Below are 54803 nucleotides of genomic sequence, written 5' to 3' on the forward strand. Positions count from 1 at the left end.
CGTTGAACAGGAAAACACTCAAGGACGACGGCTTCACGGGATTCCGTCCCATCAAGAGTCTCGAGATCAACCGGATCCCGCAGCGCCAGGGAATGTTCGCCGTCGTGCGGCCGGAGGGGTTTGAACCGCGGTTCCTCTCCAAAAGCACTGCCGGGGTCTTCAAGCGCAGGAATCCTTCCCTGTCCCAGACTGATCTCGCCGCCGAGTGGGTCGCGGACGCGGACATCCTCTTCTTCGGCAAGGCCGGCTCCGGCAGCAAGGGCAACCGCGGTCTCCGGCGCCAGATATCCGAGTTCATCGATTTCGGAAACGGCAAGCCGCCGGGCCACTGGGACGGCCGGCTGATCTGGCAGCTGGCGGATGCAGGGAATCTTCTTGTGGCCTGGAAGGAACTGCCGTTGGACGCGCTCAATGCGGCGCTTTCGGACTGCCAGTCGGACTTCCGCCGGCAGTACGGCAGCCTGCCCTTCGCCAATCTCGTCCAGGCACGCGCTTAGGAGTTTTTACCCCGGTTGGATAGGCAAACATCACATAGAGCCAGGCCGCTCTAGCCGGTTCCTCTGCGGCGGAACTGGCTAGAATTTAAAAGATCGAGTGTGTCCGTGTAGGGCCCACTGGTTCCCCATTAACTTCCTTTATGTCCACTCTGGTGATGTTAGTGACCCACGTGCGTACTGGTTCTGATCTCTCAAGGTCCGTAGCATCCGCTCGCCGGCTTTTGCCACTGTCCTCCCGCGGCCTGCTGATCGACTGGGATCCCGCGACGTACCGGCAAACGCTGGAGCGGTTCGCCGGAGATCGGCCGGTCAAAGTCCCCCATCCGGAAGCCGGCACCGGCTCACCGTTTCCCTTCCGCCTCTGCGTGGTGGATGCCGACGTTCCACCGCCGATCATGCTGCACCCGCACTGGGAGCAGGCGCTGGCGGGTTTCGTGCGGGAACAGGCCCGGGGCGTGCCGCTGGGTGCGGATAACCGTAACTACAAGGACCGCAACCCGAAGTGCGAGGTGGCCGTAGCCCTCACGCCCCTGCGCGTGCTCGCCGGGGAACGGTCCACGGAAGAACTACAGGCCATCGCTTCGGGGCTGGAACTGCCCTGGCTGGGTTCGTACCTCCGCTTCCGCCATGAGACCGTCATCCACTCCGTACTGCGTATGTCGCCTGCAGAAACCGCAGCTGCACTGCGGGAAACAGCCGACGCTGTGGACCGGGTCCGGCACGTTGAAGGACCGGCGGCCGAGGCGGTCACCGTCGTACGCAGGCTGCAGCAACTTTTCCCCCACGACCGGGGCATCCTGCTGGCTATCTGCATGAAGTTTATTGAGCTGAAACCCGGGCAGGCAGCCGTGATCCCTCCCGGGTGCCTGCATACCTATTTGTCCGGCCAGGCAGTGCTGGTTATGGGCCACTCCAATAATGCGCTGCAGGCCGGCCTGGCCAACGGGTACGTGGACCTATGCGAACTGCAGCTCCTGACGGGGGACGGACAGCCGCAGCCTTCTCCCCTGCCCGTGCTCGACGCCGGCGACGGCGAGCAGCGCATTCCGCTCTGGAGCGAGGACATGGACCTGCGACGGGTGGTCGTAGGCGATGATCCAAAGCCCGTCCGTTTGGGGCCGTTCAGCGTAGTGCTGGCCGCAATGGAACCTGCTGCCATCACCATGGACGACGTTACGACGGACATGGAGCCCGAAGAGAAGATCCTGTACGCCGGGGAACCTGTGACGGCCACGTTCACGGGGCCGTCACAGATCTTCGTGGCCTCCACACGCTAGCTGCTGCTAGCGGACGTCGAACCCGGCGTCGCGGATGGCCTGCTTGACCTGGTGGATCGCGTCATCCGGGCCGAAGTGAAACACCGAGGCGGCCAGGACGGCGTCGGCACCGGCGATCACCGCGGCCGGGAAGTGCTCGGGCTTGCCGGCCCCGCCGGAGGCGATCAGCGGCACGTCCACGGCGGCGCGGACGGCCCGGATCATCTCGATGTCGAAGCCCTCGCGGGTGCCGTCGGCGTCGATGGAGTTCAGCAGGATCTCCCCCACGCCGCGGTCGGCCGCCTCCTTGGCCCAGGCGACGGCATCGATCCCGGTTCCGGTGCGCCCGCCGTGCGTGGTGACCTCGAAGCCTGACGGCGTGGCGCCGTCGTGCGTGCGCCTCGCGTCCACGGAGAGCACCAGCACCTGCGAGCCGAAGTGCCGGGTAATTTCGTCGATCACGTCGGGGCGTGCGACGGCGGCGGTGTTGATGGAGGCCTTGTCCGCGCCGTAACGCAGCAGCTTATCCACGTCCGCGATGGAGCGCACTCCCCCGCCGACGGTCAGCGGAATGAAGACCTCTTCGGCGGTACGCGCGACCACGTCGAACGTGGTGTCCCGGTTCCCGGAGGAGGCGGTGACGTCCAGGAAGGTCAGCTCGTCGGCGCCGGCACGGTCATACCGGTGCGCGAGTTCCACCGGGTCTCCGGCGTCGCGCAGGCCTTCGAAGTTGATGCCCTTGACCACCCGGCCGGCGTCGACGTCCAGGCAGGGGATAACGCGGATGGCAACACTCATGGCGTTCCCTTTCCTAGATCCGGCAGGCGTGGATGCTGCTGACCAGGATGGCGCGGGCGCCGATGTCATAGAGCTCGTCCATGATGCGGTTGGTCTCGGACTTCTTGATCATGGAACGCACGGCCACCCAGTCGCTGTTCTGCAGCGGGGAGACGGTGGGCGATTCCAGTCCCGGGGTTAATGCGGCAGCCTGCTCCACAAGGTCCTTGCGGACGTCGTAGTCCATCATCACGTACTGCCGGGCCACCAGCACGCCGCGCAGGCGGCGGATGAGGACGTCGACGCCGGCCGGGTTGGCGCCGGGGCGGCCGATCAGCACGGCCTCGGACTTCAGGATCGGGTCCCCGAAGATTTCCATGCCGGCGGCGCGCAGAGTGGTGCCGGTTTCGACGACGTCGGCAATCGCGTCCGCGACGCCGAGCCGGACGGAGGACTCCACCGCGCCGTCGAGCCGGACCACGGAGGCGTTGATGCCGCGTTCGGCCAGGTAGGAGCGCAGCAGGCCGTCGTAGCTGGTGGCCAGGCGCTTGCCTTCGAGCTGGTCAATGGAGGAGAAGTCCCCCACGGGGCCTGCGAAGCGGAAGGTGGAGGCGCCGAACCCGAGGCTCAGCACTTCCTCGGCGTCCACCTGCGCGTCCAGGAACAGGTCGCGGCCGGTGATGCCGACGTCGAGAGTTCCGGCGCCAACGTACACGGCAATGTCGCGGGGGCGGAGGAAGAAGAACTCGACGTCGTTATCGGGGTCCACCATGACGAGTTCGCGGGTGTCGCGGCGCTGGCGGTAGCCCGCCTCGTTGAGCATGGCGGAGGCGGATTCGGACAGGGCACCCTTGTTGGGTACGGCTACACGGAGCATGGGAGGCATCTTTCGCTGGAAGTTCGTTTTACTGAGAAAGTTCGACCGGCGGGCCACACGCTGAAACGGGTCAGCGCGCGGCTAGAGATGCTTGTAGACGTCCTGCAGGGTCAGGCCTTTAGCGAGCATCAGGACCTGGAGGTGGTACAGCAGCTGGGAAATTTCTTCGGCGCATTCGGCATCGGATTCGTATTCGGCGGCCATCCAGACTTCGGCGGCTTCCTCAACAACCTTCTTACCGATGCCATGCACGCCCGACTCGAATTCGGCCACGGTGCGTGACCCGGCGGGGCGGTCCTGAACTTTCCGGCTCAGCTCGGCAAAGAGGTCTTCGAAGGTTTTCACATGGTCAAGGGTACGCCGTGGCGCGGTGTGGAACGGAATCGTGGGGCGTGGTGTGACGGTCGTCGAGGGGCAGTTATCGACACGAAGCTCGTCTGACCTCTGTCTTGAAGTCTCGCATCAGCCACGTGCTGCTCCGCAACTCAAGGCTCTTCCGCAATTACCGAAGTGGATATATCGTCAGCCGGGACTTGCCAATTCTTGAAGCCTAAGTGTTAGGGGTGGCGATATGACAGGGACTATGAAGCACGCGGTGGTGGTGGGCGTTGACGGATATCTTCATGCACCTCCCCTCCGCGGATGCGTAAATGATGCTGGCGACATAGCTGAGTGCCTAAGTCTCGAGCAATACGATTTCGACGTAACTACGCTGTTTAATCGTGATGCTACTCGTTCAAATATTCTCGAAGCGCTTGGCCAAATTGCCTATGGATCCGTCAGTGGCGACACCCTACTATTTTACTTCGCTGGGCATGGTGCTGTCGTGGGCAATTCCGGTCACCTCGTCACGCACGACGCAACAACCTTCGACCCGGGCCTGTCCCTTTCTCACCTGTCAGACATCATGGAGTCTGCCAGCCACTACTTTACAAACGTTGTAACTATACTCGACTGCTGCCACGCAGGTTCGGCACCCATATGGACACATAGCCGCGTCATGGCAGCCTCTGATATCGAACGGGAGTTACGCGTAGTAAATTCAAGCCGCAGCATTCTGGGTGCATGCACGGCGGACGATACGGCCAAAGAACATGCTGACCCAGCACGGGGTGTCTTCACAGAGGCTCTCGTCCAGGGACTGCTGGGCGATGCCGTGAACTTCGAAGGTGAGGTTACGCTCCTACACCTGCACGAATACGTTTCACGAGCGGTAGATCCTCTATACCAAACACCTGTTTTTAAGGGCGACCTCACAGGGACCGTCGTCTTGGGTAAGGGCTTCGAACCCCGTCGTGGAGCTCCCATCGCTGTGGATGATCGCCGGCGCATCCTTGCGAAGGCCCAACTTCTAATGGATAAGCACTTCGAACTACAAAACCGGGAACTTTTTGAGAAAGAAACACGAATCCACGGAGGCAGTCGACGCTGCGCCAAGGACCTCGAAGGAGTGGTTCGATGGTTTGAAGACACACAAGTAAGTCTGCCTGACCTTGGACGCGAGCCAGATTGGAGGCGACTCTACGATTCCATGCTCGACGCACAACGGAGGGTATCCGAAGTGGTGCAGGGTGAGGAGACCGCCGTTGGAACCCTTGTCCGTAAGATTGGTCAAGGTGGATTCGGCCAGGTGTGGGAGGTCAAGACGCCCTCCGGCGAATCAGCGGCCCTGAAGATCTTTCACGGTGGAGAACTGCATGATCAGGTGAAGGCGGCACGCTTCCGCAATGGCTTTCAGAACATGCGCAAACTCCAGCATCCGAATATTGTTGGAGTATCCTCAATGACCCTGGCTCCGCTCGCATTCGTCATGGAATATGTTCCGGGGCCCGACCTAAGAGACTTCTATGTTGATCGTTCCGAGGTCGAACCAATGGTTCAACTTGTACGGGACATCGCGGAGACTTTAGTTCATGCCCACCACCATAAGGTGCGACATCGAGACATTAAGCCCGAGAACATTATTGTTGTACAAGACCTATACGGCAATTTGACCCCCCATCTCACGGACTTTGACCTCGCCTACCACGAAACTAACCGCACGGTCACAACGAACCTCGGAGTAGGGGGAGTAATCAACTATGCGGCTCCGGAACAGCTCTACGAACCCAATGCTGGCACATCACGGGAAGTCACAGTCGATGTTTACAGTCTCGGCCAACTCATGTACTTCATCTTTGTCGGAACCGATCCTAGCGGGGAGAACCAGCAAAGAAATACAAAGGAATTACGGAGGGTGCTCTCCGAGTGGACGGACGAACGAGCTGCGAAAATAATATTGGAACTATATGGCGCCTCGACGGCACGGAACCCCAAGGACCGTCCAGCTAGCGTCAGTGAAGTCGTCGGACAGCTTTCCCTTGCATTGGGTTACATCCAAGCCGCGAGCGGGACGAACATTATCGAACGCGCAAACTTCTGCAACCGTATCGCCTATTTGTATGGCGGATTAGATATCCATGACGGTAGTCGATTCGACGAAAACATCGCAATTAGAAGCAAGTCTGGACAAATTGACATTCAGCTAGCACTACGTGAGGAAACCGGTAAGGGCAACTCAGGACTCGAATTGCGTTTCGCCGTAGAGCGACTATCTCTCACGGATATAAGTTCTTCATCTAACGCCCGGAATGCGCTCAATCAACGTCTCGATAAGGTGGCTTCTCGCTTCCCGGGGGCATCGCGCAGGAATGGTAAGCACGGCCAGTATGAAGTATTTATTGATATGAAATCGGTTCCGCTTTCTGTTGAGGGGGCAGCGACGGTCAGAGAACTAATTTCGGATGCAATCGGAGCGATCGAAAGATGACAAATTTGTGACTTATGTCTAGGACCCACTACGTGTTCGAGCGTGGGCGCAGACCTGTTGCTCACTACCCTGGCGGGTCCTGGACGACTCTTCGAGTGGCAGAGCAAAAGAACGACGACGAGGCACCCGCATGCAGTTCATGTATGGCTCTACCACCGACCGAAGGGCAGCGGTAGAGCCATTGAGGGCCAGGCGGTCTCCCCCCGGTACATTTCGTGCGGTACGGGGTGGAGGCCCGCGGGCGCCGGGGCTTTGTTCAGCAAGGACTACGTGGGCTACGTCCTGCCGCTAGACGCGGCGTATGCTGAGCTATGGAATCCGAGGTGCGGAATCTTCCGCTTTACACCGGCATCACGGTGCCCTGCCTCGTCCAGGGCGACGCCGATGCACCGCCGGTACTGCTGCTGCACGCCTGGGCCGAATCCCGCCGGAGCTTCGACCGGCTGGTGCCCCGACTGGCCGGCTTCCGGATTTACGCCCCCGATCTCCGCGGCCAAGGCGATGCCGACAAACCGCAGGACGGATACTCACTGGCAGAACAAGCCCAGGATGCCGCCGCTGTTCTAGATGCGCTGGAGGTGCCGACGGCTTCGGTCCTTGGGTCCTCGAGCGGCGGTTATGTGGCCCAGCAGCTGGCCGTTGCGCACCCCGACCGGGTGGCGGCGCTCGTGCTGGTGGCCGCTCCCTTGACCCTCCAGGGCCAACCCCCTTTCGCCGAATACGTCGACAACCTGACGGATCCGGTCGCCGAGGACTGGGTGCGCGGTTTCCTCGCCTCGTTTCCCCTGATTCAGGAGGTTCCTGCACGGTTCATCGAGGACCGGGTGACCGACGGCGTAAAGATGCCCGCGTACGCGTGGAAGCTTAGCCTTCGCGGTTTGTACACGGCAGCTCCGCCCACCGAAACCGGATCCATCTCCGTTCCCACGCTGATCCTGCGGGGTGGGCAGGACGGCCTGCTGCCCCGCGCGGACCAGGACACCCTGGCCGCCAAAATTGACGGCGCAGAACTGAAGATCTATCCCGATGCCGCCCACTTGGTCTTGTGGGAATGCCCGGACCAGGTGGCAGCGGATGCGGCGGCGTTCCTGAGTTCTCTCGCTTGAGGCCAGGTCCCGCCCGAAAACCCGTCAGGCGTCGGCAGGCACCCGGCGGGCCTGCCCCGCACCCACCAGGCGACTGGGTTCCGCCGGCCAGATCGAGGATGGACGCGCTGCCCCAGCAGCCAAGCGTCAGATCTGTAAGCGGCGGATGGATCGAATGACTGAGGACGCCGGTATGGAACGGACTTTTCCATGCCCACTCGAGAACCGGCCTGTAGCAAAACCTCCCCCGCAGTCGGCGCACGCCCCGGCCTTTTACCGAGAACACCTGTATGCAAACTTCCCGACAGCATGTCGGTATAATAATCCGGGCGGGTAGCTCTGCCCGCCCAGACCGTTGAGAGGACGCAAATGTACGTAGTGGTCAACACCTTGGAAGTCGGGCCCGAAACCGCCGAGGCCTTTGAAAAGGCCTTCATTGACAGCATGGTGAATCTGGAAGGCGTCCAGGGACTGGGCCGCAGCACGCTGATGCGTCCCGAGGGAAAGAGCAAAACTTATCTTTCCACCATGGAATTCGACTCCAAGGAAAGCTTCTTCGCCTGGCTGAAGTCCGATTCCTTCAAAGCTTCGCACTCCGACGACCAGGCGCCGGGTATGCAGGCACCGAACGCCGTCGCTTCCTACACCGTCATCAAGGACACCGCTGCGTGACTGCCCGGGGTGCTGACGAACCGGCTAAAGCGTCTCCGGGATTTTGCGCCCGGGAAAGAGCGTCGAATATTGTCGCCGAACATTCGGCGCCCCACGAGGCGGTAGGCAAGTCGGACCGGCGCAGGGATTTCCTTGAAGAAAGCCTTTCGGTCTTCCAGGGGGTTCGTGGCCATCATCATCCCGAGGTAGCCCATCAAAAACTTCTTGTCGAACTGTTCGATCCCGTGCTGACCGACCGCGACCATTTCCTTTTCGCTCAACACCCTGTCCACCACGGGCATCACTTCAGTGACTTCGCGGAGCAGGTTCACTTTAAGCAGTGTGGAGAGGTCCTCGTAGCGTTCAGCGAGTTCCTCGCCGGCCGCCGCGTCTGCCGTCTCCATCCAGTGTCGCCGGACCGGTTCGATGCGTTCAAGCCGCTGCCCCACCTGCCGATGCTGTTCCAGCATCTGCGCTACATGCAGGGCGCACCCCGGTGCTCGGCCAGCCAGCTGGGCATACGCGAGCAGGTCCTCACCCTCGTGGCGGATGTGCAGCACGCGACGACACGCTGCAGCTGTATTTCCTCTGTGCGCATCCGTCGCTGTCCCCGTCCTCGGCGGTGGCATTGACCCTGCGCGCAGTCTGCGGGCTTACAACCCTGCAGATCGCCTCCGCGTATCTGGTGCGCGAGGCCACCATGGCGCAGCGGATCAGCCGGGCTAAACGGACCGTTGCCGGCGTCCGCTTCGACGCCCCCGGCGACATTGCCACGGTGCTGCGGGTGCTGTACCTGGTGTTCAACGAGGGCTACTCGGGCAACGTCGACCTCGCCGCCGAAGCCATCCACCTCACGCGCCATCTGGCCGCCGCCGTCGACCATCCGGAGGTGCGGGGCCTGCTGGCACTCATGTCGCTGCACCACGCCCGGCGGGCCGCACGGACCGACGACGGCGGACGGCTTGTTCCGCTGGCCCAGCAGGACCGCATTCGCTGGGATACCCGGGGAATCATTGAGGGAATGGCCATCCTGCAACCGGCCTTGGTCCGCGACCGGCTGGGCGAGTATCAGGCCCAGGCTGCCATTACGGCCCTGCACGCGGACGCGCAGACGGCGGAGGACACCGATTGGCCGCAGATTGTTCAGTGGTACGACGAGCTGGTCCGGCACACGGACAGCCCGGTCGCCCTGTTGAACCGGGCCGTCGCCGTCGGCGAGGCGGACGGGCCGCGTGCAGGCTTGGCCGCACTGGAGGAACTGGATCCGTCGCTCCCCCGATACACCGCGGCTCGGGAATACCTGCAGGAGAAGAGCGGCGACGTCGAACAAGCCGCGCGGCTCTACGCGGAGGCGGCCCGGCTGGCACCGAACCTAGCCGAGCATGACCACACGATCCTGCAGCCCGCGCGGCTCAATGCTGCCGGCCACGAGGGACATTCGTAGCGGTGCGGCTCATTTAGCGAAGGCGACGCAAGTGCTAAAACACGGTGTACCCGCCATCGACGACCAGCACGGAACCCGTAATGAAACTCGCCGCATCAGAGGCTAGGAAAACTACTGATGGGCTGACCTCGTCGGGGTCTGCATAACGCTGCTGCGGTGCGTCTTCGATCCAATAGCGCCGGAACCGGGGCTCATCCACCGGTGACATATCCGTTTTCACGTAACCAGGCGCTACGGCATTCACTCGGACACCGAGGGGAGCCCATTCGGCCGCCAGCGATTTCGTCAGCTGATGCACGGCGGCCTTGGATGCGTTGTATGCCGGCTGCATTTGCGGGCGGTTTACGATCATTCCCGAGATTGATCCAATATTCACGATGCTCCCGGATCGGCGCTCGGTCATATGAGCGCCGACTTGCTGGGACATGTGCCAGAGTGCCGTGAGGTTCGTATCGATCACATGAGACCACTCGTCCTCCGTGACCTTCAGCGCCTCGTGGTGAATACAGGCACCCGCATTGTTGACGAGGACGTCAATGCGTCCCACCTTGCTGAGCGCCTCGGCAACAATGCGCTCGATGCTTGACCTCTCCGTCAGCTCCCCTAGGACAACGTGGGAAGTGCTGCCGCGCGCCTCGATCTCGCTCTGCAGTTTGGCTGCGGCTTCTGCATCGCGTCCGTGCACGACGACGTCGGCGCCAGCTTCGGCGAGGGCAAGGGCAAACGATCGGCCGAGGCCGCGGGTCGCACCGGTCACCAGAGCAACACGGCCGTCCAGGCGGAACTTATTAAGTACGGTCACAGGTCTCTCCCATCTCTTCGGTCCATTTGGAGTTTCCGGCGTAACCACGGATGCTAGTTGCCGATAAGCCCGGCTTCCTTGTACAAGTCGATGTACTCCTGTGTGTTGTCCTTCGTGATGAGCGGATTGCCTACGTTCACCGAGACATTGTCTTCAGCCCCGGACAAAAGGTCGTGCACTGCTTTGAGGTTCAGCTGGGCCAGCTCCGCGGCGTCCTGCAGTGAAGTAGCGGTCATCGTGCCCTCCTGGATGAGGAGGGTGGCTTCGGGTGTGCCGTCGACGCCGTATGCCAGCATCCCGTCGAAACCGGACTTGCCCTTCACCGCTTCGAGCGCCCCCGAAGCCATGTTGTCGTTCATTGAAATGACCGCGTCGATCTTCGGGTTGGCCAGCGACCAGTCCTCCATAAGGGTGAGCGCCTCATCCTTATTCCAATTGGCAGTGTCCTCAGCAACGATCGTGACATCCGGGCGCTGATCAAAGAACTCCTTTTCCCATGCCTCACGGCGGGCAGTGCCGTGGAAGTTCGCGGCTGGCCCGTTGAGGACCACAACATTGGCGTTCTCAGGGACTTGTTCCAAGGCAGCCTGAGCAACTATTGCGCCCTGGTCGTACGGATTGGCGTCCACGGAGCTCGCGCCGTCGATTCCCTCCACACGAGGATTGGTAGTGACCGTGACGATGCCGGCGTCGACGGCCTGCTGGATGTACGGAAGTTGGGCATCGGCGTTATTGGGCTGAATGATGATGGCGTCAAATTTGTTGGCGATCGCGTTCTCGATCAGTCGGTTCTCGATTTCATCGTCGGCCTGCCCATCGAAAACCTCCAAGGTGATGTCTTCATAGTTCGCAGCCTCGGCCTTCATTTCGTTCGCGAGCCACGCGGCGAAGGAATCCGCCTGTGCCCGGGCGATGTACGCAACCCGGTATTCATCTTTCTGTTCGCGTTCTCCGCCACCGTCGGAGGTGGGGTTGCCCGTGGTTACTGAACAACCAGCAACGTTGAGTGCCAAAAAGGCTGCCGCGCTGACCGCGGCGATCCTGCGGGTGAGGTTCTTCATTGAAGTCTCCTAGTGGACGTTGAAGGCAGAACGATTGGGATAGGTCATTGCTTGGGATTGGCGTTTTCCAGGGCACCGGGTGACTCTCCGGCGGATGGTGGGGGCTGAACCGGCGGGGCCGACTTGAGGATGGTGGTCTTGGTCCTGCCCCGCTTGCTGAACACGTCGTAGGCCACGGCGACAACGATGATCAGCCCCATCACGATCTGCTGCACATAAGAGCCGATACCGATGAGATTCATAATGTTTCCGAGTACACCGACGATAAGTGCGCCGGCGAGCGTGCCGAAGACCGTCCCGACCCCGCCGGAAAAGCTGGTTCCACCGATAATCGGTGCGGTGATGGCCTGCAGTTCATAGCCGATGCCCGCATTGGGGAGGCCCGCGTTGACGCGTGACATGAAGATAACTCCGGCGATCCCGACCAACGCGCCGTTGATCAAGAACGCCTGATACTTCACACGCTCCACCGCAATGCCGGCCGCACGTGCCGCTTCCTCGTTGCCGCCCACGGCGTATACGGACCGGCCGTAACGGGTCTGGTTCATCAAGTACCAGATGACGGCAGTGATGATGAGCAATATCAGGACCGGTATCGGCAGCAATCCGAGGTTGCCCTGGCCGATCAAGATGAAATCCCCCAGCTGCAGGACGTTCTGCCCCTGCGTGAGTTCGAGGACCGCGCCTCGGGCCATCAGCATCATTCCAAGAGTGACGATGAAGGCCGGGGTGTGCAGAGTGGCTACGAGGAACGCATTGATGAGATTGCAGATCACGCCCACCGCTATCCCGGCTAGGAAGGCGAGAAGCATGCTATTGCTCGACTTATAGATCAGGACCGAAGCGACACCTGCGAATGCCATCACGGCGCCGGCAGAAAGGTCGATCATTCCGCCGATAATCAGCGTCATGGCACCGTACGCCAGGATCGTGATCACCGCGACTTGCCGCAGTACGTTGAAGACGTTGTCACCACTGAGAAAATTGGGGCTTAGGAAACTCGCTGCCACGAGTACCACTACCAGGATGATGAAAATGGAGTAGCGGCTTGCTTCGAAAGATCTCAGCCTGGACAACATAGTCATGCCACCTCGATTTGATTCATGGCGTGTTTGAGGATGGTTTCCTGTGAGAACTGATGCGGCTCCAACTCGGCGGTCATCCGCCCTGCCGACATGACGTAGATGCGGTCGCACATACCGATCAGCTCGGGCAACTCGGAAGAGATCATCAGGATGGCGCGGCCCTGGCGGGCCAGTGCGGTCATGAGCTTGTAGATCTCGAACTTGGCGCCCACGTCGATCCCCCGCGTGGGCTCATCGAGGAGCATGACTTTGGGATCGGCAATAAGCCAGCGGGCCAGGAGAACTTTCTGCTGGTTGCCTCCGCTGAGCGATTCGATGCGGGTCTCGGTGCTCGGCGCCTTTACATTCATCTTCTGGAAGTACTCAGTGACTAATTGCTCTTCGACACTTGATCGATGAAACCCGCCGTGTATGACTTTCTTGAGACTGGCGAGCGTCGCGTTCTTTTTGATGCTGAGTTTCGGAATGATGCCCACCAGTCTGCGGTCCTCGGACAACATCGCTATTCCGTGCTCGATCGCCTTCTTCGGTGTATTGGTCCTGACCAGCACTCCGTCCACTTCGACGGTTCCTGAATCGAGAGGGTCGAGTCCGAAAACTGCTCGAACCACTTCGCTCCTGCCGGCACCGATCAGGCCCGCAAGGCCGACGATCTCGCCCGCCCGGATCTCGAGGTTGATGTCCTCGAAGGCATTCTCCCGGGACAGTCGCGAAGCTTTGAAGACCATGGCTCCCAGCTCAACACGTTCTTTTGGATAGCTTTGGTGGTCCAGGTCGCGTCCCACCATCTGGGCAATCACCCGGGCCGAGGTGGTTTCCTGTGCCGGTTGAGAACTGACGATCGCGCCGTCGCGGAGAACGCTGACATCATCTGCGAGCTGGAACACCTCGTCCATTTTGTGGGAGATGTAGATGATCGACTTGCCTTCATCCCGAAGCGCCCGGATCTTCGCGAAAAGCGACTCGACTTCCTTGTGCGCGATCGCCGAGGTGGGCTCGTCCATGATGAGAATCTCGGCACTGTGATAGACAGCGCGCAAGATCTCCAGCGTTTGAATCTCGGATACCGTCAGCGTGTTGAGACGGCGGTTGCCGGAAAAATCCAGCCCCTCCTCTGTCATCACCCTTTTCGCTTCGCCGCGGATATAGCGCCAGTTCACCCTGCCGTACTTGAGGGGAAGACGTCCCATGAAGAAGCTCTCCGCGATTGTCATCTCCGGGACATAGTTCAATTCCTGGGAGATCATCGCAATACCGTGGGCCCGTGCATCGATCGGGCTCTTGATGTGCACCTCCTCGCCGCGAACGTGGATCGTTCCGCTGTCGGGCTGGTAGATGCCGTTGATGATCTTCATGAGCGTGGACTTGCCCGCGCCGTTCTCACCGCAGACTGCGTGCACGGAACCGGGACGCACATCAAACGAGACCTGGTTCAGCGCCTTCACCCCGGGAAAGGACTTATTCAGGTCCCGGACCGACAGCAGGGTGCTGCTCATGCTGTGCCCCGCATATGCGGATTCTCCACGGTGCGCACGCCCGGGAGGACCATCCGCTTGAGGGAATTTCCGGCGCCTTCACCTACGAGAGCGTCCTCGACCTGCTCAATTCCGTATTCGTGGGTGACAAGCGAATCGACTTCCACAAGACCGGATATAAGAAGCGACCGTGCTATCGGCCACGTATTCGTATATCTAAACGTCCCGGTGACACTCAGCTCCCGCATGGCGATTTCGGGCACGGAAAGCGGAAACTCATCAGCGCTGCCGACCAGTACTACTGTCCCGCCTGCACGCGTGGAACGGATTCCGTTGAGAATGGCCGGCGTCGCCCCCGAGGCGTCAACGAATACATGCGCACCCAGTTGCTCCGTGGAATCCACAGCTGGATCCACGACGCGGAGGCCATAACCTGCAGCAAGAGCGCGGCGGCCAGCGTTAATGTCGGCGACGACGACGTCGGTGGCGCCGAAGGCCCGCGCGACCTGGCCCGTCAGGATCCCAATTGGACCGCCTCCGGCGATGAGTACGGTATTTCCCACCTCTATCCCGCCCTTTTGTGCAGCGGCGATGCCGACGGACAACGGTTCCATAAGAGCCGCAGCATGATCGCTGATCGAGTCCGGCACGTCGTACGCGAAATCGTCTTGGATCAGGACGTATTCACAGAACGCTCCGTCAATCGGGGGCGTGGCATAAAACTCCATCTTCGGGCACAAGTTGTAGGCGCCCTCTCGGCAGAATTCACACACTCTGCAGGGACGCTGCGGCTCGATTGCCACCCGGCGGCCAACCCGGGACTCATCTACATCTGCACCGACGGCAACGATGGTGCCGCTCGCTTCGTGGCCGAGAACCAACGGGGACTCCACAACATAGGGACCGATACGGCCATGCTGGAAGTAGTGCACGTCTGACCCGCACACCCCCACGCTGTGAACCCGGATCAGCACCTCATCGGCCGCGGGAACCGGCACCGGCCGCTCCTCGACGATCAGGTCTTTCACTCCTCGAAGTACGCTCGCAGTCATCGTCGACGGGATCAGCACCATGAACTCCTTCGTTCCAGGTCTGCGCTTCAGTAGCGGGATGCGGTGAACATTAGAACGGTTTACGTAGAGCGGTCAATGTCTCCTCAAGGCCTGTACTTCGCATGGAACTTTTCTACTCAGGTAGTCGTGGCAGCGTTTAAACGTTTAGGTTGTTAGCATCGCGCAGTGACTAGGCAACCGAATCCCTCTAAGGCACCGACACTGACGAGCATCGCCCGGTCCCTGGGGCTTTCTCCTGCGACGGTCTCCAACGTCTACAACCACCCCGAGCGGGTCTCAACGTCGGTAAGCGAGCGTGTACTCGCCGCAGCGGATGCGGTCGGGTACGCGGGACCGGATCCAGTCGCCCGCCAATTTCGGCGCGGGAAATCGGAGACCATCGGCATTGTCTTCACAGACGAGATGTCCTTCGCCTTGCGCGATCCTGCCTCGGTCTCCCTCCTCGCGGGCCTTTCGACGGCCCTGCAGGACGCCCAGCTGAACCTGCTCCTGCTGCCGGCCGGGTCACCTGTTGGCAACTCACGCGTATCAAACGTGATGGGCGCGGTGGTGGACGGCTTCGTGTTCTATTCGGTACCCGAAGATGACCCGCATTTGGCTGCTGCGCTCAAGAGAAGGTTGCCGATTGTCGTCGTCGACGAGCCGGAAGTTGTGGGAGACGCCGACTGGTTGGGCCTCGACGACCATTTGGCAGCAGCTGATCTTGGCCGCTACTTGAGCCGCTTGGGCCACCGGAAAGTGGGGGTGATTACCTCCAGGTTGGGCCGCAGCCGGCATAACGGGCCAGCCGATGAAGAGATGTGGAAGAACGCTGTCTACCCAGTCCAGCGCAATCGCATCCATGGTTTAAGGGAAGGCCTCTTCGGCGCGGAAGTTGGGTCAATTGCGGTCGAGGAGCGCTTCGAAAACTCGGTTGATGCCGGGCTTACGGCTCTTCACGCACTTCTGCAACGGGACCCGGATATCACTGCGGTCTGCTGCTTCGGCGATGTCCTGGCAATAGGCGCCCTTGAGGGGGCACGCCAGCGCGGATTGAGTGTGCCCGGAGACCTGACAGTCACAGGATTCGACGACGTGCCGGAAGCAGCACGGGCGGGTCTGACCACTGTGCGTCAGCCGCTGTTCGAGAAGGGCCGCATCGCTGGTGAAATGCTGCTCAGCCATCCGTTCTCCGATCGCCCCCGTCGCAGGTATCTGCCGACGTCACTGGAGGTTCGATCGACAAGCGGCCGCCCGAACAGCAATTCCATGTGAACCGGGGCCGTTCAACTCGTCGGGTCCCCGCTGCCCGGAACGACAACACGCCTGGACTGAACGCGTGACCGCGACACCATCTTCCTTCCCTTAGCCGAGAAGTATTTAGCTGGGACTTCCTTGGCCTGATACGGTTTTTAGTCTAATTCACGCCCGTTGTGAGGACCGCATGACGCCGCACATCGCTGCGACCACGTCAGCCCCCGCGGCCCGCTGCCCCACCAACACCAAAGCACCGAGAGTAAAACCCCACATGAGCAAGCACGCTGCAACCCCCGAACGTCCCGAACCGACACCGATCCCGAACCCCGGCCGGACTCTCACCGTCTGGGAGGACGGCGTGCAGCTGGACTTCACCTTCGCCGACTGCATGAAGTACCACGGCCCGGGTTTCCCCGGCGGGGTGGCACATGCCTTCGCTGCACTGGGAAGGGCTCTGCCGGAGCTGGCCTCCCGTAACCCGGGCGGCCGGCTTCAGCGCCGGGAGATCCGCGTACGGACCCCCTTCGGCGGTCCCGGCGCCCGGGACGCCTTTGAGCTCGTGACCCGCGCAGTGACCGGGGACCGCTACGCCGTGCTGCCCGAGCTCGCCCGTCCCGAACGCGGCAGCACCCTGGCCCGCTACGTGTTCGAGCTGAGCACCCGGGAGGCCTCCGTGACGTGCGTGCTCCGGGATGACGGAATTGTTGCGGACGAGTTCATCGAGCTGACGGGCAAACCGGAAAAGAGCCCGGAGGAGCTGGCCCATCTGGAGGTCCTGAAGCTGGAAATGCGGGACCGGATCCTCCAACGGGATCCCGCGCTGGTCTATGACCTAGAGGGCTGAACCGGATTCCGCAGGCACTTGCCCGGCGCATTAATCCGTCCCGGCGCCATGCCCCGTGCCTCCAAACGCTCATCGAGGCGGCAACGGATGCCGGACGGATCATCCCCGGACCCTAGACCTGCCCCTCCAGCTCCAGCTCATCCGGCAGCATTTCCCCGGGTACCTGCCTGCTCTGGCCACCCCGCCCGGCCGCGGCTAGGCTCCTTCACCGGGACGCGTTTCCTTCACCGGGACGGGTCCCCTTCGCCGGGGCCAGCTTCCTGCTCCGAGCCCCTGAATCCGGGGGCCAGCTCTCCTGGAAGGACAACCATGCGCATCGTGCGGACGTGGAGCGGCGTCATCCACTGCGAAAACCCCGCCCGGTCTGCGGAGTACCCCAAGGCGGTGCATTACTTCGGGGACGATCACACCCCGTCGGAGTGCGACACCACGGCGTCGCCGTACCCGCCCGCCGTTTAGGTGCCTGGAGTGTCCGGCACCGCCGGCGAGCAGCCGGGCACCTCAGGGAACACCCGGCTGCTCGCCGTCGCCGTCCTGGCCACCTTTGTGGCGTTCCTCGACGGGTCCATCGTCACCGTGGCACTGCCCGCCATCAGCGCCGACCTCGGCGGCGGCCTGCCCACCCAGCAGTGGACCGTCAACGCCTATCTGCTGACCCTCGGCGCGTTTATCCTGCTGGCAGGTTCGCTCTCGGACTCCTTCGGCAGGCTGCGGATCCTGCGGATCGGGATACTCGGCTTCGGAACCGCGTCTCTGGCGTGTGCCCTGGCCTGGAGCCCAGGCCTCCTCATCGCCGCCCGCGCCGTCCAGGGCCTCACCGCGGCACTGCTGGTTCCGGGCTCACTGGCGCTCATTACGACGGCGTACCGGGACGCCGCCCGCGCGGCCGCGATCGGCCGGTGGACGGCCTGGACCGGCACAGCCGCGATCATCGGCCCGCTGCTGGGCGGGGTGCTGGTGGACGTGGGAAGCTGGCGGCTGATCTTCGCGGTGAACGTGCTGCCGGTGGCCGTCTGCCTGCTGCTGATGACGGGCCTGCAGGAGAGCGCGGGGCGCCGGACGGCCGGGTTTGACCTGCCCGGCGTCGTACTGGCCGTCACCGGACTGGCCGGTTCCGTCTATGCGCTGATCGAACAGGAAAGGCTCGGCTGGGGGCATCCCGCCATCGTTGTTCCCCTGGCCGCGGGACTGGCCGCCCTGGTGGTGTTCGTGCTGCACGAGGCACGGGCACCGTCGCCGATGATGCCGCTGTCCCTGTTTCGGGCGCGGAACTTCCGCTACGGCAACCTGGTGACCGCCGGCGCGTATGCCGGGCTCTCGCTGGGAACGTTCGCTGTGACCGTCTTCGTGCAGGAGGCTGCCGGGTTCTCCGCCACCGCTGCCGGGTTCACCGCACTGCCTCTGCCGCTGGCGATGCTGCTGCTCTCCGCCCGGATGGGCCGGCTGGCAGGAACCTTCGGTCCTCGGCTGTTCATGGCGGCCGGACCGGTGCTCTGCGCCGGAGGGTTCCTGCTGATGCTCGGAGTGCGGCCGCCGCTGGATTTCCCCACCGAACTCCTGCCCGGCCTCGTGTTGTGCGGACTGGGCCTTGCGGTGATGGTGGCGCCGCTGACCTCGGCGGTGCTGGGCGCCCTGAACGAGGACGACGCCGGGATAGGCTCTGCGGTCAACAATGCCGTATCGCGTGTGGCCGGGCTAATCGCGATTGCGCTGGCCGGAACCGTGTCCGGCGGTGCCCTGGATTTCCCCGGCTTCCGGCAGACCGTGCTGGTGAGCGCCGTGCTGTTCCTGGCCGCCGGGCTCACAGCGTGGCTGGGGATCCGGAATCCGGACACCTCCGGCCGGTCGGGGTAAGCAGGGCAGCACGCGGCGGGCGGTGCCGGCCGTCCCCGCGCGGTGCCCGCCGTCGCCGTCGTCGCCGGCCGTGCGAGCCGTCCGCGCGCCGGCCGCCGTCGTCGCCCGGCCCTCCGTCGTCGTCCGCGCGCCGGCCGTCGTCGTCGTGCCCTTCGCCGTCGTCGCCGCCTGCGTGCGAGGATGCAGTCCATGGACGCAGGTCAGGAATTCATCAGGTATCAGGCAGCCGAGCCCAACGCCCGCGGTGCCCGGATCGGCATCTTCGGACTGGCCAACGCACTGGCGGGCGAGGGCGTGCTGAGCCGGGAAGACTACGAGTGGTGGCGCAGCTCCAATACCTGGTACAACGACGCCTATCCGGATCCGAGCATTACCCATCCCTCGGTGTATGACCGGGGCATTCACCCCTACGCGCAGGCATGGTTCAAGACCTCCGCCGGCCATCTGCTGGCGAAGATCCCCGGCTATCTTGAGCTGCTCACCCGGTACGGGGTTCGCTGGGAGGAGTCCCGGTCATCGGATCCGGGGCGGGTCCTCTACATGGACGATGTGCAGGTGGTGGTGGATCCCTACCGGTGACCCCGCACCACTCTTGACAACGGCCGACATGTAAAGCTCACTAGACATGTAAAGCACGCTGTACACCCGAGGAGGAGCGGCCATGTCTGTGGGGCAAGCACGTTCGAAGTGGGGATATGCCAGGTTCGGAACCGGCCGGATACCCGCCCTGGCTGTCGCCGTTCCCTCGGGGATGATCCTGGGCGGGGCTGCAGGATTGCTGGCTGTCCTCGCGGGTGTCAGCGGACCGAGTCCTGTCCTCGGTTTCGCCGTGTTTGCCGTCTTCTTCGCGTCGCCCGCCGCGGGCCTGGTGTACGTCCTCGTGGTGGACCGCAGCACTTTGGCCGGAGCACCCGCACGCCCGGATGACTCCGTTGAAGCGGGCTGGCTCGACAAGGCTGCTGCAGGCTCCTTCACGGACCTGGTCCTCGTGCTCGGAATAACCGCGACCGTCCTGGCCCTCATCCCCCGGGATTTCCCCGTGGACCTCAAGCTCGTTCTGCCTGCCGTGATCCTCCTCGGCTTTGCCTGTTTCGGCATCCGTTACCTGGTGCTGCGGGGAAAAAACTGACGTGAACAACCGGGTTCACGAATCCCGCCAACGGCTGGGCTGGTCCCAGCAACGGCTCGCCGATGAGCTGGGCGTCTCACGGCAAACCGTCATCTCCATTGAACGCGGCCGGTTCGATCCGTCGCTTCCGCTGGCGTTCCGGATCGCGGCCGTCTTCAACAGCACCATCGAGGAGTTGTTCTTTCCCGACGACATGGTGTGAGCACGCTGCCCGCGGTCCAGCGCGGCTTCCGGTCAGGAAGGTGCGACGCCGGTCCTTACCGTCCCGCGGCGGCTCCAGGCCAGAACCGGAAGCAGCACCAGGGCCAGCACTCCCCCGGAGAAGGCGAGGGTGGCATAGCTGGTTCCGGCAACCACAAAGCCTGACAGCGATGCTCCGCCCGCTCCCGCCAGGGCCACCAGGACATCGATCTTGCCCTGTACCCGCGGGCGGACCTCGGGAGAGGTGTTGTCGACCACGAGGGCCGTGCCGGAAATCAGACCGAAATTCCAGCCGAGCCCGAGCAGTGCCAGGGCCGCGATCATCGGCCCCAGGGAATCGCCGGAGGCGAGGGCAGCGGTGGTTCCGGCGCACAGCAGGGTCACGGCGGAAGCCACTGCCATAGGGGTGCGGCCAATCCGGTCCACCAGCACACCCGTGACCAGGGAGGGCAGGTACATCGACCCGATGTGCACGCCGATCACCAGGCCGACGTCGGCCAGGTCATGGTGATGCGCCCGCATGTGGACCGGCGTCATGGTCATGATCGCCACCATCGCTATCTGGGTCAGGACCATCACCGCTGCGCCCACATACCTCCCGGTCCCCTGCGCGCCGGCCGGTTCACCGGGCTCACCTTCGCCGCTCTGCCCCGCATTTCGGGCCGCCCAGGCCGCTTTGTCCGAGTCCAGCTTCCGGGCCAGGAGAAACGGATCGGGCCGCATCAGCAGCAGGAGTACGACGGCGGCGGCCAGGTAGGCGGCTCCCGCCAGCAGGAAGGGTCCGGCTAGCGCGGGTATGCCCAGCTCCGCCGCCAGGCGGCCCATGGGCAGAACGAGGTTCGGTCCGGCAACGGCGCCGAGGGTCGTGGACACCATGGCGATGCTGATCGCCTGCCCCCTCCGGTCAGGTACGGCCAGATCCGTGCCTGCGTACCGCGCCTGCAGGTTGGTTGCCGTTCCCGCCCCATAGACAAACAGGGCGGCGAACAGCAGGACCGGGCTGTCAAGCACCGCGGCGAGGACAACGCCGAAGGCACCCACGCTGCCGGCGGTGAAGCCGGCCCCGAGCCCGATTCGGCGTCCGACCCGTTGGGTCATCCGCCCCACAAGATAGGCGGCCAGTGCAGAACCCAGTGTGAACAGCCCTGCGGGAAGTCCGGTCAGACCCGCGGAGCCGAGCATCTCCTGGGCCAGGAGCGAACCCACGGTGACGCCTGCAGCCAGGCCTGCCCCGCCAAGGACCTGGCTGACAACAACCACAGTCAACGTCCGGCGCTGCACGCCCGCCCGGGAGGACTCGTCGTCGTGCGGCGCTGCTGCAGCGTCACGGGGTGCATCTTTCATGCTCCGAGGATAACCAGCCGTTCCCGCCGGCGGAGTATCCGCGGCGGGACCGGACGGCAGGGGACGGCCCGGGGCCGGTGCGCCGCCCCGCCGGACCTCCGGATACCGCCGCAGCGTGAGAGGATCGGCCCATCAATGGTCCAGTACCGCCGAATATGCCTATGCCGCCGCCGGGGCGGAACTTGGGGACGTCGTCAGCACGCGGGTCCTGGTCGCTTCGAGCTCCCAGTCCGATCTGGTGGCCGCCTGGGAGGTGGTGCGTGATGCCTTTGGCAGCCATGACGTACCCGGCACGCTGCTGGGTGTGACCGTGCTGGGCTATGACCATCAACTGGTTGAAATCGAAGCGGTGGCAGCCCTGCCCGAATAAGTCCCGAAATCCCCTACCGTAGGTAGTGTCCCATTGGTACAGTGCCAGCCATGGACACTAATGCACTGCCTCAGGCACCCGCTAACGCCCGTTCCATTTTGCTGCCGTACACCCTGGTTCTGGTGACAGCCATGCTGCTCATACAGATCGGCATCGCGCTGAACGACGGCGCCGTCGGCCTCCTCGCCGGGATCCTCACCGCCGCGGTGGCGGCGGGAACCGCTGCCTGGATGTGGCGCAGCTACCGCAGGCTGATCCGCGTCCGGTTCGGCTTCGCCGTCGCGCACGCCATCGCCTTCGTGACCGTGACAACCTCGTTCAATCTGCACGCCGCCTTCCTGGTCTTCGCGGCCGGCAGCGGCACGGAGGCAGCGGATATCCTGCTTGGTTCGCCCTGGTTCGGAGCCACCGTGCTCATGAGTGCTGCCTGGGGCATGGGCCTTTTGGTCCACCTTGCGGGCTCGGTCCTGGGCCGCGGCTGGGAGGACTGAGATGACCCGCCCCACGGAGGACCGGGAATGGCTGGAGGCCCGGATTGAGTCCTGGGTGGAGACCTACAAGAAATCGATGCTGACGCCGGTGATCCTCCAGATCGTGGCGGACCGGCAACCGGCAACGGTGGCTGAAGTTGCCGCCGAGGTCGGCTCGGCAACCGGATGGCGGATCACCGAGCGCAGTCTGTACCGGACACTGAAGCGACTGCAGGAGGCCGGTTTCCTTCACAGTGAGGAGGTGGATGCTCCCCGGACCGGTGCGAAACGCAAGGAGCTGTCCCTGACGGCGGAGGGCATGCGGTTCCTTGTCGGCATCAACACCAACCTGCTCGGTCCGCGGTTTTCAGGCTAGTTGGCCACCGCCACCCATCTGTGTTGCCCCGCAGCCGGGCTTCGCGGCGGGTTCGGGTTTCCGGTCTTCCGCCAACCCTTGACTTAACTGCTAGGCAAGTAAAAGACTTGCCACCATGAAAAACAACTTTGGATCCGGAATGAACGGCGATGCGGATCGCGCAGGTGCACGGGAGACACTCGATGCCCTGTCCAATGACCGCCTTGCCCTTGCGGAGCGGGTGAAGACTCCTCCTTGGTACTATCCGCTGCTCGGTGTGGCAACGGTGTTCATCATCGGCTCGCCCGGCGTGGAACAGCCCTCGCGGTCCGTGCTGGTTGCATTTGGCGTCATAGCACTGGTCGCCCTTACCGTGGCATCTCAAAAGAAGACCGGCGTGACTATCAACCGGACGGCAGGGCCGCGGAGCTTGGGCATTGCGGTGACCCTGGGCGTCGCCGTTGCGTTCTTACTCGGAGTCTCTCTCACCTTGGAGTCCACCGGCCATGAAGCCTGGATTGCCTTGACTGCAGCGGTCGCGTTCCTGGCGGTGTGGCTCCTCGGCAGGCTTTACGACCGTGCCTATTACCTTGAGCTCCGTAGTGGCCGCTGACTGCGGCGTGGAGGCCGAGCCGGCCTTCAACGAGGCGATCCACGCTCCGAACCGCCTCCGGATCTGCGGGATCCTGCGGCCCGTGGATAGTGCCGAGTTCTCCGTTATCCGCGAGGCCTTGGATCTATCCGAGGCTAACCTCTCGAAGACGGTCCGCAGCCTGGCCGACGTCGGGTACGTCCGGGTGACCAAATCTGCGTCCACCAGCCGGACCGATAACCGCCGCACCACACGCCTCAGCCTCACCTCCGCCGGCCGGCAGGCCTTCGATGCGCACGTCGCGGCTCTGAAACGGATGGTCGAGGGCGCCCTCGATTGACGGAATTGACGGATGCGGCGGCTGGCCCGGCCAGCGGAGCGCTCCGACCGTGCCCGGTCCTCGCGGGCAAGGGCCGACGTCGGTACCCGGGTTCGTCGGCGCCCTGGCTCGTCGGTGCCCGGGGCTCGGGGTAAACATGGCCGGACCCATGCGGTAGGCTCCCCGGCATGCCACTGATCAGGCGATCGATTGACCCTGTGCTGGAAGGCGTTTCGCTGACGTGGTCCATGCCTGTGCTTCCCGAGCGCGTGTGGTGGGGCCTGACGGATCCTGAGGCCTTGCCACACTGGCTGGGGACACTTGCCGCTGGCGAGTTCGCAGCGGACAACACCGTGAGGATCAAGCACGCGGAGGACTACTACTCCGTGAGCACGATTCTGGACTGCGAACCGGAACGGCTCCTCTCGATGACCTGGGATTTTCCGGACGAACCGCGCTCGGCGCTTCGGATTTCCCTTAGTTCCGACGCCGGTGCGACGCAGATGACGCTGCTGCACACAGGATTGGGTGCCGAGACAGCTTCCTACCTGCCCGGCTGGCATACGCACCTGCTGTATCTGGAAGGATTGCTGACCGGTCGGCCACTGGATCCAGCCGGGTTTTGGGGCACCTACGAGCAACTCGCCACTCCCTAGGCGAACCGCTTTCGGGGTGGTTTGGGGTTCCATCGCGTGGTCGGAAGCATCCAAGTAGTCGTTTGAGAAAGACGGGTATTTTCGGTTTTTTCGGAGGGCTGTTTTGGCCTGTTTTTGGGCCGGAAATGTCAGTGCCGGGTGAAATCCTGAGGGTATGGATCAGCTCGGGAATACCGAACGGACAACCGAAGAGCAGGGCAGTGAAGACCAGCAGCCGAAAGGCTCCGCTGGCGACACGGATGCTCCGCGCACGCCCTGCACGCTGGCGGTGTATCGGGCGGTTCCGGACGTCAGTGGCGACGCTGGCGACGGTACGGACTCCGACGACGACGGCATCCAGACCGATTCCACGGAGTCCAGCTCCGGCACCGGGTCTACGGGTACCGGTTCAACGCCTTCTGCCACTCTCTTTGATGTACCCATACCGAGTCCCGAATCTCCACAGGTTCCCACCGAAGCGCCGGCAGCAGGATCCGCACCTAATTCGACCGGCGGGCTGGACGCCGGGTCCGCATCCGCCGCCGCTGACACAACGCCTGCAGCTACCGAACCCGGGTTCGTTCCGGAGGACACCACAGGCTCGGCAGGCTCTAAACCGACGGATCCGGCGGAACCCAGCTCCGTTCCAACGGACACCGCCGGGAGAGATGGCTTCCCGGACGGTTTTACCGGGGTGCTGGCGATGGCGAATCTGGAGTCCTTCGACGAACAGGCTACCGGTGAGGTGTTGGCCCGTTTGGCGCATTTGGTGCGGTGGACGCAGGCCCAGCAGGCCCGGGCGATCAACCATATGGAGGAACTGTTCCGCAAGGACGTATGCAGGCACTTCGGCAGTGAAGGTCCGGGGCTGGCGTTCAGCGTCGCCGCCTCCGAATGCGCTGCGATCCTGAACGTTCCGCAGACCACCGCCCAAGGCATGATGGTCGAAGCCGGCAGACTCTGCAGCACCCATACCGCCACCCTGACCGGACTGGAAGAAGGACGCTTCTCCTACGCGCACGCCCAGGTGGTCCTGGATCAGTGCGAGAACATACCCTCCGCGGAACTTCCCGAGTTCGAGGCCGAACTGCTCGCCACAGCCGAAGGCATAACCCGGCCACAGTTCTGCGCCAAAGCCCGCCGGCTGCGGGAGGAAAAGTATCCCGAGACCATTCCCGAACGGCACCGGACCGCGTTCGAGAAACGCAAGGTGATCCTGGAACGGGACGAGGACGGCATGTCCTGGCTGTCGGCCAATCTACGGGCCGAGCATGCCCAGCAGATCTACACCGCACTGTGTACGTCGGCTAGGGGTGAGCAGGCGGATGGGGACCTGCGGACAGCGGACCAGCTGCGGGCCGACATCCTGACCCAACTGCTCATGGGCGGGCTCGGTTCACCCCGCGCCGGCGGTTCCAACGGCGGGACCGCATCCGCCGGCAGGACCGACAAAGTCGGTGGCCCCAAATCTGAGGAGTCATCCGGGTCCATGGGTGTTCTGCCGCGCGCGGAGATCATGGTGCTGATCAACGCCGAAACGTTGTTCGGTGCCGACGAACAGCCCGCTGAACTGCACGGCTACGGGCCGATCAGCGCCGAAGCCGCCCGCAGACTCGCCCGCAACGCCGCCCACTGGACCGGACTGGCTCAAGACCCAACCACCGGGGAGATCCTCGGGGTCGGACGCCGCCGGAAAGTCCCCGCCGGACTCGCCCGCTGGCTACGGGCACGCGACGGAACCTGCAGGTTTCCCGGCTGCCGGGTCAGCACCGCGGTCACGGAGATCGACCACACCACCGACTGGGCGAAAGGCGGCGACACCGAACACGGCAACCTGGAACACCTTTGCCGCCGACACCACCGCTTCAAAACCCTGGGCTACTGGAAAGCCGCCCAACCCACACCGGGAGTGATGGAATGGACGTCCCCTACCGGGCGGGTCTACCGGACCGACCCCTTCCTGGAACTGAACCCAACCAGTTCATCCTCGATGTCAGGTCAACAGGCCACAGACCAGCGGGAGTCGGTACCGCCGTTCTAACCACAACAGGACTTCCTCGCTCCTGGCTGCCGGGGAAGATCCGTTGCACCGAGCCTTCGCTAGCCAAGGAGCAGCAAGCCGTCAGGAGAAAAGCCCCTTCCCTTTTCGCCGCCGTCGAGCGGTTAAATCTTCAGCTCAAACTCGAGCCGGCCGTGCCGGACGCCGTTGACCTGGAGTTCGAGGGCGTGGAGCCCGGTATAATGCCGACGGGTGGTCATTTGCCGGAAGGCATGCCGGCCGGAAAGACTGCGGGACTCCCCCGGCGCGAGCTCCACAGTGGCCAGCTTGAACACCTTCTCGGTGGTCGCTCCGCTGGCTTTCACGTAATGGACGGCATAATCCACCGCCAGCCGCGCCGAGACATCCCCGGTATTGGCCAGAAGGAACCCGAAGACCAGATCCGCAGGCAAGGCGAGAACCTCAGCCTCGGCTTGCAGCTCGGTAACGCTTACCGAGGCCGGAGCGAAGCCCATCAGCTCCAGTGCCCCCGGATTGCCTTTCTTGATCAGAGTGCGCAAGGCGTGACGCACCACCCATGTGCTGCCCGGGGTGCCGGTCTGCTGCCATCGCGCAGCAGCCTCCAGCACCAACTCCGGGGCATGCCGGGCCAGATCATTGGTGTGGTTGGCTACGGACCGGCGGACATAGTCCTCGGGATCGTTGTGCATGGCTTCCAGGATCGGCAGCGTAGCCTCGGGCCGGACCATCAGCTGCGGAACCCGGACGGCCCAAGGCAGGTATGGACGGGTACCCTCGCTAGCCAGCCTGCGAACATGCTGATCCGGATGGACGGTCCACGACTGGATGATCTCCAGCGCCCGGTCCGGCCGTTCCCGCAGCAGCCTGCGGATGGCAAACTCGCTGGTTAGCCGCGGCGTCAGCTCCGCCAAGAGGGCCAGCGCGTCGTCGAAGTCTGCATCCCTGCCGGACCGCAGGGCGAGCGTGACGGCAGCCTCGGTGACAGGCCAAAGCATCCATCCGCTGAACGCCGGTTCGGCCATGCCCGCACGAAACGCCGAAGCGGCTGTCGGATAGGAAACCAGCGTTTCCACCAGGGCATTGGCGACGACGTCGGTTCGTCCGCGAAGCGATAACGGCTCCAGCTTCTCCCCGGCGGCCAGCAGCTCGTCCCATTCACAGGCCGGGGCTGCGGCGGTAAGCACGTGCTGCAGCACGCGGACCTCGCCGATTCCGATCAGGTCATCCATCGCACCCAAAGATGTGTCCCCCTTTTTCTACCTTCTGAAACCCTACGCCCCGCCGTCGTGCAGCTATTGTGCGGCAAGGCCGGAGCGCAGAATCGACCCGTGGCCCAGCTCCGTCGTATCCAACAGGTCAGGACGGTTATCCGTTTGCAGGGTGCCGCGTCATCTGGAGATCTCCTCCGTTTTGATCAGGGTCGTCCACGAATCCGTATCGCCTGTATAGACGCGCACTGGCCTCGGTGGTGGACTCCAAATGCACCGGTTCGGTACACCCATCCAGCCGGTGCGAGAGCAGCAAGCTGCCTATCCCTTTGCTTCGGCCGTGGGCGGAAACAGCGATGCCTTCCAGGAGCCACCCGTTCCGGCCCGTCCGCTCTGGCTGGTTGTCCGGCCTCCTCCGGCTCTGCCGCTTCCACGCAGAAAACAACCGCGGGATCCGGCCAAGCAGCCCGTCCGGACGCTGACGCGGCGGATACCAGAGCGCCACCCCCACAAGCCGATCGCCGTCCCAGGCACCATCGGCGTTGGACTCCGGAATCAGATCCCGAAGGCAGCGGCGGTAGTAACGCGTCAGCAGAGGCCTAACCAGACGGCGGACGCGGATCACGCGCTGCCAGCTGGGATCGGCTGCAAAAACATCCACCAGGATGGCTAGCGCCGCAGCCTGCTCACCGCGAGTCAGCGGCCGGACACTAATATCCGCCATTCCTAGACTCCTGCGCCGCGAAGCTCCGCCACGGTCAGCACCGCTGCTGCCGTTGCCTCATAACCCTTGTCCTCCGAGGATCCCGGCAGGCCGGCACGGTCCAGGCCCTGCTGCTCGGTGTCGCAGGTCAGGACTCCAAAGCCAATCGGGGTGCCGGTGCGGACGCTGACCTCGGTGAGGCCGGTGGTTGCAGCGGAGCAGACGTACTCGAAGTGCGGGGTGCCGCCGCGGATCACGACGCCGAGGGCCACCACCGCGTCATAGTGCGGTGCCAGCCGGGCAGCAGCAACGGGCAGTTCGAAGCTGCCGGGAACCCGGATCAGCTTCGGTTCCAGTCCGCCTTCTTCGACGGCGCGCAGGGCCCCGGCGATGAGTCCGTCCATGATTTCGGTGTGCCAGCTGGCGGCAACGATGGCCAGCCGAACGGGTATGCCCGCCAACTTGATACCGCTGAGGTTGGTGGCAGGGGCGCCGTGTCCACTCATGATGCTGCTCCTTGGTGTTGGGGTCGGGGGTGTTTTGATGCCGGGGATGTTCCCGGGTTACGACTGCTCCCGGGAGCGTGGGGGCCCCGGGATTTCCGGGAACGGGGTCAGTCGAAAGATCTCATTCAGCTCTGCCGCACGGGCTTGGTGCGCAGCAGGGTGAGGTGATGGTCCATCCGGTCCCGCTTGGTCTGCAGGTACCGTTCATTCTCGGCACGGACGGGCACCTCGGAAGGCACCATGGCCTCCACCTCCACCCCGTAACGGCGCATCCAGTCCCGCTTCGCCGGGTTGTTGGTCAGCAGCCGGATCCGGTGCAGGCCCAGCTGGTGCAGGATCTCGGCAGCAGCCTGGTAGTCACGGGCGTCCACAGGCAGGCCAAGCTGTTCGTTGGCCTCCACAGTGTCCGCACCGGCTTCCTGCAGAGCATAGGCGCGCAGCTTATTGGCCAGCCCGATCCCCCGGCCTTCCTGGCCGCGCAGGTACACAATGGTTCCGCCGTACAGTGCTACCAGTTCCATGGCCTGCTCCAGCTGTTCTCCGCAGTCGCAGCGGAAGGATCCGAACACGTCTCCGGTGAGGCATTCCGAATGCAGCCGGACCAAAGGCGCTCCCTCGCCCAGAGTGCCGGATTGTTCGGTTGACGTGCCGGGCGCAGAAAGGGTCAGATGTTCGACGCCGGTGCGGGAGTCAGTCCAGGCGATGGCAGTGAAGTCTCCGGCCGCGGTGGGCAGATGCACTGCGGGCCCGGGCAGAACCGGCGAGGTGGCTGCGGCTTCGCTCATGCGCCGGCCCTCCGCTCCTGGACGTACTGGACCAGGTCCTCGATGGAGACCAGCGGAATCCCGTGGGTATCCGCGAACGTGCGAAGCGCAGGCAGGCGCATCATCTCGCCGTCATCATGCACGAGTTCGGCAATGACGCCCACCGGAGCGCAGCCGGCCAGCCCGGCCAGCTCCACGGCAGCTTCGGTATGGCCGCGGCGTTCGCGCACGCCGCCGTCGGCAGCGCGCAGGGGAAAGACATGTCCGGGGCGGTGCAGATCGCCCGGCCCGGCAGCAGGATCAGCCAGCACCCGGGCGGTGAGGGCACGGTCCGAGGCGCTGACCCCGGTGCTGGTGCCCTCCGCGGCGTCGCAGGAGACGGTGTAGGCGGTGCCTTTCGCGTCCTGGTTGACCGCCGTCATGGGCGGCAGCTCCAGCCGGTCCGCATAGCTGCGGGGAAGCGGCACGCAGACAACACCGGAGCTGTAGCGGATGGTCCACCCCATCAGCGCCGGGGTGGCATGCTGGGCGGCAAAGACGATGTCGCCCTCGTTCTCACGGTCTGCATCATCCACAACGACGACGGCCCGGCCGGCCGCAATCGCTTCGACGGCTTCGGAGACGGGGTTCAAAACAATGGCGGGAGCGTTCATTGAGCCTCCTTCGCAGAGCTGTTGGACGGGGTGGCGTCGGACAGGGCGCCGTCGGACGAGGTCCCCCCGGATGCAGCGCCGTCAGACAAGGATCCCCCGGATGCAGCGCCGTCGGACAAGGTCCCCCCGGATCCGGCACCGGCAGACGAACCGGGCGTACGCGGACCGGCGAACGCGAGCAGCCGTTCGGCGTACTTGGCCAGCACGTCCACCTCCAGGTTCACCTGGCTGCCCGGCACCAGTGCCCCGAGCCCGGTTTCAGCCAGCGTGGTGGGGATCAGGCCCACCTCGAACCAGTGCTGTTCCGCGTCGGCAGGACTGACGGCGGTGACCGTCAGGGAGACGCCGTCCACGGCGATGGACCCCTTTTCCGCGACATACTTCGCCAGCCCGGCAGGCACGGAGAACCGCAGCCGGTCCCAGGTGCCCAGCGACTTCCGTTCGAGCAGCTCGCCCACACCGTCCACATGGCCCTGGACCACATGTCCGTCCAGCCGTCCGCCGGCAGGAACGCAGCGCTCCAGGTTCACCTTGGCGCCGGGCGTCAACCCGCCGATGGTGGTGCGCGTCAGAGTTTCACCCATGACGTCCACGCTCACGGCACCGTCCCGAAGTTCGGTTGCGGTGAGGCACACGCCGTTGACGGCTATCGAGCCGCCCAGCCCGAGGCCGGTACTCGTGGCCGGAGCGATGATTTCCAGTACCGCGCCGTCACCGGCAGGGTTCGGAAGCAGCCTAACCACGCTGCCCTGTTCAGCAACGATTCCAGTGAACATTTATCCGTCCTTCGTTTCGTCGTCGAAAGGTGGAGGGACCGGTTCCAGCCGCAGCCTCAGGTCCGCCCCAAGATGCATCACAGCGCCTCCGCCCGCCGTGTCCCAGCGCCAGCGGGGAGCGTCGGAAAGGGTCGCCACCCCCAGTCCCGTGACGGAGCCGAGGCCCGCGCCGAGCAGCAGCGGCGCGGTGTACACCACCAGTTCATCCACCAGGCCGGCACGGAGGAAGGCACTGGCCAGGGTGGAGCCGCCTTCCACCAGCAGGTGCCGGACGCCGCGCCCGAACAGGTCCGCGGCAGCCACGGCAGGATCGTGCGTGTCCAGCTGGACGAACCGCCCGTCGCGGCCCCGGACGGCAGCATCCGCGGGAACAGGCCGGCGGCCGACGACGACGCGCAGCGGCTGCCGCTCCGCTTCGGCGCCGTCCGGGGTACGGGCGGTCAGCCGCGGGTTATCAGCCAGTGCCGTGCCGGTGCCGACCAGGATGGCGTCCACCCGGGAGCGGATCGCCTGTCCGTCCTGCCGGGCCTGGGCGCCGGTGATCCACTGGCTGGTGCCGTCCTCGGCAGCGATCCGCCCGTCCAGGCTGGAGGCGATCTTCAGTGTGACGAAGGGCCGCCGCTGGTCCGCGGCCAAAGCCCACCGGGCGTTCAGCTCCATGGCAGCTCCGGCCCCCAGCCCGGAGGCCACCTCGATCCCGGCGGCGCGCAGGGCAGCAGCTCCCCCGGCCGCGGCATCAGTAGTGTCTGCGGCGGCGAACACCACGCGGCCCAGGCCGGCGTCGATGATGGCACGGGAGCACGGTCCGGTGCGGCCGGTATGGTTACACGGTTCCAGGGTCACCACCATCGTGGCGCCGGTGACGACTGCGTGGGTGGCCCGGGCGTTGGCCAAAGCATCGGCTTCGGCATGGGGCGTTCCGGCGCCGCGGTGGTAGCCGGTGGCCAGGGTGGCGCCGTCGGCGTCGAGAATCACCGCCCCAACCAGCGGGTTGGCACCGCGCACTCCCCGGGAGGCCAGGTCCAGGGCTTGATCCATGGCCGAGACCTCGCCGGGAGTGAAGGTTTCGGTGCCCATGGTCAGCGCGTCCGGATATCCGGCATCAGGACCTCAACCTGCGGCTTTTCGTTCCTTTTGGCCTTCCACCAGACAAAGAAGCCGGCCAGGGTGAAGCCGCCGTAGAAGAGGTACATAAACGCGGTGGCGTAGTAGCCGGCACTGAACAGCAGCGGCACGCCCACAATGTCCACGGCCACCCAGATGAGCCAGAACTCCACCCAGCCCTTGGCCATGCCGTAGGTGGCCAGCAGCGATCCGACGAAGGTCCAGGCATCCGCCCATACCGGTTCGTAGGAGCCCAGCCGGGCGAAGACGGGAGTCAGGGCAACAGTGCCCAGGACCATGATGGTGACCAGCCCTATCCGTTCCCGGCCGGAGGCCCACTGCGGAGTCACGGCCGCGCCGCCGTTGGTTTTGGCCTGACGCCAGCGGCGCCAGCCGTAGACGGATACGGCAATGAACATGATCTGCCGGCCGGCCTGGCCCAGCAGCGTGGCGGTGTCCGCGTCGCCGAAGATGGAGCCGAGGAAGACGGTCAGCAGGAGCAGGTTGCCCAGGATGCCGACGGGCCAGGCCCAGACCTTGCGCCGCATGCCCCCGAGGGCGCTGAGCAGTCCGAAGATGTTGCCGAGAAGTTCGCGCACCAGCAGCGAGCTTGAGCCCACCGGTATCTGTGCATCAAAGAGCCACCGCAGAATATCCATGTCGTCCTTTTATCCCTAAGCTGCTGCTCCGGGGGGGGGTACGACAGGCGTACGGCAGTGGGTGCATCGCCGGCAGCGGACCAACCTCACGGGGAATCCGCACCGGCCCCGTTTAGCGGGGCCCGGAACGGACCCTCGCCTCGGGTCCCGAAACGGGTCCCCTTGGAAGGGTCGGCAAAGCCGGCGGAACAACAAACTGCACGTGCTTCTCCCATCCAGACTTTAACTGTCGGTATCGGAATTTCACCGATTCAACCGCACCGCTTCCCCGAGGTTCTCGGATCAGCAGTGCGGGTCGCGGACTATAACCGCCGGTTCGGAATTACACCGACCCCGGAGCACGTTTGTTGCTAACTATTCTTACACAGCCGCTTCGGCTGCGGCGCGCAGTTTGCGGATAGCGTCATTAGGATCACCGGCGCCGTACACGGCGGACCCGGCCACGAACACATTCGCGCCGGCCTCGGCGGCCCGTTCGATGGTCTCCGGAGAGATCCCGCCGTCCACCTGGATGGCCAGCGGCAGCCCGGAACCCCGGACGGCCTCGGCGGCCCGGCGGATCTTGGGCAGCGTGACATCCAGGAACTTCTGCCCGCCGAAACCGGGTTCCACCGTCATGATCAGCAGCATGTCCAGTTCGGGCAGCATGTCCAGGTACGGCTCCACCGGGGTGGCCGGGCGCAGGGCCATGCCGGCCTTGGCACCGCGCTCCCGCAGGTCGCGGGCGAGCTTGATCGGCGCCGTCGACGCTTCCACATGGAACGTGACCGAGGCGAGGCCCGCCTCGGCGTACAGCGGAGCCCAGCGGTCGACGTCGGCGATCATCAGATGCGCGTCCAGCGGCAGCGCGGACACCTGCTGGATCCGTTCCACCACGGGCAGCCCGATGGTCAGGTTCGGCACGAAGTGGTTGTCCATGACATCCACGTGCACGGCGTCCGCGGCGCTGATCCGCTGCAGCTCGGCTTCGAGGTTCACGAAGTCGGCCGAGAGGATGCTCGGGTTGATGCAGCACTTGCTCACGAAGGGTCTCCTAGATCTTGCGGCGGATCAGCGCCAGGAACATGGCGTCGGTGGCGTGGATATGCGGCCACAGCTGCGCGGTGTTTTCATGCCCGGCCTCCAGCGCGCCGGGCAGGCTGACCGCGTCCAGTGCGGCGCCGGCGTCGAGCAGTTCCAGGTCGTTGCGCTTGCGCATGACGTCGGCGACGACGGCGGTGGTCTCCGCCGGGTGCGGCGAGCAGGTCACGTAGGCCACCACGCCTCCGGGCTTCACCGCGTCCACGGCGGTGGTGAGGAGTTCGCGCTGCAGGATGCCGAGTTCGCCGACGTCGGACGGCTGGCGGCGCCAGCGCGATTCGGGCCGGCGGCGCAGGGCGCCGAGACCGGTGCAGGGTGCGTCCACGAGAATCCGGTCGAAGGTTTCCGGGTAGTCCTCGGCGATGGTGCGGCCGTCGCCGGTACGCACGTTCCAGGTCTCCCCCGGCACTGCTTCCAGTGCCTGGCGGACCAGCTGGGCGCGGTGCGGAGCGGGTTCGTTGGCGAGCAGCACGGCTCCGGACTCGTGGGCGAGGGCGGCGAGCAGTGCGGCCTTGCCGCCGGGGCCGGCGCACATGTCCAGCCACTTTTCCACGCCGTCCTCATCGAGGGATGAGCCGTCCAGCTTCAGTTCGGCCAGGGCGCGGGCCACCAGCTGCGAGCCGGCGTCCTGCACCCGGGTGGTGCCGGCGCGGACCGAGTCCAGCCGGCCGACGTCGCCGGCGGAGAAGAGTGCGGAGTCCTTTACGAGTTCGCCGTCCACCGCGCCGGCGGCACGGGCTTCGTCGAGGTTCCCGAGCCCGGGCAGGGCCACGAGGTTCACCACGGGGGCGTCATTGTCGGCGCGCAGCAGGTCGGTGATTTCCTCGACGCTGCGTCCGTGGGCCACCAGGGACTGGCGCAGGGCGCGGACGATCCATTCCGGATGGGAGTATTCCACGGCCGAACGTTTCACGGCGTCGGCTTCCCCGGCAGTGAGCATTTCCACCCACTCATCCAGGCTGCGGGCGGAGACCTTGCGCAGCACCGCGTTGATCAGCGCGGACGGACCGGCACCGATGACGGCGCGGGCCAGGCCGACGGTCTGGTCCAGGGCGGCGTGGGCGGGCACGCGCATGGCCAGGAGCTGGTGCGTGCCGATCCGCAGGGCATCCAGGACGGCAGGGTCCAGGCGTTCCAGCGGACGGTCCACACACGTGGCGAGGATGGCGTCATAGGTTCCCTGGCCGCGCAGTGCGCCGTAAGCCAATTCGGTGGCGAAGCCGGCGTCACGCTTGTCCAGCCGGTGCTTGCGGATGCTCTTGGGCAGCACGAGGTTGGCGTAGGCGTCCTCGCCGGAGACGGCGCGGAGGACTTCGAAGGCAACCAGCCGGGCCGGATCCGCAGCACGGGTGCGCTGGCCGGGAGCGGCGGCGGTGCGGGTTTTGACGGCGGCGCGGCGGCGTTCGTGGCCCTTGTCGTTGCGGTGTTTGTTGGGCTGGTCGGGCTGGGGGGTCATTCGAAGACCACGTCCTCACGGTTGGCGAGGCCGCGGGCCCAGTCGGCCCCCGGCATCATTTTCTTGCCTGCGGGCTGGACACGCAGCAGTTCGAGTCCGTGTGAGCCGGTACCCACGACGGCGGCGGCATCAGCGCCGCCGGTAAAGCGCACCTGGCCGGGAGCCAGGTCGGTGACATCGGAGCGCAGCTTGGCCGCCCCGATCTTGAACCGGGCGCCGTCCCAGGTAGTCCAGGCGCCGGGTTCGGGGGTGACGCCGTTGATCCGGCGGCGGATGGCGAGGGCGGGCTGCTGCCAGTCCACGCGGGCGTCGTCAATGCTGAGCTTTGGCGCCAGGGTGATGTCACCCTGCTGTGGTACCGGCACGGCCGCACCGGCGTCGACAGCGCCCAAGGTCTGGGCCAGCAGCACGGCACCGGAATGCGAGAGGCGTTCCAGCAGATCGCCGCTGGTGTCCTCGGGCCGCACCGTTTCGGTGAGCGTGCCGAAGACCGGGCCGGTGTCCAGCCCGGTTTCGAGCAGGAACGTGGAGGCACCGGTGATGTCGTCTCCGGCCATCACGGCGTGCTGCACGGGGGCGGCGCCGCGCCAGGCGGGCAGCAGGGAGAAGTGCAGGTTGATCCAGCCCTGCTTCGGCACGGTGAGGGCACGGGCCGGGACCAGGGCGCCGTACGCCACGATGGCGGCGACGTCGGGATCCAGCGCGGCGATGGCGGCAATGGCCTCATCATCCACCTTCGCTGCGCGGATCACCGGCAGGCCCAGCTCCTGGGCTCGGGCGGCCACCGGCGACGGCGTCAGGACCTTCTTGCGGCCCAGCGGCGCGTCCGGACGGGTAAGAACACCGACGACGTCGAATCCGGCGTCAATCAGTGCGTTCAGGGACGGCACGGCCACCGCGGGGGTGCCGGCGAACAGGACTCGCAGTGTCACGCTTGCCTAAGCTCCGGTCCGGGTGCCGAAGGTGCCGAAGCTGGAGCCGACGTTCTGGGCGCGCTGGGCTACGGTGCGGTCCGCGATGGCGTCGTATTCCCGCTGGCGGATGGCGCGCAGGGCCTCCTTGCGGTGTTCGCCTTCGAGCCGGTCGATGTAGAGCGACCCGTTCAGGTGGTCGGTCTCGTGCTGGAAGCAGCGGGCGAGCATTCCTTCGCCCTCGATGCTGATCGGGTTGCCGTGCAGGTCGACGCCGGTGACCCGGGCCCAGCGGAAACGCGGGGCCGGGTAGCCGAGGCCGGGGATGGACAGGCAGCCCTCCAAGTGGTCCGGCTGGAGGTCTTCGCTGAGTTCCAGGACCGGGTTCACCACGTGGCCGGCCTGGCCGTCCACGCGGTAGGTGAAGACGCGCAGGCTGACGCCGACCTGCGGAGCAGCCAGACCGGCGCCCTCAACGTCCTCCATGGTTTCCTCCATGTCCGCTACCAGCTTCGCCAGTTCGGGGCCGAAGTCGGTCACGTCTTCGGCGCGGGTCCGCAGGACCGGGTCGCCGAGCGTGCGGATAGTCAGGATGGCCATTGGAGTTTCGTTCCTTACTGTTGCTGCATGGGATCGGAATCCAGTCTAGTTGGCTCCGCCGCTGACCGGGACGATTAGGGCCGGGGAGCACCTGCCGGCACCGAAGTCTGCGGATCGGCAGTCTCCGGGCCGGGGGCTTCCGGAGGCACAGCCTGCGGGGCAGGGGTTTCGTGTGCACCCACAGGAGGCGGCGGCACGGGCAGCAGGGCCCGGCCGGCGGCCACTGCATCAATGCTGGTCTGCCAGACACGGCGCAGCGCGCAGAACTTGAACCAGTGCTGGGGAAGCACATCCGGGTTGGCCCGCATGGGCCGCACCTCGGTCTGCCCCACTGCGACGCCCAGCAGAAGCGGGCTCTGACCGTAGGCCCACGGCTCCCAGATGCCGGCACCGGCGTCCACCAGCGATTCCTGCGCCTTCATCCCGGCGACCAGCTGCATCACCACCTTGTCATCCAGCTGCTTGACCTGGCCGTCGCGGTCAGTGTTCTTGGTCTTGTAATCGATCAGGCACAGCCGGCCGCCAATCCGTGCCACCAGGTCCAGGGTGCCGGCGTAGCCCAGCTCCGCGTTCCACACGGTGATTTCCGGGGCGAGGGGCTGTACGTCGTAGAGCTTCCACCATTCGTCGAACCGGTCAGCGAACTGGTGCTCGCCGCGGGCGGAAAGCTCTTCACGTGCGCGTTCGACCTCGTGCGGCCGGTCCAGGGCACGCAGTGCCACCTGCTCGCAGTAGTAGTGGACGCGGGTACCGCGCTGGGCCGCGGCGTCCCGGTAGCGTTCGGAGGCCGAGGAGGCTTCCTTCACCACGGAACGCAGCTGTGAGGGGCTGCCGAGTGCCGCAGTCAGTTTGGGATCCTTGACCACGGCGGAGGCCGCCATGTAGCTGTGCCATCCGTCGAGGGACGTGGACCCCTGGGAGATCACCGTAGTGATGGACGGGACCGTGGGCGGCTCGGAAAGCGACCGCGAGTACATCCGGCCGTATTCGGTGGCGTGTGCCAATGCTGGTTCAGTCATGTTTCCAGTCTGCCACCCGGCGGTGACAGTCTGCTGCTCGGCACCGTGCGCCCGCTGCTAGCGGCTTCCACCCCCGTGAACCCTGCGGATAATAGCGTCGATGCGGTCGCGGATCTCGCCCGGGGTCCTGACCAATCCATAGGAGGGGCCGTCTTCCGTGGTCCCCCAGGGGACGAGGACGTCAAAGTCGAGATCGCGGACCAGTGCAAGGCTGTCCAGGTAGTCACCGCGAAGGTGCTCCTCAAGGACCACGGCTTTCCATTCCCCGTGGTCAATCCAAATGAAATCTCCGGTGAAGAGAAACCGGCGGTCCCCGTTGTCCCAGAGGTAACTTGTGGTCCCCGCGGTGTGGCCCGGCGTCGGGATAACCTCCAGATCGCGGCCGATCATCTGATGCCCCGTAAAGACTCCGGCCACCGGAAGCGAAGATTCCACCGCTGCCCGGTCCAGTTGGTGGACATATGTATCGACGTCGATCTCCGGTGGACCGTACATGGCCTCATGCTCGTGGTTGATCAACAGCCCCGCGGCGCCGCCGAGCTCCCCAATTGCCTCCCCGGAACCGGTCACGCCCGGGGAGTTGTAGATGATCAGGTTGCCTTCCTGACGTTCGAGGACGAAGGAGCGCAGGAGCACATCATGCTGGTACGGCAGACGCACCGCGGAGGTGGCAAGCAGGCCGTCTACCGGCGTTTCCAAAGGGCTGGACTGCGGATGGGACACGGTTTGCTCCGATCGCCGGAGGGCATAGCCAGGGATGCAGGCCTCCTGACTACACCTCACAGCGAATAACCGCCAGAAGGACACAAAAAAGGCCGCCGCTTTCGCAAGGAAAGCAACGGCCTTTGAGGGTGGGCGATACTGGGTTCGAACCAGTGACCTCTTCGGTGTGAACGAAGCGCGCTACCACTGCGCCAATCGCCCCGACTTGCTGGTGCGCCCGGAAGCACTCCAACGAGTAAAGATGCTAGCCCAGATCTGCCGCGAGTCCAAACCAGCGCCGTTTCCGGGGCCGATTGGACGAACCCGCAAACGTCCTATAGAGTTTTTCTTCGTTGGAAAGCGGGGGTTCGCCGCGGAAAGCGCAAGCAATCCAGAGGCAAATAACCCACACCTTCTTCAACGTGCGGACGTAGCTCAGCTGGCTAGAGCACCACCTTGCCAAGGTGGATGTCGCGGGTTCGAATCCCGTCGTCCGCTCGCAAGTCACTGTACAAGCTGCCCCGGTTTCCGGGTCGGTTCTCCAAAGCTTTATGCGGCGGTTACGGTGGGGTGGCCGAGAGGCGAGGCAGCGGCCTGCAAAGCCGTATACGCGGGTTCGAATCCCGTCCCCACCTCCACAGTGGATTGTAATGACCCATTTATGGGCGCGATTGGCGCAGCGGTAGCGCGCTTCCCTGACACGGAAGAGGTCACTGGTTCGATCCCAGTATCGCGCACGAACAGTACTGTTTCAGTGCTTTTCTTGCGGACGTAGCTCAGCTGGCTAGAGCACCACCTTGCCAAGGTGGATGTCGCGGGTTCGAATCCCGTCGTCCGCTCTCCCTGCTGCCTAAGGTTTTCCAGGAGTTATCCTGAACGGGCCGGGCAGTCGGGCGCGATTGGCGCAGCGGTAGCGCGCTTCCCTGACACGGAAGAGGTCACTGGTTCGATCCCAGTATCGCGCACGGACAGTTTCGATTGTCTTCTTTTGCGGACGTAGCTCAGCTGGCTAGAGCACCACCTTGCCAAGGTGGATGTCGCGGGTTCGAATCCCGTCGTCCGCTCTCCCCCGGCCCTAACAGCCGGCTAAGAAGGAACAGGTTTTCGCCTGTTCCTTTTTTGTTTAAGCGTTTCCTCCACCAGGGCGACACCCGGGGCGCCATATGTAAGCTTGCTTATTAGTTGTCCTACGCATAAAGTCTCTGCAGTAGAGAAAATGTCGACATGGTTTCAGTAGCGGGATCAAAGTTGCATGGCCGCCAGGCCGCTCACACCACTACTTAGGAGACCCACATGGCGAATACGCAGACTCACAACGATCACAACACCACCACCGTTCGCAACGCCAACGACATCAAGGTATCCACGCGGACCCTCGAATTCGCCGTATACGTCCTGGCGGTTATCGCCACGATCATCACGGCTGCGGTTGTCGGCGACAACGCCAGCGAAAACGGCCTTGACGCGTTCAACGCCGCGCAGGCAATGGAATACATCACCTTCCTCACGGTTGGCCTGATGGTTGCCCGTGGCCTAGCCAAGTCCGGCCACCGCGGACACAGCAACAACAACGCGTAACCAGCGCTGACCGGCCCTGTGCCGGAAGTGTTTTAACTGCCTAGAGTGTCGTCCATGGACATCCGCCCGCTGGACCTCTCTGATGACGCCGACATGGCCGCTGCGTACCGCGTTGAGTGCGCAGCTAACCAATATGTCCGGACCGGATGGACCCCGCTCGGCCGGGAAGCACGCATTCTCGGGTGGCGCACACCCAACGGCTGGCAGAATCACCTCGTCGGTGCCTGGGACGGGACGACACTGCTTGGCTTTGCTGCCGGGATGAATTCAGCAGACACCCCGGACACAGCGTGGATATTCGTCTGGGTTGATCCTGCCCACCAGAACACGGGAGTTGGGTCCGCCCTGGCCCGTGCAGCGGAAGATGCGAGTCCGGCGTCGACCGCACGGTTCGTGGCAAGCGCCTACCGCTCCACCACAGCCGAAATCGCTGCGCTCACCCGGAAGTTCGCCTCCCCGCTGGGCTATGCCGCGGCGACCACCGAGACCGTCGTCGAACTTGACCTCCGCGATGCCCGGCTGACCGGCCCGACGGCGGCGCCGGGCTACGAGATCTCGACGTACGTCAACGGCGTCCCGGAACGGTTCCGGGAACAAGTGGGACAGATCAAAGGCCTGGTGGACGCCGAGGCCCCCAACGGTGAGCTCGGCTGGGGCGAGACCCCGGTCTCCCCCGCTGAATACGCGGAGGAAATCGACTTGTGGGTGGCCCAGGGACACACGGTCATTGAATCCATTGCCCTGGACCTGAACGCAAATGTGGCGGCCTGGACCTGTCTGCTTGCCGCGGCCGACCCCGACCGCCCGGCGCAGATTGAAGGAACGCTTGTGGTTACCGGACACCGCGGCCACGGACTCGGGGCTGCCGTGAAGCTCGCGTCGCTGCACCGTGCTGTTGAGAATGGAAATGTCTCCAGGGTCCGGACGAGCAGCGATGATCAGAATGCCTGGATGCGTTCCATCAACACCCGGCTTGGTTTCATGCCCGTCGAGACCGAGATCATCCTGCAGAAGAAAAACATCAGGACCTGAGTGCCTCCGCCAGGTCCTCGGCCGCAGAGAGATCCGCCAGCACCACCTGGTAGCGGTGTCCACCGGCGTCGGAGAATGTCACGGCACCGGCGCCGCCCAGGTTCAGCCTCGTCAGGGAACCGCGTGCATGCCGTGTGACCGGCCAGTTCACCAACCCGGTATTCAGGCCGTGATCTTTGGCCACCGTGATGTCCTGTATGTTTTGGCGCTGAATGGCGCGCTTCCACAGGGGTCCTCTCAGGGTGGCGGCTTGCTGGTTCACCGCGACCGTGATCCGCGCAAGGAAGCACCACCAGCCGGCGGCGAGCAGGAGTCCTGCGGCGGCTAAATACAGCGGCCAGACCGAATCGGCGGATGCCCCGGCGGCTAACGCGCCCCCAACGGCCGCCAGGAAGGCACCGCCTCCCCACCGAAGCCAACCGGGAGGGCGCTCTGTGAACCTGACGCCCCCAGCCAATCTCCGCGAATACATGGTGCCCCCTTCTGCGTTCTGCGTGGCCGGCTGCCGGCTGCCGGCTGTCGATATGCAAACGCTACCGTTCACTTGCCTCGCTGGCGACGTAGGCAGCGGCGTCCTAGTCTGTCACCGACTCCTGCAGCCGGGCTTGGCATTCGGGACTTCATTGAAAGGAACTACCCATGAATGTTGCCATCTTCGGTGCCACCGGACAGCTCGGCGGCCTCACCATCGACTCCCTGATCGAACGCGGCACCGCCCCGGGGAACATCCTTGCCCTGGGCCGAAACCGGGACCGATTGGCCGAGCTTGCCGGCCGCGGCCTGCGTACGGCAAGGGTTGACCTCAACGACGCCGCCACCGCAGCCGGCGTACTGGACGGCGTCGAAAAGGTCCTGCTTATTTCCATGAGCGAACCGGGACGGCGTGTGCCGCAGCACGCTGCCGCCGTGGAAGCGGCGAAGAATGCCGGGGTCCGCCAGCTGGCCTACACATCGGTTCTTGACGCGCCGACGACGGTGCTCGCCCTCGCTCCGGAGCATCGGGCCACGGAGGAACTTATCACCGCCTCCGGCATACCGTCGACCTTTCTGCGCCACGGCTGGTACACGGAAAACCACCGGCAGGAGTTCGACGCCGCACGCCGGACGGGCGTCATTGCCAACAGTGTGGGTTCAGGCCGCATTGCCAGCGCTCCGCGCCGGGACTATGCCGAGGCGGGCGCCGTCGTGCTGAGCACTCCGGGCCATGATGGCAAGGCCTATGAGCTGTCCGGGGACACGGCCTGGACCTACACGGAGTTCGCGGCTGCCGCGCAGGAGGTGCTTGGCATCCCCGTCCGCTACGAGGTCCTGACACCGGCGAAGGAACAGAAACAACTGATCGGCCTCGGACTCGATGAAGGGACCGCTGGATTCCTGGGCACGCTCAATGCCAACATGCGCGACGGCGCTCTGGCTCCAGCGCCGGGAGAGCTCTCCAAGCTGATCGGCAGGCCTACCGGGCCGCTGATCGACACGATGCGTTCCTGGATCGGCTGAGCAGCGTCTTATGCCGACGTGCGGCGGCCGCCTGACATCCACGGCAACGAACCATATGGTTTGTTAGCCTAGGGGCATGAGCACGTACCCCCACATCTCTCCGGCCAAGGCGGGGCGCAAGGAATGGCTCGCGCTCATCGTCCTGATCCTGGCCGTGACCCTGCTGGCCATTGATGGAACCGTCCTCTACATGGCTGTCCCCGCACTGACTGCCGAGCTTGCGCCTACCGCGACACAGATCCTCTGGATCGGTGACATTTATTCGTTTGTCCTGGCCGGGCTGCTGGTAACCATGGGCAACCTCGCGGACCGGATCGGCCGTAAACGGCTCCTGATGATCGGGAGCATCGCGTTCGGCGGCGCCTCTCTGCTGGCGGCCTTCGCGCCTTCCGCGGAGATCCTGATTGCAGCCCGCGCTTTGCTGGGTATTGCCGGCGCGACCATCATGCCGTCAACCCTGTCGATCATCCGCAACCTGTTCCACGATCCGATCCAGCGGACGCGGGCCATAGCTATTTGGTCTGCCGGAGCAATGGCAGGCGGCGCGGTCGGGCCGCTGGTAGGCGGCGCCCTGCTGGAATTCTTCTGGTGGGGTTCGGTCTTCCTGATCAACGTTCCGGTGATCGCCCTCATCGTGGTCCTTGGCATTTGGCTCCTCCCCGAGTCGCGCAATCCCGACGCCGGAAGAATCGACCTCGTTTCCGCCGTGCTTTCCGTACTGGCCATTGTGCCGGTGGTCTATGCCGTCAAGCAGGTGGTCGGTCACGGGATCGATGGGTCCGTCTTCCCGGGCCTCATCCTTGGTCTGGCCGCCGGGTGGGTTTTCGTCCGTCGGCAGCAAAGGCTGGAAACACCCCTGGTCGACATCAGCCTGTTCCGCATTCCAGCCTTCGGCGGAGCGGTTGCCGCCAACGCGCTTTCCATCTTTGCCTTCTTCGGACTGCTGTTCTTCTTCTCCCAATACCTGCAATTGGTCCGCGGATACTCCCCCTTCTGGGCCGGCATGGCCGAAATGCCCGCGACGGTTGCTTCCCTGGCCGTTGTAGGTGTGGTCGGGTTCGCCTTGTCCAAGCTGGGCTTGGGCCGTGCCATTGCAACCGGCCTGCTTATTGGCGCTGTGGGGCTGACGTTGCTCGGCGCGACGGAAGGACTGCCCAGTTACACGGGCATCGGCATTGCGCTGGCAGTAATCGGCCTGGGGACGGGCCTGGCCATGACACTGTCCACGGATGCCGTGGTGGCTGCGGCTCCGCCGGCACGTGCCGGTGCCGCATCCTCTATCGCCGAGACGGCCTATGAGCTCGGTGTTGCCCTGGGCATCGGTGTCCTCGGATCGGTCCAGACCGCCCTCTACCGGGCGGAGCTGGAGGTTCCCGCCGGCACCCCGCCCGAAGCGGCGGCGGCGTTGCAGGATTCCCTGGCCAGCGCCGCCGGCGAACTGGGCGGAACCGATGACGCATTGCTGGCCCTGGCGCAGCAGGCGTTCACGCACGGCATGCAGGTGACATCGTTTATTGCTGCCGCGCTGCTGGTGGTGGCCGCGGTTATCGCCTGGCAGCTCATCCCGTCGGACCAGAACACCGGAGAACCTCATGGAACCCGCTGAATCGATAGCAACGCGCGACAAGGAACGGACCCGGCGAGCAATTATCGACGCCGCGTCCCGAATGTTCCACACGCACGGCGCGAACGTCAGCCTGGCTGACATTGCGGCAGCAGCCGGAGTGTCCAAGGGTGCGTTGACCCACCACTTCACCACCAGAAGCGCCCTTGAAGAAGCAATCCTGGTGGACGTGTCACAGCGCTTCCGGGACGCGGTCCACGAGCGCTTGGATTTATCAGAGGACCGGCCGGGCAGGCTGCTCCGCGCGTACATCCGGACTTTGACCGACGACGACGCCGCAGCACGAGACGTCTTCTCGGCCGGTTCGCTCCTGCTCATTATCGGGAGTGACCAGACCGGCCAGGAGGTGCTTAAGGCAGATGCGGAGAAATGGCGGAAAGCCTTCGACGCCGACGGTATCGATTCCGTCCTGTCGTTGATTATCCGCTATGCGGCTGAAGGACTCGCGGCCTCTGTCGGAACCCCCTACCTGACTGCGGCTGAACTCAAAGCCGCCCGCGCCCGCCTCCTTGCGATGGCCGAACAAGACTAAGGGGATGCAGTGCCTTCGTTTGCAGCGCCGGTTCGACCGGCCCGGCGCTCCAACCGCCGCCGTATGGCTACGAAGACAATGCCGGCAAGGACTATGTGCACCAGGACGAGGACGATCGCATCCGGCTCGACCCACGCGATGGCCCATCCCGAGTCGAGCCAGCCTGTTCCGCCCAGGACCGTGCGGGTGACCGTCAGCTGCGTCCAGTGGAATGCAACCGCCACCAGCAACGCCCCGGACAGAGGGATTCGGCGGGCCGCTATGAGCGCCAGCCCGAACAGCACCAGCTGCACGATATAGACAACCGGGTCATTGCCTGCCGGGAACACCTCGATGTGCCCGCCGTCGCCCCCGAGCACCGTGGTGACAGCCCACCGGACCGGACCAACCACCACTCCAATGAACGGGAACAGGGCCGTGGTCACCAGCGTCGCGACCGCGGTCCCCCAGCCATCCCGCAGGTTCGTCCAGACATACCCCCGCAGGGCCAGTTCCTCCGGAAACGCCTCGTAGAGGGCCAGCACCACGCCGTTCAAGAGGAGGAAGCCCAGGAAAGCGGCGACGTCGACCTGTTCCACACGTATCCACCCGGCCAGACCGGCGGGCAGCCAGACGAGAAGTCCGGTCACGGCGCCGACGGCGACGCCCAGGGTCAGCGGGCGGACGACTGACCGGCTGACGCCGAGCCCGTCCAGACCGCGGTGGTCCAGCCTACGACGCAGCGCCACGATGCCCGGCACCACAATGGCGGTCATCAGGAGTGCCTGCAGCAGGACTTCAGCCAGCCGCCCCCAGCCAAAAGACTGACCCAGGGCTTCCGAGATTCCGATCGCCACACCTAGGCCGAGTCCAAGGAACACCCAACCGACGACCGCCGTCACAGCTGCCCGTCCATGCGGAATTGGCCGGCGGGTGTGCTCCGGCAGCGGGGACGGGTCCCCGGGGGTCAACGTGTGTGCAGGCATCGATCGGTCCTCGTGCGTGGGCGGTAGGGCATCGATGATATGGCCCCAGTGAACCACCCGAAACCCCAGGACCTCTGGAGCCACGCCCGCCCGGTGGACAGCACCTCGAGCCAGGCATGCAGCCGGAATACTCGCATAGGCACCGCGGGGACTACTTGGTTTTTCTGAACGCCGAGCCGGCCCATGTGCAAAAGCTACGTGTTCGCGGCACTCAGCCGCCCCTAGGCTTTCACTGCCTCGGCAGGGGGCGTGGAGGGGAAACCACGGGAGGCCCGGAGGCAAGTCTCGCATTGCACACACCAATGCTGAGGAGAACACCGTGAAGAAATCATCACCCGCACTCGCCGTCCTCGCCGCAGCCGCAGCTCTGGGGCTCATGGCCTCACCTGCGTCCGCCGGAGGCCGGCACCACCCGCCATCACCACCGCCCGTTCCCGCTGCCGGGGAGGTAACCACCGTCGCCGGCGGGCTGGCCGGCCCCCTGAGCTTCGCCGTCGGCCGTGGGGGCACCATTGACGTAGCCCAGTCTTTCGCCGGGATCGTCAGCCGGGTCACCAACGGCGGCGGAACTGAACTCCTTGCTGCGGCACCGCAGGACCAGCCGTATGGCACCGCTTCCGTCTCCCGCACACGCGGCACCACTTACTTCTCGGTGAGTGCCGGGCAGGACTCGCGGGATCCGGCAACAAACATCGGGCTGCTGCAGTCCGTTGACCGGAACGGCACCGTTCGGACAGTCGCCGACATTGCCGGCTATGAATATGCTGCAAACCCGGACGGCATCAATACCTACGGCTTCGAGGAAGCGGTTCCCGCCGATTGTGCCGCTCAGCTGCCGGAAGGCATCCAACCTGCGCCTTACACCGGCCTGCGGGACTCCAACCCGGTTGCTTCCCTGCCGGGCCGGAACGGAATAGTCGTGGCCGACGCCGGGATGAATGCCCTGGTGCTGGCCGGTTACGACGGCAGTGTCTCCACGGTTGCCGTGCTGCCGCCGATTCCGTTTACCTTCCCTGCGGGCCTCGGGTTTCCCGAGTGCATCGGCGGACTCACCTACCAGGCGGAACCCGTCCCGACCGACGTCGAACGCGGACCCGACGGCGCCCTGTACGTGACTTCGCTGCCGGGGGCGTTTGACGCCGGCGCCCCCGGATCGGTCTACCGAATCAATCCGGTGACGGGCACGCCGGAGCTGGTGGCCTCAGGATTCGTCGGGGCAACCGGACTGGCGGTGAACGACAACGGGGACATCTTCGTGGCAGAACTATTCGGCAACCGGATTTCCGTGGTGCCCGCCGGGACAGGCACCCCCCAGCTGTTCCTGGAGGTCAACCAGCCGGCCGCCCTGGAACTGCGCGGGGACAGCCTGTATGCGTCCGTGGATGTGCTGGCCGGAGGCGCACCGCAGGAGCCGGGCGCGGAGGAACCGCCGGTCACAGAGCCGCCGGCCGAACCCGCGCCGCCGGCCAGCAGCATCATCCGGATCGAACTGGATGACAACTGCCGCGGCTACCACCATCACCACCGCGGCGGACATCACGGGCACGCCGACAACGGCGGCCTTAACGACGGGTCGGAGGACTAGCTATGCCGGTAGAGGAAAGATCTTTCCTCTACCCCGCGCCCGGCCTACGATTGACGGGAACGGGAAACGAGCGGGTTTCCCCTGTGAAAGGAGGTGATCCGTGTCTGTATTTGACGAGCTCAAGGGCAGGGCCGGTGAGCTGAAGGAAAAGGCCACCGGATTTGTCGGTCAGAATGCCGACAAGATCAAGGGCGGCATTGATCAGGCAGGGAACTTCGTGGACCAGAAGACCGGCCGCAAGTACTCCAGCAAGATCGATGGTTTCCAGAGCAAGGTCTCCGAAGCGGTGGATAAGACCAACCGCAGCGGCGGTCCGGGCGCCGGCAACGGTCCCGAACAGACGCCTCCGGCCTAATCAGCCCTCCGGGCACGACAAGGGGAAGCGCCGGTCCCGCCGCGAGGCGGCACCGGCGCTTTCGCCTTTTAAGGGGTGTTTAGGATTCCTCGCCGGTCTGGCCTTCACGGGCCAGGGCGGTCAGGCGGGAGACGGCACGGAAATACTTCTTCATGTAGCCGCCGCCCATCATTTCCTTCGTGAACAGCTGATCGAAGGGCACCCCGCTGGCCAGGATCGGCACGTCCTTGTCGTAGAGGCGGTCCGCCAGCACCACAAACCGCAGTGCCACGGACTGTTCGGTGATGGTCTGCACGTTGTGCCAGACGACGGCGTCCACACCGTCAATGAGCTGCCGGTAGCGGCTCGGGTGAACGCTGGAGAGATGGGAGATCAGTGCGGAGAAGTCATCGGCCGCTACGGTCTTGCCGCTGAACTCGGTTTCCATCCGCTGTTCCAGCTCGGCGTCCTCCAACGGCGCCGGGGACTCCGGCAGGCCGCGGTGGCGGTAATCCTCGCCGTCAATGCGGACGACGTCGAACTGGTCCGCCAGGACCTGAATCTCACGCTGGAAATCGACGGCGGCAAAGCGGCCCTCACCCAGGGAACCCGGCAGGGTGTTGGACGTGGCAGCAAGCTTGACGCCGGCGTCGGCCAGTTCCCGCATCAGGCGGGACATGAGCACGGTGTCGCCCGGATCGTCGAGCTCGAACTCGTCAATACAGACGAGCTTGTACGCGCTCAGGGCGTCCACGGTCTTGCGGAACGTCATTGCGCCCACCAGGTTGGTGTACTCCACGAACGTACCGAAGGCCTTGGGACCTTCCACGGCGTGCCACAGCGAGGCCAGCAGGTGGGTCTTGCCGACGCCGAAGCCGCCGTCCAGATAAAATCCGGCCTTGGCCTGGGGCTTTTTGCCGCCGAAGAACTTCCGCAGTCCGCTGGGCTCGGGCGTATCGACGCCGACGGCGAACCCGCGCATCGCTTCTACGGCCTGCGCCTGCGAGGGCTGTGCCGGATCGGGCCGGTAGGAATCAAAGGACACGCTGCCGAACCTCGGGGACGGATAGAACCCCTTCAGCAGCTCGTCTACCGATACCTGGGGAGTCCGCTCTGTCAGGTGCTCCAGTTGTGCCACTTCGCGTTGTCCGTCCGTTCCCTGCCCGGCCGGCAAGGGGTCTGCCGGTTCTGATGCTCTTGTCTGGCGGTGTTTTGCCGCCCTGCACACGATACGCCACCGCGACCGGGAATCAGATTTTCCAGCACCCGCCAAGGAGCGGCGAATACGTACTGTTCAGCAGGACCCTGCCTAAGGCTTCACAGCGGATTCCCGGCCCGCCGGCACCGTTGCTGCCCGGTGGCGTGTTTCGGCCCGCAGCCCCAGATAGGTCCCGGTAATGATGAGTGCGGCACCGATAACGCCCAGCACGGTGAGGGTTTCCCGGCCGATGGTGATCCCGATGAGGACGGCCCAGATAGGTTCGGTGCCCATGAGCAGGCTCGCCCGGGAGGCCGAGGTCTGTTGAATGGCCCAGGTCTGGACGAGGAACGCAAACACGCTGCACGCCACCCCAAGGTAGAGCACGCCCAGCCATTGGCCCGCGTCGAAACCGTGCACTGCCCGAAGCACACCCTGGTAATCGGCGAGGGTATAAACGACGGCGCAGACCGCGCTTTGGGTCAGGGTCAGATGCAGCGCACTGTAACCGCGCCCCCGGGTCAGGGCGGAGACTGCCGTGACATGGATGGATCGTACTGCGGCAGCTGCCAGCACGAGCAGGTCTCCAAGGGTCGGGGCAGCAAATCCGTCGCCGGAGACGAGCAGGCACACGCCCACCACCGCTGTAACCGCTGCGACGAATAGCATCCGCGGCAGCCGTACGTGGAAGGCAACGCTTTCGGTGAAGGGGGTGAAAACAATGACGAGGCTGATGATCAGTCCGGCATTCGTGGCGCTGGTGCCGGAGATCCCCTGGGTTTCGAGGAGAAGTACCGCCGCCTGCGTGAAACCCAGGATGACACCGGTCACGAGTTCGCGGCGTCCGGCCCGGCGGCGGTTCCCGATCAGCCAGATCAGTGCCAGTGCCAGCGTGGTGATGAGGAAACGCAGCGAGAGGATGACGGTGACTCCCACCGTCCCGGTCAGGGTTTTGGCTGCAAGGTAGCTGCTGCCCCAGGCGACGGCGACCAATAGAAGCAGGAGATCCACCCTGCGTGCAGCAAGCAGCGAAGACAACCGGCGTTGTGGTTCAGTCCGGATTCGCGGGGAGGGGGTCAGGGATGATGAGGGCACCCGACAAGTCTTATGGCACTTAACCGATAAGACGAGAGGGCACTTAGTGAATTAATAGTTTAGATTGCCCTTATGGATCTTCATCAGTTGCAGTTGCTTCGGGAGTTGGGCGAACGCGGCAGCCTTGCCGCCGTCGCCCGCGCGCTCCACGTCTCCGCCTCTGCCGTGTCGCAGCAACTGTCGGCGCTGCAACGCCGGGTCGAGGCTCCCCTCACCGAACGGCGGGGACGCAATCTCGTCCTCACCGGTGCCGGTCAGGCCCTGGCCCGCGCCGCCGTCGACATCAGCGTTGCAATGCGCTCCGCCGAGCAGGCCGTCAGCCAGTATCTCCAGGACCCCCGGGCAACGGTGAGCCTCTGCGCGTTCAACAGTGCCGGCCTGACCTACTTCGGACCCCTGGTGCAGGCCCTGGCCGGAGAGGGGAAACCGGGCATCGTCTGCAGCGACAGGGACGTGGGACAGGAAGATTTTCCTGCCCTGACTGCCGATTACGATCTGGTCATAGCGCACCGCCTCGAGCACAGTCCGCCGTGGCCCGAATCCATCACCGTGCTGCCATTGGTGCGGGAGCCCCTGGACGTCGCTATGTCAGTGCGGCACCGGCTTGCCGACGCACCCAGCGTCGGTATCGCCGACCTCATCGACGAAGAATGGGTTTCTGTCCAGCACGGCTTCCCGCTCGTGCCTGCCCTCCAGGCAATTGCCGTCCATGCCGGTCAGCCCCTTAAGGTCACACACCGGATCAACGAGTTCTTTATTGCCGCCGCGATCGTCTCCGCTGGACCCGCCGTCGCACTCATGCCCCGCCACACCGCATCCCCGCCTGCCGGCAGCGGAATTGTCCTCAAACCCATCCGCGATCTGCCGCTGGCCAGGCGCGTTGACGTCCTCTGCCGTCCGGAAGCCCTCCAACGGGCAGCGGTCTTGGAAGTCCTCCATACTCTCCGAAGGATTTCACCGCCAATCCATTCGTCGTCGCATGCCGACAATGTCCACTGACCCTTCTTGAGGAGCCACCCGGCAGGCCCCGACCCTCTGCCTCTGGACGCCCGCCATAACGCGGCCAATACTCGACTCATGACTCCTCGGCGCAGCCGTGCAGAACGAACCCTGCTCGGCCTGGAATTCGGCACGGCTGCCGCTGCGCTGGGCGGCGGCATCCTCCTGGCGGTGCGTCCCGACGGCGCCTTCCTGCACGCGGACCCGCACGTCCTGCGGCGCACCCCCTTTACGGACTGGCGGCTTCCCGGACTCCTCCTGGCCGCCGGCTGCGGCGGAGGGTATCTGGCCACCGGGCTGCTGCAGCTGCGCCGGCACCGGGCGGCCCGGCCGCTGGCCGTCGCGGCCGGGGCAGGCCTGGTGGGCCTGGAAGTATGGGAAACGGCCGTTATCGAGTTCCAGCCGTTGGAGGCCCTGTTCGCCGTCGTCGGGGCCGCCGTCGTGGTCCTGGCACTGCGCCTGCCGCCCGGTGCCGCCACAGGTTAGGCAGGCATTGGAAGTTTTCGTCCTCCGGCGTCGTTAGGCTTAGAAGAAGCCCATAGCCGAGGAAAGAAGCCCTACGTATGTCGATCGCCGCTGACCATAACCCCAAGTTCGCCGCCTACGCGCACCCGGAGCGCCTGGTGTCCACGCAGTGGCTCGCGGAACGCGTGGAATCGCAGGACCTGGACAAGCTGGTGGTCCTGGAATCCAACGAGGACATCCTGCTCTACGAAACCGGCCACATTCCCGGCGCGCGGAAAATCGACTGGCACACCGACCTCAACGACACCGACACCCGCGACTTCGTGGACGGGGCCGCCTTCGCCGACCTGATGTCCCGGAAGGGAATCACCCGCGATTCCACCGTGGTGATTTACGGCGACAAGAGCAACTGGTGGGCCGCCTATGCCCTGTGGGTCTTCACCCTGTTCGGCCACGAAGATGTCCGCCTGCTGGACGGCGGCCGGGACAAGTGGATTGCAGAAGGCCGGCCGATGACCACGGACAAGGTCTCCGTTCAGCCCACCGACTACCCCGTGGTGGAACGGCGCGACGAAGAGATCCGCGCATTCCTGCCCGACGTCGTCGGACACCTGGGCAAGGGACCGCTCATCGATGTGCGCTCCCCCGCCGAGTACACCGGCGAACGCACGCACATGCCCGATTACCTGGACGAAGGCGCCATGAAGGGCGGGCACATTCCCACCGCCAAGTCCGTGCCGTGGGGCAAGGCCGCCGCCGAAGACGGCACCTTCCGCACCCGTGAGGAACTCGAGGCACTCTACAAGGACGGTGCCGGCCTGAAGGAGGGCGACGACGTCGTGGCCTACTGCCGTATCGGCGAACGTTCCAGCCACACCTGGTTTGTGCTCAAGCACCTGCTCGGCTTCGACTCCGTGCGTAACTATGACGGATCCTGGACCGAGTGGGGCAACGCCGTGCGCGTTCCGATTGCCCGCGGCGAAGAGCCCGGCAACGCACCCCGCTGATTTCCACTGCATCAAGAAAGAACCGCCTTATGACTGCCACTCCCGATACCGCCGTCCCGGACTCCCTGGCCGAGATCATTGATGATTTCCAGGCGATGGAGGAGGCCGAGCGGCTTGAGCTGCTGCTGGAATTCTCCCTCGGCCTGCCGGACCTGCCCCCTGACATTGCCGACCGGCCCGAGCTGCTGGAACAGGTGGTGGAATGCCAGTCGCCGGTATTCCTGAGCCTGGACGTGGACGACTCCCCCGAGCACCTGGTCACGCTGTTCTTCAAGGCACCGCGGGAGGCACCCACCACCCGCGGCTTCGCCGGCGTGCTGTACGAAGGGCTGAACGGGCTGCCCGCGGCGCAGATCCTCGCCGTGCCGGCCGATGTTCCTGACCGGCTTGGCCTCACCCGCGCCATCACTCCGCTGCGCATGCGGGGAATGTCCGCCATGCTGGGACGTATCAAGCGCCGGCTTGCCCAGCACGAGAAACTCGCGCAGGAATAACCGGCTCCCTCCAGCTCCTCAATCCCTCGCAGCGGAAGGCATCAGTGATGGCAGGAAACCGGGACAAGCATTCGGGCAAGGGCGCGACGCCGGCCACGCGGCTGCTCGATCAGGCCAAGGTCGCGTACACCGTGCGTCACTATGAGCACGATGCCGGAGCGCCCTCCTACGGGCTGGAAGCGGCGGAGAAGCTTCAGCTGCCGCCGGAGTCCGTCTACAAAACCCTGATGGTGGATCTGGGCGGGCATCTGGCCGTGGCCATGGTGCCGGTGGCACTGAACCTGGACCTGAAGAAGTTCGCCGCCCTGATGGGTGCACGCAAGGCCGTCATGGCGGACCGGCATGAGGCGGAGAAACGCACCGGCTACGTGGTGGGCGGCATTTCCCCGCTCGGGCAGAAACATTCCTCCCCTGCCGGAATCGATAACCGGGTGGAGCTGCTGGACACCGTGTATGTGTCGGGCGGGCGGCGGGGGCTGCAGATCGGGCTGTCTCCCTTTGACCTGATCCGGCTGACCCATGCCATCACCGCTCCGATTGCTGCCGTGCCTGCCTAGCGGCGGTTCGGCTCTCCTTTGGAGAGGTGGTGCAGGGCGTAGCCGTAGCTGAGCCGGGTCCGTCCCGGGTTCCGGGCAACCCAGCCGGCCCCGGTGCCGTCGGGGAATTCCATCCGGAGGACATCTGCGAGGTCCTCCGGCCGGTCGAAGGTCCAACTGCTCATCACTGTCGTGGTGGATGCGCCCCTTTCCTTCCACCAGGCGGCAATGTACCCGCCGTCGCCCTGACCGGCGGCCGCGTTGGCGGCGTCGAGCAGGTCCGCAAACTCGCCGTCGTTCTGGTCATTGTCGATCACCACCAGGGATCCGCCCGGCCGCAGCACGCGCAGGACTTCGGCCAGGCCTGCGGAGCAGTTATTCTGCGGCGACGGGAAGAAGTACGCGAACCGGGCATGGACAACGTCCACCGAATTATCCGGAAGGGGGATGTGCTCTGCCGAGCCGTGCAGCACGGAGGCGCCGCCGGGCCGGGACCGCGCCGCGGCCAGCAGTTCAGGGTCCGGTTCGACGCCGATCACCGAGGCGGCCAGCTCCGCGTAACGCGGCAGCCAGAACCCGGTGCCGCAGCCCAGGTCCAGGAGAATCCGGTCCTCCCAGGGCGCGAGCCGGACAAGGGCGGCCCAGACATGCCCCTCCCGGTCCAGGGCACGGTTTTCACTTTCGTACAGGTCCGGATGCAGCCCCTGGTTCCAGGCACGGAAGAAGTCGGCCGGCAGTCCGGCCTGGTCATGGTTCAGCATTGGTCACGTCTCAGCATTGGGTCCCCCATCGGTACGGCTGTGCTTCACCGAAGATACAGGTTCCTCAGGAGATACCTGCCCGGAAGGGTCCTCGTCCGGAAGGTGCCGCATCCCGCGCAGCGGTGACAGGAGAACCGGAAGGAAGGCCAGGCAGGCCAGGGCACCCGCAATCCAGAGCGCGGCCCGCGCTCCGTAGGCCTGCCCCAGCACTCCGCCGAGGACCGCACCGACTGGCTGGGTGCCCCAGACCAGAAACCGCATGGTGGCATTCATCCGTCCGAGCAGCCGGTCGGGGGTCACCCGTTGGCGGAAACTGACCTGCGCAATGTTGTAGATCACGACACCGAAACTCGCGACCCCCAGGCCTGCCGCCCCCAGCCAGATGGACCAGCCGTTCGTAGCTGTCGGCCAGAGCAGGGCGAAAGGGGCCGTTGCCGCCACCGTGATCCAGATGGCAGGGCCCTCGCCCAGCCACACGGTTACCCGCTTCGCGGCCAGGGCCCCCAGCAGCCCGCCGATCCCCAGCACCGAAAAGACGAGCCCCATTTGCCCTGATCCCAGACCCATCTCGCGGGGAAGAAAAAAGATCAGCATCGCCATGTAGGCGGAGAACGCCAGGTTAAACAGGGCGCTGGACCCGGCGATGGCGCGCAGCAGGGGGTTGGCCAGAACAAAGCGGAGACCCTCCGCGATATCCGC

60 protein-coding genes, 7 tRNA genes, 2 pseudogenes and 1 riboswitch (1 of these 70 cut by a window edge) are annotated in these 54803 nt (G+C 64.8%); of the genes and pseudogenes, 38 read left to right on the forward strand and 31 right to left on the reverse strand.

Annotated elements, in window-relative coordinates:
• Positions 1-2 precede the first annotated feature (2 nt).
• Together GD627_RS09515 and GD627_RS09520 are read left to right on the forward strand one after the other, a co-directional pair.
• Positions 3-497, forward strand: coding sequence for a hypothetical protein (locus tag GD627_RS09515; protein WP_152272294.1), 495 nt, complete (start codon positions 3-5; stop codon positions 495-497).
• A gap of 221 nt (positions 498-718) precedes the next feature.
• Positions 719-1774: a cupin domain-containing protein gene (locus tag GD627_RS09520; protein WP_194266020.1), complete on the forward strand. Its 1056-nt coding sequence runs from the start codon at positions 719-721 to the stop codon at positions 1772-1774.
• A 6-nt stretch (positions 1775-1780) separates the two neighbouring features.
• Here the strand turns inward: GD627_RS09520 and hisF are convergent, their stop codons facing one another.
• From hisF to GD627_RS09535, 3 genes are all read right to left on the reverse strand, one after another.
• The gene (hisF, locus tag GD627_RS09525) at positions 1781-2551 is read right to left on the reverse strand and encodes an imidazole glycerol phosphate synthase subunit HisF (protein WP_152272296.1); all 771 of its coding nucleotides are present in this window, start codon (positions 2549-2551) and stop codon (positions 1781-1783) included.
• Positions 2552-2564: 13 nt separating this feature from the next.
• Positions 2565-3407 carry an ATP phosphoribosyltransferase gene (gene hisG, locus GD627_RS09530; protein WP_146362222.1) on the reverse strand — a complete coding sequence of 281 codons (843 nt, stop codon included), beginning with the start codon at positions 3405-3407 and terminating at the stop codon, positions 2565-2567.
• Between the two features lie 81 nt (positions 3408-3488).
• The gene (locus GD627_RS09535; RefSeq protein WP_146362223.1) at positions 3489-3752 is read right to left on the reverse strand and encodes a phosphoribosyl-ATP diphosphatase; all 264 of its coding nucleotides are present in this window, start codon (positions 3750-3752) and stop codon (positions 3489-3491) included.
• Between the two features lie 238 nt (positions 3753-3990).
• On the opposite strand from GD627_RS09535, the gene GD627_RS09540 reads away from it, so the two are divergent.
• From GD627_RS09540 to GD627_RS09550, 3 genes are all read left to right on the forward strand, one after another.
• Positions 3991-6216 carry a protein kinase domain-containing protein gene (locus GD627_RS09540; protein WP_194266021.1) on the forward strand — a complete coding sequence of 742 codons (2226 nt, stop codon included), beginning with the start codon at positions 3991-3993 and terminating at the stop codon, positions 6214-6216.
• 311 nt (positions 6217-6527) lie between these two features.
• Positions 6528-7322, forward strand: a complete 795-nt coding sequence (locus GD627_RS09545) for an alpha/beta fold hydrolase (protein WP_152272298.1) — start codon at positions 6528-6530, stop codon at positions 7320-7322.
• A gap of 348 nt (positions 7323-7670) precedes the next feature.
• Positions 7671-7973 (forward strand): antibiotic biosynthesis monooxygenase family protein, encoded by a 303-nt coding sequence (locus tag GD627_RS09550; protein WP_152272299.1) that lies wholly within the window; start codon positions 7671-7673, stop codon positions 7971-7973.
• On the opposite strand, the gene GD627_RS16655 is transcribed toward GD627_RS09550, so the two are convergent.
• Positions 7943-8512 (reverse strand): hemerythrin domain-containing protein, encoded by a 570-nt coding sequence (locus tag GD627_RS16655; RefSeq protein WP_246165414.1) that lies wholly within the window; start codon positions 8510-8512, stop codon positions 7943-7945. The genes GD627_RS09550 and GD627_RS16655 overlap by 31 nt on opposite strands.
• Here GD627_RS16655 and GD627_RS09560 point away from each other — a divergent pair.
• Positions 8449-9396: an RNA polymerase sigma factor gene (locus GD627_RS09560; RefSeq protein ID WP_343032388.1), complete on the forward strand. Its 948-nt coding sequence runs from the start codon at positions 8449-8451 to the stop codon at positions 9394-9396. The genes GD627_RS16655 and GD627_RS09560 overlap by 64 nt on opposite strands.
• Positions 9397-9430: 34 nt before the next feature.
• Here GD627_RS09560 and GD627_RS09565 read toward each other — a convergent pair whose 3' ends face one another.
• The 5 genes from GD627_RS09565 to GD627_RS09585 are packed head-to-tail and all read right to left on the reverse strand — an operon-like array spanning position 9431 to position 14892.
• Complete coding sequence (locus GD627_RS09565; protein WP_152272302.1) at positions 9431-10198, reverse strand: SDR family NAD(P)-dependent oxidoreductase; 768 nt, start codon at positions 10196-10198, stop codon at positions 9431-9433.
• A 53-nt stretch (positions 10199-10251) separates the two neighbouring features.
• Complete coding sequence (locus tag GD627_RS09570; RefSeq protein WP_152272303.1) at positions 10252-11259, reverse strand: sugar ABC transporter substrate-binding protein; 1008 nt, start codon at positions 11257-11259, stop codon at positions 10252-10254.
• A gap of 44 nt (positions 11260-11303) precedes the next feature.
• Positions 11304-12344 carry an ABC transporter permease gene (locus tag GD627_RS09575; protein WP_246165415.1) on the reverse strand — a complete coding sequence of 347 codons (1041 nt, stop codon included), beginning with the start codon at positions 12342-12344 and terminating at the stop codon, positions 11304-11306.
• Positions 12341-13840 carry a sugar ABC transporter ATP-binding protein gene (locus GD627_RS09580; protein ID WP_152272304.1) on the reverse strand — a complete coding sequence of 500 codons (1500 nt, stop codon included), beginning with the start codon at positions 13838-13840 and terminating at the stop codon, positions 12341-12343. Before GD627_RS09580 ends, GD627_RS09575 begins: the two co-directional genes overlap by 4 nt.
• Positions 13837-14892 carry an NAD(P)-dependent alcohol dehydrogenase gene (locus GD627_RS09585; protein ID WP_152272305.1) on the reverse strand — a complete coding sequence of 352 codons (1056 nt, stop codon included), beginning with the start codon at positions 14890-14892 and terminating at the stop codon, positions 13837-13839. Before GD627_RS09585 ends, GD627_RS09580 begins: the two co-directional genes overlap by 4 nt.
• Before the next feature lie 165 nt (positions 14893-15057).
• Between GD627_RS09585 and GD627_RS09590 the strand changes: the two genes are divergently transcribed.
• From GD627_RS09590 to GD627_RS09615, 7 genes are all read left to right on the forward strand, one after another.
• Entirely contained in the window at positions 15058-16146 is a 1089-nt protein-coding gene (locus GD627_RS09590) for a LacI family DNA-binding transcriptional regulator (protein WP_152272306.1), read from the forward strand.
• Positions 16147-16399: 253 nt separating this feature from the next.
• The gene (locus GD627_RS09595) at positions 16400-16972 is read left to right on the forward strand and encodes a hypothetical protein (RefSeq protein WP_210250483.1); all 573 of its coding nucleotides are present in this window, start codon (positions 16400-16402) and stop codon (positions 16970-16972) included.
• A 309-nt stretch (positions 16973-17281) separates the two neighbouring features.
• Positions 17282-17431, forward strand: coding sequence for a hypothetical protein (locus GD627_RS16475; RefSeq protein WP_153297125.1), 150 nt, complete (start codon positions 17282-17284; stop codon positions 17429-17431).
• Between the two features lie 9 nt (positions 17432-17440).
• A complete protein-coding gene (locus tag GD627_RS09600) occupies positions 17441-18826 on the forward strand; it encodes an MFS transporter (RefSeq protein ID WP_246165416.1) in 1386 nt (461 codons plus the stop codon).
• A 189-nt stretch (positions 18827-19015) separates the two neighbouring features.
• On the forward strand, positions 19016-19405 hold the full coding sequence (locus GD627_RS09605) for a hypothetical protein (RefSeq protein ID WP_152272308.1): 390 nt from the start codon (positions 19016-19018) through the stop codon (positions 19403-19405).
• A gap of 82 nt (positions 19406-19487) precedes the next feature.
• Positions 19488-19955, forward strand: coding sequence for a hypothetical protein (locus GD627_RS09610; protein WP_152272309.1), 468 nt, complete (start codon positions 19488-19490; stop codon positions 19953-19955).
• Between the two features lies 1 nt (position 19956).
• Positions 19957-20157: a helix-turn-helix transcriptional regulator gene (locus tag GD627_RS09615; RefSeq protein WP_146362230.1), complete on the forward strand. Its 201-nt coding sequence runs from the start codon at positions 19957-19959 to the stop codon at positions 20155-20157.
• A gap of 32 nt (positions 20158-20189) precedes the next feature.
• On the opposite strand, the gene GD627_RS09620 is transcribed toward GD627_RS09615, so the two are convergent.
• Positions 20190-21500: an MFS transporter gene (locus tag GD627_RS09620; protein ID WP_152272310.1), complete on the reverse strand. Its 1311-nt coding sequence runs from the start codon at positions 21498-21500 to the stop codon at positions 20190-20192.
• A 157-nt stretch (positions 21501-21657) separates the two neighbouring features.
• Between GD627_RS09620 and GD627_RS09625 the strand changes: the two are divergent.
• From GD627_RS09625 to GD627_RS09655, 7 genes and pseudogenes are all read left to right on the forward strand, one after another.
• Positions 21658-21870 (forward strand): annotated as a pseudogene (locus GD627_RS09625) (RidA family protein); the annotation flags it as partial.
• A gap of 50 nt (positions 21871-21920) precedes the next feature.
• Positions 21921-22361 carry a hypothetical protein gene (locus GD627_RS09630; protein ID WP_152272311.1) on the forward strand — a complete coding sequence of 147 codons (441 nt, stop codon included), beginning with the start codon at positions 21921-21923 and terminating at the stop codon, positions 22359-22361.
• A 1-nt stretch (position 22362) separates the two neighbouring features.
• Positions 22363-22716 carry a PadR family transcriptional regulator gene (locus tag GD627_RS09635; RefSeq protein WP_152272312.1) on the forward strand — a complete coding sequence of 118 codons (354 nt, stop codon included), beginning with the start codon at positions 22363-22365 and terminating at the stop codon, positions 22714-22716.
• A gap of 115 nt (positions 22717-22831) precedes the next feature.
• The gene (locus GD627_RS09640; RefSeq protein WP_152272313.1) at positions 22832-23308 is read left to right on the forward strand and encodes a hypothetical protein; all 477 of its coding nucleotides are present in this window, start codon (positions 22832-22834) and stop codon (positions 23306-23308) included.
• The gene (locus GD627_RS09645) at positions 23274-23627 is read left to right on the forward strand and encodes a transcriptional regulator (protein WP_246165417.1); all 354 of its coding nucleotides are present in this window, start codon (positions 23274-23276) and stop codon (positions 23625-23627) included. The genes GD627_RS09640 and GD627_RS09645 overlap by 35 nt, the downstream gene beginning before the upstream one ends.
• 167 nt (positions 23628-23794) lie before the next feature.
• Complete coding sequence (locus tag GD627_RS09650) at positions 23795-24262, forward strand: SRPBCC domain-containing protein (protein ID WP_152272314.1); 468 nt, start codon at positions 23795-23797, stop codon at positions 24260-24262.
• A 154-nt stretch (positions 24263-24416) separates the two neighbouring features.
• Positions 24417-26282 (forward strand): HNH endonuclease signature motif containing protein, encoded by a 1866-nt coding sequence (locus GD627_RS09655; protein WP_152272315.1) that lies wholly within the window; start codon positions 24417-24419, stop codon positions 26280-26282.
• Between the two features lie 122 nt (positions 26283-26404).
• On the opposite strand, the gene GD627_RS09660 is transcribed toward GD627_RS09655, so the two are convergent.
• The 15 genes and pseudogenes from GD627_RS09660 to GD627_RS09730 form a co-directional block, all read right to left on the reverse strand.
• The gene (locus tag GD627_RS09660) at positions 26405-27490 is read right to left on the reverse strand and encodes a DNA alkylation repair protein (RefSeq protein ID WP_246165418.1); all 1086 of its coding nucleotides are present in this window, start codon (positions 27488-27490) and stop codon (positions 26405-26407) included.
• A 136-nt stretch (positions 27491-27626) separates the two neighbouring features.
• Positions 27627-28193 (reverse strand): GNAT family N-acetyltransferase, encoded by a 567-nt coding sequence (locus GD627_RS09665; protein WP_152272317.1) that lies wholly within the window; start codon positions 28191-28193, stop codon positions 27627-27629.
• Positions 28194-28195: 2 nt separating this feature from the next.
• Positions 28196-28678 carry a 6,7-dimethyl-8-ribityllumazine synthase gene (ribH, locus tag GD627_RS09670; RefSeq protein WP_152272318.1) on the reverse strand — a complete coding sequence of 161 codons (483 nt, stop codon included), beginning with the start codon at positions 28676-28678 and terminating at the stop codon, positions 28196-28198.
• 125 nt (positions 28679-28803) lie between these two features.
• Positions 28804-29463, reverse strand: coding sequence for a GTP cyclohydrolase II (locus tag GD627_RS09675; protein ID WP_146362238.1), 660 nt, complete (start codon positions 29461-29463; stop codon positions 28804-28806).
• Entirely contained in the window at positions 29460-30095 is a 636-nt protein-coding gene (ribB, locus tag GD627_RS09680; protein ID WP_152272319.1) for a 3,4-dihydroxy-2-butanone-4-phosphate synthase, read from the reverse strand. Before ribB ends, GD627_RS09675 begins: the two co-directional genes overlap by 4 nt.
• A gap of 137 nt (positions 30096-30232) precedes the next feature.
• A pseudogene (locus GD627_RS09685) lies at positions 30233-30871 on the reverse strand (riboflavin synthase); the annotation flags it as partial.
• Positions 30872-31948 carry a bifunctional diaminohydroxyphosphoribosylaminopyrimidine deaminase/5-amino-6-(5-phosphoribosylamino)uracil reductase RibD gene (gene ribD / locus GD627_RS09690; protein WP_152272321.1) on the reverse strand — a complete coding sequence of 359 codons (1077 nt, stop codon included), beginning with the start codon at positions 31946-31948 and terminating at the stop codon, positions 30872-30874. It abuts the pseudogene before it with no gap.
• Between the two features lie 2 nt (positions 31949-31950).
• Positions 31951-32634 carry a nicotinamide riboside transporter PnuC gene (gene pnuC / locus GD627_RS09695; protein WP_146362242.1) on the reverse strand — a complete coding sequence of 228 codons (684 nt, stop codon included), beginning with the start codon at positions 32632-32634 and terminating at the stop codon, positions 31951-31953.
• 199 nt (positions 32635-32833) lie between these two features.
• Positions 32834-32979: riboswitch (FMN riboswitch) on the reverse strand.
• A 15-nt stretch (positions 32980-32994) separates the two neighbouring features.
• Positions 32995-33657 (reverse strand): ribulose-phosphate 3-epimerase, encoded by a 663-nt coding sequence (rpe, locus tag GD627_RS09700; protein ID WP_146362243.1) that lies wholly within the window; start codon positions 33655-33657, stop codon positions 32995-32997.
• Positions 33658-33667: 10 nt separating this feature from the next.
• On the reverse strand, positions 33668-35170 hold the full coding sequence (locus tag GD627_RS09705; RefSeq protein ID WP_152272322.1) for an RsmB/NOP family class I SAM-dependent RNA methyltransferase: 1503 nt from the start codon (positions 35168-35170) through the stop codon (positions 33668-33670).
• A complete protein-coding gene (gene fmt / locus GD627_RS09710) occupies positions 35167-36096 on the reverse strand; it encodes a methionyl-tRNA formyltransferase (RefSeq protein ID WP_152272518.1) in 930 nt (309 codons plus the stop codon). The genes GD627_RS09705 and fmt overlap by 4 nt, the downstream gene beginning before the upstream one ends.
• Before the next feature lie 12 nt (positions 36097-36108).
• Entirely contained in the window at positions 36109-36681 is a 573-nt protein-coding gene (def, locus tag GD627_RS09715) for a peptide deformylase (protein ID WP_146362245.1), read from the reverse strand.
• 74 nt (positions 36682-36755) lie between these two features.
• On the reverse strand, positions 36756-37700 hold the full coding sequence (locus tag GD627_RS09720) for a PD-(D/E)XK nuclease family protein (RefSeq protein WP_152272323.1): 945 nt from the start codon (positions 37698-37700) through the stop codon (positions 36756-36758).
• Positions 37701-37757: 57 nt separating this feature from the next.
• Complete coding sequence (locus GD627_RS09725; protein ID WP_194266022.1) at positions 37758-38423, reverse strand: MBL fold metallo-hydrolase; 666 nt, start codon at positions 38421-38423, stop codon at positions 37758-37760.
• 129 nt (positions 38424-38552) lie between these two features.
• Positions 38553-38624, reverse strand: a tRNA-Val gene (locus GD627_RS09730).
• A 202-nt stretch (positions 38625-38826) separates the two neighbouring features.
• Here GD627_RS09730 and GD627_RS09735 point away from each other — a divergent pair.
• The 8 genes from GD627_RS09735 (at position 38827) to GD627_RS09770 (ending at position 41012) form a co-directional block, all read left to right on the forward strand.
• Positions 38827-38900 (forward strand) — tRNA-Gly (locus GD627_RS09735).
• A 66-nt stretch (positions 38901-38966) separates the two neighbouring features.
• Positions 38967-39040 (forward strand) — tRNA-Cys (locus GD627_RS09740).
• Positions 39041-39067: 27 nt separating this feature from the next.
• A tRNA-Val gene (locus GD627_RS09745) sits at positions 39068-39139 on the forward strand.
• A 28-nt stretch (positions 39140-39167) separates the two neighbouring features.
• Positions 39168-39241: transfer RNA gene (locus tag GD627_RS09750), tRNA-Gly, on the forward strand.
• Between the two features lie 54 nt (positions 39242-39295).
• Positions 39296-39367 (forward strand) — tRNA-Val (locus tag GD627_RS09755).
• Between the two features lie 25 nt (positions 39368-39392).
• Positions 39393-39466: transfer RNA gene (locus tag GD627_RS09760), tRNA-Gly, on the forward strand.
• A gap of 229 nt (positions 39467-39695) precedes the next feature.
• Positions 39696-39980, forward strand: a complete 285-nt coding sequence (locus GD627_RS09765) for a hypothetical protein (protein WP_152272324.1) — start codon at positions 39696-39698, stop codon at positions 39978-39980.
• A gap of 54 nt (positions 39981-40034) precedes the next feature.
• On the forward strand, positions 40035-41012 hold the full coding sequence (locus tag GD627_RS09770; protein ID WP_152272325.1) for a GNAT family N-acetyltransferase: 978 nt from the start codon (positions 40035-40037) through the stop codon (positions 41010-41012).
• Here GD627_RS09770 and GD627_RS09775 read toward each other — a convergent pair.
• The gene (locus tag GD627_RS09775; protein WP_152272326.1) at positions 41002-41196 is read right to left on the reverse strand and encodes a hypothetical protein; all 195 of its coding nucleotides are present in this window, start codon (positions 41194-41196) and stop codon (positions 41002-41004) included. The genes GD627_RS09770 and GD627_RS09775 overlap by 11 nt on opposite strands.
• 455 nt (positions 41197-41651) lie before the next feature.
• Here GD627_RS09775 and GD627_RS09780 point away from each other — a divergent pair, with 455 nt between their 5' ends.
• From GD627_RS09780 to GD627_RS09790, 3 genes are all read left to right on the forward strand, one after another.
• Complete coding sequence (locus tag GD627_RS09780; RefSeq protein ID WP_152272327.1) at positions 41652-42509, forward strand: NAD(P)H-binding protein; 858 nt, start codon at positions 41652-41654, stop codon at positions 42507-42509.
• A 76-nt stretch (positions 42510-42585) separates the two neighbouring features.
• Positions 42586-44115 (forward strand): MFS transporter, encoded by a 1530-nt coding sequence (locus tag GD627_RS09785; RefSeq protein WP_152272328.1) that lies wholly within the window; start codon positions 42586-42588, stop codon positions 44113-44115.
• Positions 44102-44665 carry a TetR/AcrR family transcriptional regulator gene (locus GD627_RS09790; RefSeq protein WP_152272329.1) on the forward strand — a complete coding sequence of 188 codons (564 nt, stop codon included), beginning with the start codon at positions 44102-44104 and terminating at the stop codon, positions 44663-44665. Before GD627_RS09785 ends, GD627_RS09790 begins: the two co-directional genes overlap by 14 nt.
• Here GD627_RS09790 and GD627_RS09795 read toward each other — a convergent pair.
• Positions 44662-45501 (reverse strand): CPBP family glutamic-type intramembrane protease, encoded by an 840-nt coding sequence (locus GD627_RS09795; RefSeq protein ID WP_194266023.1) that lies wholly within the window; start codon positions 45499-45501, stop codon positions 44662-44664. The genes GD627_RS09790 and GD627_RS09795 overlap by 4 nt on opposite strands.
• Positions 45502-45949: 448 nt before the next feature.
• Between GD627_RS09795 and GD627_RS09800 the strand changes: the two genes are divergently transcribed.
• Together GD627_RS09800 and GD627_RS09805 are read left to right on the forward strand one after the other, a co-directional pair.
• Positions 45950-47215: a ScyD/ScyE family protein gene (locus GD627_RS09800; RefSeq protein WP_152272331.1), complete on the forward strand. Its 1266-nt coding sequence runs from the start codon at positions 45950-45952 to the stop codon at positions 47213-47215.
• A 100-nt stretch (positions 47216-47315) separates the two neighbouring features.
• Positions 47316-47570, forward strand: a complete 255-nt coding sequence (locus GD627_RS09805; protein WP_152272332.1) for an antitoxin — start codon at positions 47316-47318, stop codon at positions 47568-47570.
• Positions 47571-47649: 79 nt separating this feature from the next.
• Here GD627_RS09805 and zapE read toward each other — a convergent pair whose 3' ends face one another.
• Together zapE and GD627_RS09815 are read right to left on the reverse strand one after the other, a co-directional pair.
• Complete coding sequence (gene zapE, locus GD627_RS09810; protein ID WP_152272333.1) at positions 47650-48687, reverse strand: cell division protein ZapE; 1038 nt, start codon at positions 48685-48687, stop codon at positions 47650-47652.
• A gap of 171 nt (positions 48688-48858) precedes the next feature.
• Positions 48859-49842 (reverse strand): DMT family transporter, encoded by a 984-nt coding sequence (locus tag GD627_RS09815; RefSeq protein ID WP_246165419.1) that lies wholly within the window; start codon positions 49840-49842, stop codon positions 48859-48861.
• Positions 49843-49914: 72 nt separating this feature from the next.
• Between GD627_RS09815 and GD627_RS09820 the strand changes: the two genes are divergently transcribed.
• The 5 genes from GD627_RS09820 (at position 49915) to ybaK (ending at position 53364) form a co-directional block, all read left to right on the forward strand.
• On the forward strand, positions 49915-50841 hold the full coding sequence (locus GD627_RS09820; RefSeq protein WP_152272334.1) for a LysR family transcriptional regulator: 927 nt from the start codon (positions 49915-49917) through the stop codon (positions 50839-50841).
• A 78-nt stretch (positions 50842-50919) separates the two neighbouring features.
• Positions 50920-51327, forward strand: a complete 408-nt coding sequence (locus GD627_RS09825; RefSeq protein WP_152272335.1) for a hypothetical protein — start codon at positions 50920-50922, stop codon at positions 51325-51327.
• Positions 51328-51404: 77 nt separating this feature from the next.
• On the forward strand, positions 51405-52313 hold the full coding sequence (locus GD627_RS09830; RefSeq protein WP_152272336.1) for a sulfurtransferase: 909 nt from the start codon (positions 51405-51407) through the stop codon (positions 52311-52313).
• A 29-nt stretch (positions 52314-52342) separates the two neighbouring features.
• Positions 52343-52807: a SufE family protein gene (locus tag GD627_RS09835; RefSeq protein WP_146362273.1), complete on the forward strand. Its 465-nt coding sequence runs from the start codon at positions 52343-52345 to the stop codon at positions 52805-52807.
• Positions 52808-52854: 47 nt separating this feature from the next.
• Positions 52855-53364 (forward strand): Cys-tRNA(Pro) deacylase, encoded by a 510-nt coding sequence (gene ybaK, locus GD627_RS09840; RefSeq protein WP_152272337.1) that lies wholly within the window; start codon positions 52855-52857, stop codon positions 53362-53364.
• On the opposite strand, the gene GD627_RS09845 is transcribed toward ybaK, so the two are convergent.
• Entirely contained in the window at positions 53361-54104 is a 744-nt protein-coding gene (locus tag GD627_RS09845; RefSeq protein WP_152272338.1) for a class I SAM-dependent methyltransferase, read from the reverse strand. The genes ybaK and GD627_RS09845 overlap by 4 nt on opposite strands.
• A 3-nt stretch (positions 54105-54107) precedes the next feature.
• A protein-coding gene (locus GD627_RS09850; protein ID WP_152272339.1) for an MFS transporter crosses the window boundary here: on the reverse strand, positions 54108-54803 show its 3' portion. The gene runs 666 nt beyond the window's last position; the window shows 696 of its 1362 coding nt (coding positions 667-1362); the start codon falls outside the window, past its right edge; it ends in the stop codon at positions 54108-54110.

The organism is Arthrobacter yangruifuii, from assembly GCF_009192775.1.
Lineage (GTDB): Bacteria > Actinomycetota > Actinomycetes > Actinomycetales > Micrococcaceae > Arthrobacter_B > Arthrobacter_B yangruifuii.

Bases quoted from the DNA above. Each gene is read 5' to 3' on its own strand.
- def (WP_146362245.1), bottom strand. From the start codon at position 36,681: ATGGCCATCCTGACTATCCGCACGCTCGGCGACCCGGTCCTGCGGACC.
- GD627_RS09705 (WP_152272322.1), bottom strand. From the start codon at position 35,170: ATGACCCCCCAGCCCGACCAGCCCAACAAACACCGCAACGACAAGGGC.
- GD627_RS09675 (WP_146362238.1), bottom strand. From the start codon at position 29,463: ATGAGCGAAGCCGCAGCCACCTCGCCGGTTCTGCCCGGGCCCGCAGTG.
- GD627_RS09540 (WP_194266021.1), top strand. From the start codon at position 3,991: ATGAAGCACGCGGTGGTGGTGGGCGTTGACGGATATCTTCATGCACCT.
- GD627_RS09585 (WP_152272305.1), bottom strand. From the start codon at position 14,892: ATGGTGCTGATCCCGTCGACGATGACTGCGAGCGTACTTCGAGGAGTG.
- ybaK (WP_152272337.1), top strand. From the start codon at position 52,855: ATGGCAGGAAACCGGGACAAGCATTCGGGCAAGGGCGCGACGCCGGCC.
- GD627_RS09605 (WP_152272308.1), top strand. From the start codon at position 19,016: ATGGACGCAGGTCAGGAATTCATCAGGTATCAGGCAGCCGAGCCCAAC.
- GD627_RS09720 (WP_152272323.1), bottom strand. From the start codon at position 37,700: ATGACTGAACCAGCATTGGCACACGCCACCGAATACGGCCGGATGTAC.
- GD627_RS09580 (WP_152272304.1), bottom strand. From the start codon at position 13,840: ATGAGCAGCACCCTGCTGTCGGTCCGGGACCTGAATAAGTCCTTTCCC.
- GD627_RS09785 (WP_152272328.1), top strand. From the start codon at position 42,586: ATGAGCACGTACCCCCACATCTCTCCGGCCAAGGCGGGGCGCAAGGAA.
- GD627_RS09620 (WP_152272310.1), bottom strand. From the start codon at position 21,500: ATGAAAGATGCACCCCGTGACGCTGCAGCAGCGCCGCACGACGACGAG.
- GD627_RS09550 (WP_152272299.1), top strand. From the start codon at position 7,671: ATGTACGTAGTGGTCAACACCTTGGAAGTCGGGCCCGAAACCGCCGAG.
- GD627_RS09825 (WP_152272335.1), top strand. From the start codon at position 50,920: ATGACTCCTCGGCGCAGCCGTGCAGAACGAACCCTGCTCGGCCTGGAA.
- hisF (WP_152272296.1), bottom strand. From the start codon at position 2,551: ATGAGTGTTGCCATCCGCGTTATCCCCTGCCTGGACGTCGACGCCGGC.
- GD627_RS09635 (WP_152272312.1), top strand. From the start codon at position 22,363: ATGACCCGCCCCACGGAGGACCGGGAATGGCTGGAGGCCCGGATTGAG.
- GD627_RS09660 (WP_246165418.1), bottom strand. From the start codon at position 27,490: ATGGATGACCTGATCGGAATCGGCGAGGTCCGCGTGCTGCAGCACGTG.
- GD627_RS09830 (WP_152272336.1), top strand. From the start codon at position 51,405: ATGTCGATCGCCGCTGACCATAACCCCAAGTTCGCCGCCTACGCGCAC.
- pnuC (WP_146362242.1), bottom strand. From the start codon at position 32,634: ATGGATATTCTGCGGTGGCTCTTTGATGCACAGATACCGGTGGGCTCA.
- GD627_RS09835 (WP_146362273.1), top strand. From the start codon at position 52,343: ATGACTGCCACTCCCGATACCGCCGTCCCGGACTCCCTGGCCGAGATC.
- ribH (WP_152272318.1), bottom strand. From the start codon at position 28,678: ATGAGTGGACACGGCGCCCCTGCCACCAACCTCAGCGGTATCAAGTTG.
- GD627_RS09650 (WP_152272314.1), top strand. From the start codon at position 23,795: ATGCCACTGATCAGGCGATCGATTGACCCTGTGCTGGAAGGCGTTTCG.
- hisG (WP_146362222.1), bottom strand. From the start codon at position 3,407: ATGCTCCGTGTAGCCGTACCCAACAAGGGTGCCCTGTCCGAATCCGCC.
- GD627_RS09765 (WP_152272324.1), top strand. From the start codon at position 39,696: ATGGCGAATACGCAGACTCACAACGATCACAACACCACCACCGTTCGC.
- GD627_RS09575 (WP_246165415.1), bottom strand. From the start codon at position 12,344: ATGACTATGTTGTCCAGGCTGAGATCTTTCGAAGCAAGCCGCTACTCC.
- GD627_RS09595 (WP_210250483.1), top strand. From the start codon at position 16,400: ATGAGCAAGCACGCTGCAACCCCCGAACGTCCCGAACCGACACCGATC.
- GD627_RS09845 (WP_152272338.1), bottom strand. From the start codon at position 54,104: ATGCTGAACCATGACCAGGCCGGACTGCCGGCCGACTTCTTCCGTGCC.
- GD627_RS09610 (WP_152272309.1), top strand. From the start codon at position 19,488: ATGTCTGTGGGGCAAGCACGTTCGAAGTGGGGATATGCCAGGTTCGGA.
- GD627_RS09630 (WP_152272311.1), top strand. From the start codon at position 21,921: ATGGACACTAATGCACTGCCTCAGGCACCCGCTAACGCCCGTTCCATT.
- GD627_RS09570 (WP_152272303.1), bottom strand. From the start codon at position 11,259: ATGAAGAACCTCACCCGCAGGATCGCCGCGGTCAGCGCGGCAGCCTTT.
- GD627_RS09665 (WP_152272317.1), bottom strand. From the start codon at position 28,193: ATGGCGGATATTAGTGTCCGGCCGCTGACTCGCGGTGAGCAGGCTGCG.
- ribB (WP_152272319.1), bottom strand. From the start codon at position 30,095: ATGAACGCTCCCGCCATTGTTTTGAACCCCGTCTCCGAAGCCGTCGAA.
- GD627_RS09770 (WP_152272325.1), top strand. From the start codon at position 40,035: ATGGACATCCGCCCGCTGGACCTCTCTGATGACGCCGACATGGCCGCT.
- GD627_RS09820 (WP_152272334.1), top strand. From the start codon at position 49,915: ATGGATCTTCATCAGTTGCAGTTGCTTCGGGAGTTGGGCGAACGCGGC.
- GD627_RS16475 (WP_153297125.1), top strand. From the start codon at position 17,282: ATGCGCATCGTGCGGACGTGGAGCGGCGTCATCCACTGCGAAAACCCC.
- GD627_RS09545 (WP_152272298.1), top strand. From the start codon at position 6,528: ATGGAATCCGAGGTGCGGAATCTTCCGCTTTACACCGGCATCACGGTG.
- ribD (WP_152272321.1), bottom strand. From the start codon at position 31,948: ATGGGCACCGAAACCTTCACTCCCGGCGAGGTCTCGGCCATGGATCAA.
- GD627_RS09640 (WP_152272313.1), top strand. From the start codon at position 22,832: ATGAAAAACAACTTTGGATCCGGAATGAACGGCGATGCGGATCGCGCA.
- GD627_RS09655 (WP_152272315.1), top strand. From the start codon at position 24,417: ATGGATCAGCTCGGGAATACCGAACGGACAACCGAAGAGCAGGGCAGT.
- GD627_RS09790 (WP_152272329.1), top strand. From the start codon at position 44,102: ATGGAACCCGCTGAATCGATAGCAACGCGCGACAAGGAACGGACCCGG.
- GD627_RS09780 (WP_152272327.1), top strand. From the start codon at position 41,652: ATGAATGTTGCCATCTTCGGTGCCACCGGACAGCTCGGCGGCCTCACC.